General features: G+C 59.2%; 52 protein-coding genes and 9 pseudogenes. 24 read left to right on the forward strand and 37 right to left on the reverse strand.

The features are described from left to right. The first annotated feature begins 1,080 nt into the window (after positions 1-1,080). On the forward strand, positions 1,081-1,944 hold the full coding sequence (locus tag ACPYOI_RS08115; protein ID WP_481419464.1) for a LysR family transcriptional regulator: 864 nt from the start codon (positions 1,081-1,083) through the stop codon (positions 1,942-1,944). 39 nt (positions 1,945-1,983) lie between these two features. Here ACPYOI_RS08115 and ACPYOI_RS08120 read toward each other — a convergent pair whose 3' ends face one another. The 6 genes from ACPYOI_RS08120 to ACPYOI_RS08145 form a co-directional block, all read right to left on the reverse strand. Then, positions 1,984-4,113, reverse strand: coding sequence for a beta-galactosidase trimerization domain-containing protein (locus tag ACPYOI_RS08120; protein WP_481422749.1), 2,130 nt, complete (start codon positions 4,111-4,113; stop codon positions 1,984-1,986). Positions 4,114-4,208: 95 nt separating this feature from the next. Further along, the gene (locus tag ACPYOI_RS08125) at positions 4,209-5,831 is read right to left on the reverse strand and encodes a dipeptide ABC transporter ATP-binding protein (protein ID WP_481422750.1); all 1,623 of its coding nucleotides are present in this window, start codon (positions 5,829-5,831) and stop codon (positions 4,209-4,211) included. Further along, positions 5,828-6,751: an ABC transporter permease gene (locus ACPYOI_RS08130; protein ID WP_481422751.1), complete on the reverse strand. Its 924-nt coding sequence runs from the start codon at positions 6,749-6,751 to the stop codon at positions 5,828-5,830. The genes ACPYOI_RS08125 and ACPYOI_RS08130 overlap by 4 nt, the downstream gene beginning before the upstream one ends. Positions 6,752-6,756: 5 nt before the next feature. After that, entirely contained in the window at positions 6,757-7,674 is a 918-nt protein-coding gene (locus tag ACPYOI_RS08135) for an ABC transporter permease (RefSeq protein ID WP_481422752.1), read from the reverse strand. 88 nt (positions 7,675-7,762) lie between these two features. Further along, positions 7,763-8,848 carry a hypothetical protein gene (locus ACPYOI_RS08140; RefSeq protein WP_481422753.1) on the reverse strand — a complete coding sequence of 362 codons (1,086 nt, stop codon included), beginning with the start codon at positions 8,846-8,848 and terminating at the stop codon, positions 7,763-7,765. A gap of 84 nt (positions 8,849-8,932) precedes the next feature. Beyond that, complete coding sequence (locus tag ACPYOI_RS08145; protein WP_481422754.1) at positions 8,933-10,444, reverse strand: ABC transporter substrate-binding protein; 1,512 nt, start codon at positions 10,442-10,444, stop codon at positions 8,933-8,935. A gap of 161 nt (positions 10,445-10,605) precedes the next feature. On the opposite strand from ACPYOI_RS08145, the gene ACPYOI_RS08150 reads away from it, so the two are divergent. Both ACPYOI_RS08150 and ACPYOI_RS08155 read left to right on the forward strand, forming a co-directional pair. Then, complete coding sequence (locus ACPYOI_RS08150; protein ID WP_481422755.1) at positions 10,606-11,514, forward strand: LysR family transcriptional regulator; 909 nt, start codon at positions 10,606-10,608, stop codon at positions 11,512-11,514. Beyond that, entirely contained in the window at positions 11,511-12,416 is a 906-nt protein-coding gene (locus ACPYOI_RS08155) for a LysR family transcriptional regulator (protein ID WP_481422756.1), read from the forward strand. The genes ACPYOI_RS08150 and ACPYOI_RS08155 overlap by 4 nt, the downstream gene beginning before the upstream one ends. Positions 12,417-12,438: 22 nt before the next feature. Here the strand turns inward: ACPYOI_RS08155 and ACPYOI_RS08160 are convergent, their stop codons facing one another. Then, entirely contained in the window at positions 12,439-13,158 is a 720-nt protein-coding gene (locus ACPYOI_RS08160) for an MBL fold metallo-hydrolase (RefSeq protein WP_481422757.1), read from the reverse strand. A gap of 470 nt (positions 13,159-13,628) precedes the next feature. On the opposite strand from ACPYOI_RS08160, the gene ACPYOI_RS08165 reads away from it, so the two are divergent. Further along, positions 13,629-13,868, forward strand: a complete 240-nt coding sequence (locus ACPYOI_RS08165; RefSeq protein WP_481422758.1) for a hypothetical protein — start codon at positions 13,629-13,631, stop codon at positions 13,866-13,868. 54 nt (positions 13,869-13,922) lie between these two features. On the opposite strand, the gene ACPYOI_RS08170 is transcribed toward ACPYOI_RS08165, so the two are convergent. The 6 genes from ACPYOI_RS08170 to ACPYOI_RS08195 form a co-directional block, all read right to left on the reverse strand. Beyond that, positions 13,923-15,710 carry a gamma-glutamyltransferase family protein gene (locus ACPYOI_RS08170; RefSeq protein ID WP_481422759.1) on the reverse strand — a complete coding sequence of 596 codons (1,788 nt, stop codon included), beginning with the start codon at positions 15,708-15,710 and terminating at the stop codon, positions 13,923-13,925. Between the two features lie 10 nt (positions 15,711-15,720). Next, entirely contained in the window at positions 15,721-16,503 is a 783-nt protein-coding gene (locus tag ACPYOI_RS08175) for an ABC transporter permease (RefSeq protein ID WP_168833223.1), read from the reverse strand. 3 nt (positions 16,504-16,506) lie between these two features. Then, positions 16,507-17,370: an ABC transporter permease gene (locus tag ACPYOI_RS08180; protein ID WP_168833224.1), complete on the reverse strand. Its 864-nt coding sequence runs from the start codon at positions 17,368-17,370 to the stop codon at positions 16,507-16,509. Then, positions 17,367-18,452 (reverse strand): ABC transporter ATP-binding protein, encoded by a 1,086-nt coding sequence (locus tag ACPYOI_RS08185; RefSeq protein WP_481422760.1) that lies wholly within the window; start codon positions 18,450-18,452, stop codon positions 17,367-17,369. Before ACPYOI_RS08185 ends, ACPYOI_RS08180 begins: the two co-directional genes overlap by 4 nt. After that, positions 18,452-19,849: a hypothetical protein gene (locus ACPYOI_RS08190; protein ID WP_481422761.1), complete on the reverse strand. Its 1,398-nt coding sequence runs from the start codon at positions 19,847-19,849 to the stop codon at positions 18,452-18,454. The genes ACPYOI_RS08185 and ACPYOI_RS08190 overlap by 1 nt, the downstream gene beginning before the upstream one ends. Positions 19,850-19,914: 65 nt before the next feature. Further along, positions 19,915-20,838: an ABC transporter substrate-binding protein gene (locus ACPYOI_RS08195; RefSeq protein WP_481422762.1), complete on the reverse strand. Its 924-nt coding sequence runs from the start codon at positions 20,836-20,838 to the stop codon at positions 19,915-19,917. A gap of 369 nt (positions 20,839-21,207) precedes the next feature. Between ACPYOI_RS08195 and ACPYOI_RS08200 the strand changes: the two genes are divergently transcribed. Further along, the gene (locus ACPYOI_RS08200) at positions 21,208-21,897 is read left to right on the forward strand and encodes a FadR/GntR family transcriptional regulator (protein ID WP_481422763.1); all 690 of its coding nucleotides are present in this window, start codon (positions 21,208-21,210) and stop codon (positions 21,895-21,897) included. 429 nt (positions 21,898-22,326) lie between these two features. Here ACPYOI_RS08200 and dhaL (ACPYOI_RS08205) read toward each other — a convergent pair whose 3' ends face one another. From dhaL (ACPYOI_RS08205) to ACPYOI_RS08240, 8 genes are all read right to left on the reverse strand, one after another. Continuing rightward, entirely contained in the window at positions 22,327-22,983 is a 657-nt protein-coding gene (gene dhaL, locus ACPYOI_RS08205; protein WP_168833229.1) for a dihydroxyacetone kinase subunit DhaL, read from the reverse strand. Positions 22,984-23,037: 54 nt separating this feature from the next. Next, a complete protein-coding gene (locus ACPYOI_RS08210) occupies positions 23,038-25,122 on the reverse strand; it encodes a bifunctional sugar-binding transcriptional regulator/dihydroxyacetone kinase subunit DhaK (protein WP_481422764.1) in 2,085 nt (694 codons plus the stop codon). 151 nt (positions 25,123-25,273) lie between these two features. Next, positions 25,274-25,921 carry a dihydroxyacetone kinase subunit DhaL gene (dhaL, locus tag ACPYOI_RS08215; protein ID WP_481415791.1) on the reverse strand — a complete coding sequence of 216 codons (648 nt, stop codon included), beginning with the start codon at positions 25,919-25,921 and terminating at the stop codon, positions 25,274-25,276. A 15-nt stretch (positions 25,922-25,936) separates the two neighbouring features. Next, positions 25,937-26,932, reverse strand: coding sequence for a dihydroxyacetone kinase subunit DhaK (locus ACPYOI_RS08220; protein WP_481422765.1), 996 nt, complete (start codon positions 26,930-26,932; stop codon positions 25,937-25,939). Between the two features lie 22 nt (positions 26,933-26,954). Next, positions 26,955-27,725 (reverse strand): SDR family oxidoreductase, encoded by a 771-nt coding sequence (locus tag ACPYOI_RS08225; RefSeq protein ID WP_168833233.1) that lies wholly within the window; start codon positions 27,723-27,725, stop codon positions 26,955-26,957. A gap of 59 nt (positions 27,726-27,784) precedes the next feature. Continuing rightward, a complete protein-coding gene (locus tag ACPYOI_RS08230; RefSeq protein WP_168833234.1) occupies positions 27,785-28,771 on the reverse strand; it encodes a substrate-binding domain-containing protein in 987 nt (328 codons plus the stop codon). 95 nt (positions 28,772-28,866) lie between these two features. Then, entirely contained in the window at positions 28,867-29,943 is a 1,077-nt protein-coding gene (locus ACPYOI_RS08235; protein WP_481422766.1) for an ABC transporter permease, read from the reverse strand. Further along, entirely contained in the window at positions 29,912-31,390 is a 1,479-nt protein-coding gene (locus tag ACPYOI_RS08240; protein ID WP_481422767.1) for a sugar ABC transporter ATP-binding protein, read from the reverse strand. Before ACPYOI_RS08240 ends, ACPYOI_RS08235 begins: the two co-directional genes overlap by 32 nt. 187 nt (positions 31,391-31,577) lie before the next feature. Here ACPYOI_RS08240 and ACPYOI_RS08245 point away from each other — a divergent pair, with 187 nt between their 5' ends. The 5 genes from ACPYOI_RS08245 to ACPYOI_RS08265 all read left to right on the forward strand — a co-directional run bounded on the left by ACPYOI_RS08245 (position 31,578) and on the right by ACPYOI_RS08265 (position 36,598). Then, complete coding sequence (locus ACPYOI_RS08245) at positions 31,578-32,000, forward strand: RpiB/LacA/LacB family sugar-phosphate isomerase (protein WP_481422768.1); 423 nt, start codon at positions 31,578-31,580, stop codon at positions 31,998-32,000. Beyond that, positions 31,997-32,797 carry a PdxA family dehydrogenase gene (locus ACPYOI_RS08250; protein WP_481422769.1) on the forward strand — a complete coding sequence of 267 codons (801 nt, stop codon included), beginning with the start codon at positions 31,997-31,999 and terminating at the stop codon, positions 32,795-32,797. Before ACPYOI_RS08245 ends, ACPYOI_RS08250 begins: the two co-directional genes overlap by 4 nt. 105 nt (positions 32,798-32,902) lie before the next feature. Next, on the forward strand, positions 32,903-33,976 hold the full coding sequence (locus ACPYOI_RS08255; protein ID WP_481422770.1) for an ABC transporter substrate-binding protein: 1,074 nt from the start codon (positions 32,903-32,905) through the stop codon (positions 33,974-33,976). Positions 33,977-34,127: 151 nt separating this feature from the next. After that, a complete protein-coding gene (locus ACPYOI_RS08260) occupies positions 34,128-35,603 on the forward strand; it encodes a sugar ABC transporter ATP-binding protein (protein ID WP_168833239.1) in 1,476 nt (491 codons plus the stop codon). Positions 35,604-35,614: 11 nt separating this feature from the next. Further along, positions 35,615-36,598 (forward strand): ABC transporter permease, encoded by a 984-nt coding sequence (locus tag ACPYOI_RS08265; protein ID WP_168833240.1) that lies wholly within the window; start codon positions 35,615-35,617, stop codon positions 36,596-36,598. 324 nt (positions 36,599-36,922) lie between these two features. Here the strand turns inward: ACPYOI_RS08265 and ACPYOI_RS08270 are convergent, their stop codons facing one another. After that, complete coding sequence (locus ACPYOI_RS08270) at positions 36,923-37,180, reverse strand: hypothetical protein (protein ID WP_168833241.1); 258 nt, start codon at positions 37,178-37,180, stop codon at positions 36,923-36,925. A gap of 490 nt (positions 37,181-37,670) precedes the next feature. Between ACPYOI_RS08270 and ACPYOI_RS08275 the strand changes: the two genes are divergently transcribed. Then, a complete protein-coding gene (locus tag ACPYOI_RS08275; RefSeq protein WP_481422771.1) occupies positions 37,671-38,828 on the forward strand; it encodes an HlyD family secretion protein in 1,158 nt (385 codons plus the stop codon). 311 nt (positions 38,829-39,139) lie between these two features. On the opposite strand, the pseudogene ACPYOI_RS08280 reads toward ACPYOI_RS08275, so the two are convergent. Continuing rightward, positions 39,140-39,316, reverse strand: a pseudogene (locus ACPYOI_RS08280) (IS5/IS1182 family transposase); the annotation flags it as partial. Between the two features lie 270 nt (positions 39,317-39,586). Here ACPYOI_RS08280 and ACPYOI_RS08285 point away from each other — a divergent pair. The 4 genes and pseudogenes from ACPYOI_RS08285 to ACPYOI_RS08300 form a co-directional block, all read left to right on the forward strand. Then, positions 39,587-39,769 (forward strand): annotated as a pseudogene (locus ACPYOI_RS08285) (DUF1003 domain-containing protein); the annotation flags it as partial. A gap of 138 nt (positions 39,770-39,907) precedes the next feature. Continuing rightward, on the forward strand, positions 39,908-40,429 hold the full coding sequence (locus tag ACPYOI_RS08290) for a hypothetical protein (RefSeq protein ID WP_168833243.1): 522 nt from the start codon (positions 39,908-39,910) through the stop codon (positions 40,427-40,429). 777 nt (positions 40,430-41,206) lie between these two features. Next, a pseudogene (locus ACPYOI_RS08295) lies at positions 41,207-41,583 on the forward strand (thermonuclease family protein). A 1,154-nt stretch (positions 41,584-42,737) separates the two neighbouring features. Then, the gene (locus ACPYOI_RS08300; protein WP_168833245.1) at positions 42,738-42,962 is read left to right on the forward strand and encodes a hypothetical protein; all 225 of its coding nucleotides are present in this window, start codon (positions 42,738-42,740) and stop codon (positions 42,960-42,962) included. A 185-nt stretch (positions 42,963-43,147) separates the two neighbouring features. On the opposite strand, the gene ACPYOI_RS08305 is transcribed toward ACPYOI_RS08300, so the two are convergent. The 7 genes and pseudogenes from ACPYOI_RS08305 to ACPYOI_RS08335 all read right to left on the reverse strand — a co-directional run bounded on the left by ACPYOI_RS08305 (position 43,148) and on the right by ACPYOI_RS08335 (position 47,855). Further along, positions 43,148-43,348 (reverse strand): hypothetical protein, encoded by a 201-nt coding sequence (locus ACPYOI_RS08305; RefSeq protein WP_481422772.1) that lies wholly within the window; start codon positions 43,346-43,348, stop codon positions 43,148-43,150. A gap of 1,115 nt (positions 43,349-44,463) precedes the next feature. Next, a pseudogene (locus ACPYOI_RS08310) lies at positions 44,464-45,380 on the reverse strand (ISL3 family transposase); the annotation flags it as partial. Between the two features lie 109 nt (positions 45,381-45,489). Continuing rightward, a pseudogene (istB, locus tag ACPYOI_RS08315) lies at positions 45,490-46,037 on the reverse strand (IS21-like element helper ATPase IstB); the annotation flags it as partial. Continuing rightward, positions 46,026-46,250, reverse strand: a pseudogene (locus ACPYOI_RS08320) (AI-2E family transporter); the annotation flags it as partial. The pseudogenes istB and ACPYOI_RS08320, both read right to left, overlap by 12 nt. Positions 46,251-46,392: 142 nt before the next feature. Beyond that, positions 46,393-46,515: a hypothetical protein gene (locus ACPYOI_RS08325; protein ID WP_281408131.1), complete on the reverse strand. Its 123-nt coding sequence runs from the start codon at positions 46,513-46,515 to the stop codon at positions 46,393-46,395. A gap of 56 nt (positions 46,516-46,571) precedes the next feature. Next, a pseudogene (locus ACPYOI_RS08330) lies at positions 46,572-46,910 on the reverse strand (hypothetical protein). Between the two features lie 789 nt (positions 46,911-47,699). Next, complete coding sequence (locus ACPYOI_RS08335) at positions 47,700-47,855, reverse strand: Thivi_2564 family membrane protein (protein ID WP_168833197.1); 156 nt, start codon at positions 47,853-47,855, stop codon at positions 47,700-47,702. Positions 47,856-48,201: 346 nt separating this feature from the next. On the opposite strand from ACPYOI_RS08335, the gene ACPYOI_RS08340 reads away from it, so the two are divergent. The 3 genes and pseudogenes from ACPYOI_RS08340 (at position 48,202) to ACPYOI_RS08350 (ending at position 48,928) form a co-directional block, all read left to right on the forward strand. After that, positions 48,202-48,348 carry a hypothetical protein gene (locus ACPYOI_RS08340; RefSeq protein WP_481422773.1) on the forward strand — a complete coding sequence of 49 codons (147 nt, stop codon included), beginning with the start codon at positions 48,202-48,204 and terminating at the stop codon, positions 48,346-48,348. Positions 48,349-48,445: 97 nt separating this feature from the next. Beyond that, positions 48,446-48,693 (forward strand): annotated as a pseudogene (locus ACPYOI_RS08345) (hypothetical protein). Positions 48,694-48,763: 70 nt separating this feature from the next. After that, the gene (locus ACPYOI_RS08350) at positions 48,764-48,928 is read left to right on the forward strand and encodes a DUF1488 family protein (protein ID WP_481422774.1); all 165 of its coding nucleotides are present in this window, start codon (positions 48,764-48,766) and stop codon (positions 48,926-48,928) included. Here ACPYOI_RS08350 and ACPYOI_RS08355 read toward each other — a convergent pair. The 4 genes and pseudogenes from ACPYOI_RS08355 to ACPYOI_RS08370 all read right to left on the reverse strand — a co-directional run. Further along, positions 48,871-49,203, reverse strand: a pseudogene (locus tag ACPYOI_RS08355) (transposase family protein); the annotation flags it as partial. The gene ACPYOI_RS08350 and the pseudogene ACPYOI_RS08355 sit on opposite strands and share 58 nt — an antisense overlap. Continuing rightward, complete coding sequence (locus tag ACPYOI_RS08360) at positions 49,203-49,574, reverse strand: sunset domain-containing protein (RefSeq protein ID WP_168833254.1); 372 nt, start codon at positions 49,572-49,574, stop codon at positions 49,203-49,205. The pseudogene ACPYOI_RS08355 and the gene ACPYOI_RS08360, both read right to left, overlap by 1 nt. A 660-nt stretch (positions 49,575-50,234) precedes the next feature. Beyond that, positions 50,235-50,465: a hypothetical protein gene (locus tag ACPYOI_RS08365; RefSeq protein WP_481422775.1), complete on the reverse strand. Its 231-nt coding sequence runs from the start codon at positions 50,463-50,465 to the stop codon at positions 50,235-50,237. A 205-nt stretch (positions 50,466-50,670) separates the two neighbouring features. Beyond that, complete coding sequence (locus ACPYOI_RS08370) at positions 50,671-50,898, reverse strand: DUF3606 domain-containing protein (RefSeq protein WP_481422776.1); 228 nt, start codon at positions 50,896-50,898, stop codon at positions 50,671-50,673. Positions 50,899-50,999: 101 nt separating this feature from the next. On the opposite strand from ACPYOI_RS08370, the gene ACPYOI_RS08375 reads away from it, so the two are divergent. Next, on the forward strand, positions 51,000-51,386 hold the full coding sequence (locus ACPYOI_RS08375; protein WP_481422777.1) for a hypothetical protein: 387 nt from the start codon (positions 51,000-51,002) through the stop codon (positions 51,384-51,386). A 198-nt stretch (positions 51,387-51,584) separates the two neighbouring features. Here the strand turns inward: ACPYOI_RS08375 and ACPYOI_RS08380 are convergent, their stop codons facing one another. Then, complete coding sequence (locus ACPYOI_RS08380) at positions 51,585-51,728, reverse strand: hypothetical protein (RefSeq protein ID WP_481422778.1); 144 nt, start codon at positions 51,726-51,728, stop codon at positions 51,585-51,587. A gap of 116 nt (positions 51,729-51,844) precedes the next feature. On the opposite strand from ACPYOI_RS08380, the gene gp10 reads away from it, so the two are divergent. The 5 genes from gp10 (at position 51,845) to ACPYOI_RS08405 (ending at position 54,162) form a co-directional block, all read left to right on the forward strand. Next, entirely contained in the window at positions 51,845-52,186 is a 342-nt protein-coding gene (gene gp10, locus ACPYOI_RS08385; protein WP_481422779.1) for a capsid staple protein, read from the forward strand. Between the two features lie 14 nt (positions 52,187-52,200). Further along, positions 52,201-52,374 carry a terminase small subunit gene (locus tag ACPYOI_RS08390; RefSeq protein WP_481422780.1) on the forward strand — a complete coding sequence of 58 codons (174 nt, stop codon included), beginning with the start codon at positions 52,201-52,203 and terminating at the stop codon, positions 52,372-52,374. After that, complete coding sequence (locus ACPYOI_RS08395; protein ID WP_481422781.1) at positions 52,337-53,131, forward strand: glycoside hydrolase family 108 protein; 795 nt, start codon at positions 52,337-52,339, stop codon at positions 53,129-53,131. Before ACPYOI_RS08390 ends, ACPYOI_RS08395 begins: the two co-directional genes overlap by 38 nt. Next, positions 53,112-53,483: a hypothetical protein gene (locus ACPYOI_RS08400; protein WP_481422782.1), complete on the forward strand. Its 372-nt coding sequence runs from the start codon at positions 53,112-53,114 to the stop codon at positions 53,481-53,483. Before ACPYOI_RS08395 ends, ACPYOI_RS08400 begins: the two co-directional genes overlap by 20 nt. A gap of 142 nt (positions 53,484-53,625) precedes the next feature. Further along, entirely contained in the window at positions 53,626-54,162 is a 537-nt protein-coding gene (locus tag ACPYOI_RS08405; protein WP_481422783.1) for a hypothetical protein, read from the forward strand. An 867-nt stretch (positions 54,163-55,029) separates the two neighbouring features. Here ACPYOI_RS08405 and ACPYOI_RS08410 read toward each other — a convergent pair. Next, positions 55,030-55,218: a hypothetical protein gene (locus ACPYOI_RS08410; RefSeq protein ID WP_481422784.1), complete on the reverse strand. Its 189-nt coding sequence runs from the start codon at positions 55,216-55,218 to the stop codon at positions 55,030-55,032. Positions 55,219-55,366: 148 nt separating this feature from the next. Next, on the reverse strand, positions 55,367-55,594 hold the full coding sequence (locus ACPYOI_RS08415) for a hypothetical protein (protein WP_481422785.1): 228 nt from the start codon (positions 55,592-55,594) through the stop codon (positions 55,367-55,369). Positions 55,595-56,106 lie beyond the last annotated feature (512 nt).

A 56,106-nucleotide genomic window follows, 5' to 3' on the forward strand; every position in this document is an offset into this window, starting at 1 on the left:
CATTTACGGGCATCCCAGGTGTAGTTGTTGGACCGACACAGAAGGCGGAAGGTTGTATGTGATGCGCAGTGCACGATAGCATGGTTGCTGCGTCGCTTGATCAATCAGGCGATCGGCGGAACGCGTTGGAAAGGTAATTGTTAAAAATGTCGTGAGCAGCCTGGATGAATAGGGCCATCTCATAGTTGTTATCGCTATACTGGTTGTAAGATATAGATGCAAAGAACCGCCCTTCAACGGTAACTCGATAATTGCAGAAACGCGGGAAGTCATTTCGCAAACATGTATTGTCGTATGTCTTGTACCGAATGCCTTTGAGGGACCTGCTTGCAGGGTCGCTGTCGGTGAAATCATTTCCCAGCGGTGAATCTATCCGCTTTCGCTCCGTTGGGGACCCTAGTGAAGAGATTTTACCGGGCAGCTCGATAACCAGGCGGCCGAACCCAATTGACGAGTTGCGAGCATATGGCGAAAAGGCGCACCAAGACTGCTGCCGTGGAAGGTTCTTACAGTCCTCCCCGATCAGAAACACGATCCATTTTATCTCAGGTTGCTCCGTGTGCTTAGCAATGTAGCTAAATAAGGTCTCGCCATCATCATTCTGGACCGCGGTCCGGAACGACTTGGAAAAATTTCTGGTCGCGCCCCCGTCATCGAGCTGTATGCCAAGACTACCGGTAGCTAGAATAGATACAGAAAGTCCATTTATTGTTGCAACGATGCGCTCTCTCTCGATTTGGCTCGCCTCTTGTGAAAACGCCAATTTTACATTCTCGAGGTTGACACCAAGCGTAAGAAGAAGCGCAGCTAGTAATTTAAACAATATTGATGAGTGACGGCAACCGCAAGCGACAGGAGCATTCATGCGGCAGACCTTTCAGCAGCTGCGATCAAATAGCGAAAGACTCGTCTTCATCTGCTTATCGCCTATCGGACATAAGTGAACACCCACTGAAGATGTGTCCGAAAAAGGTTAACGCGGGGATTTTAATTCGTCCTTTTCTGTGAGCGTTTATCTCGGCCAGTATCAACGTTCGCTACACGAGAGAAAAGTAAGCCAGGCAACCCGGCGCGGTTCAGATGCGCGGCCGCGCGGCAAATCGCCTGGGGCTGACGCAGCCGGCCGTCAGCAACGCGCTCAATAGCCTTCGCTACGTGTTTGACGATCATCTCTTCGTGCGCACCCCCGACGGGGTCAAGCCGACCCAGAAAGCGCTCGACCTCTGGCCGAAGGTTCCTCAGGGCGTGGATATACTGACCGCCACGATGTTCCCGCCCGAGTTCGAGCCGACACTCACGACGGATACGTTTCGGGTTGCGATCACGGACGCGCTCAGGAGCGAGTTGACGGTTTCGCTTGGCGTTGCGTTCTTTCAGGTGGCGCCGAGAGCCCATCTGCAATTTCACCATCATACGAACATGACATCGGGCCTTGCGCTGCAGAATGATGAGATTGATTGCGCCGTCGGCATGTTCCCCAGGCTTCCAAGCGGGTTGAATGTGATGCCGCTGATGACCGACGAATATGTTTGCGTTCTGCGCAAGGATCACCCGCTGGCGGGAGAGGATCTGACGCTTGAGGCTTTCACCGCGTCCAGCCATGTCCTTGCGAAACCGTCCGGTATCGGCTCCGACACGATCGACTATTGGCTGGCCCTGAATAGCCTCAACCGGCATATTTCCCTGGTCGTCGCCTATTTCGCCGACGCCATGCGCATATCAGCTGTCAGCGATCTGCTCAGTTGCGTTCCCGTCCGGCACCTCAACGAGGGCGCAATGACGGAGCTCGGGCTCGTCGCTCGCCCGTTGCCGTTCGAAACAGAGAAGATCCTTTTCAAGCTCGTGTGGCACGAAAGGACCGAACGCTCCGCCAGCCACAGCTGGCTGCGCGATCTCATCGTCGCAAAACTTGCACTCAGCGCGAGCGAGCCGCGGGGCCTTTGAATTTCGCCGTTTTATCGATTGTCCCGGCAGGTATCTGTTTCAGCCGTATAGAAGTTCGACCGTCTCCATGGCTTCGAGCCGTGGGATTATCAGGCGAATGCGATCGTCACCAAGCCGCTCCAATGGGAGCTCGGCTTCACCGAAGACCAGCCGAGCCTTTTCGCCCGTGAAGGACGAAGGGACCTTCACCACGAGTTCGAGGTCATGCAGCGGGATCAGTTCCTCGATAATCCTTCGCTGTCCGGTGTTGAAACTGCCTGGAGCCGAGAAATTCACCAGCGTGATCACCAGCCGATCGCTCTTTTCCATCACCGACACGTCGATGAGGCCCGGTCCCGTCACGATGACGATGTTCTGCCAGCCCTTGGCCTGTTTTATCGCATTGGCCAACAGTCGGAAGAGGTCACGGAAACCGTAACGGAAGCCGATGAGATCGGGTTGCCATGGAAAATGGACGATCCGTCCGTTACCGACCCTCCGGTCGATGACCATCGGATAGTCGGTGATGTGATCGATCGTGTTGAATTCCGGCACTGAAATTCCGCTGCCAACCTCGCCTTCGACAGGAGGCACCAGCGTCAACGGCGTCAGGCCCGAGTGATCTTCGGTCCTGACGAAGGTGACGTCGCCTGCAACCGGCAGGAGATCGGTCCCATCAAAGCCGGCGAGCAGCGGCGAGGACGGGTCGCGGATTGCAGCATAGGCGGCTCGCAGGTTTTTCCAGGTCACGCCCGTCCCCTTGGCGCCGATCAGCCGGCCGAGCAGCGTATTGGCGCGGGGCGCTCCCATCTCGTCGAAATTGCCGCTGAGATAGGTAGAGACGACATGGCCGCCATTATGGACGTAGGTCTCGATCGCCTTGCAGGCGGCGTCCGAAAGGCAAGCGGTATTGGGAAGCACGATTGCCTTGTACTTCGCCAACGTGGCCGCGGTGATCCTGGTACCGCTGACGATGTCGAAGGCAAGGCGCTGGTCCATCATCGCATTATAGGCGCCGCGGAAATGATCGAGATAGCGACCTGTCGGATCCTTGTGCCCGAAATTGTCGAGGCTGTGGCGGGAGTAGACGAGGGCGACTTCGGCAACCGATGTCACCTCCATATAGGTTTGCCGATTGCGATCGAAACGAGCGAAGAGTTCCCGCAAGCCGTCAAGCCCCCGGTGATCGAACTGCTCCTTCTGGTAGCCGGTGACATGGATCCACGGCATGACGCCCTGGGCCATGACCTGGCCGGCCCACATCTGGTTCTCGGCAACCGGCACTCGATAAAAACGCCACCAGGGCAGGAAATAGCTGGTTGTGATGCCGCCGCCTTTTTCCGGCGCGAGAGAACGCATGTAGCGGGCCTCGAGGCCAGGCCAGAACATATTAGCGTAACGACGCTGCGCCTCGAGGACGATGCCGTCCTGGTGTGGCTCGGTGTAATCTAGGTCCCAGCCGCCGACGCGGGAATGATCCCAGGATTCGGCGACCTGGCTGAGCGGCATCCAGGCACAGGATGGACGCACGCGCGTCTTGGCGGCCTGGACCCTTGCATTCCATTCCGCGATGCACTCGTAACGCCATTCGTTATACTGCCGCCACGTTTCGCTTCCCCAGTCCTCGTCCGGGATCGCCTTGCCGGTCTTTGCCCGGAATTTCTGTTGGCAGACCGCACAATGGCACTGCGGCGTGTGCCAGGGGGAAAATTGCGCGGCGTTCGCCCAGAGGCCGTCGAACGGGTAGCGCGTCAGGATTTCCTCGACGACGCTGATCATGAAGTCGTTGTAATAGCCGCCGTTGGGGCAGGTGATGAAATGGCCATGGACTTCCACCGGCTTTCCGCTCTTGTCCTGCACGAACCATTCGGGCCGTTCCGCGTAGAGGGCGCGCGATGCCATGCTCGGGTCGATACGGGCAATAGGCCTGATGTTGCGCTTCGCCAGCGACGCGATCATCTCGGCCGGCAAGTCGCGCTTGCCAAGGGTCGAAGCGCGGGGATGAAGCGGAATGTCGGTCGGATAGAAGGCCGTGATCCCGCCGACCGAAAATCCGAGCGCATCGAGTGAGAAGGACTTGGCGAAGTCGGCCATTTCCTCTGCATTCCAGCTTCCCGCATCGCTCTCGCGAAGCGTCATGATCATGACGAGCGAGGTGCGGAGCCAGCTGTGGTCGGGTTGCTGCGTCATCGGGTGCTCCCATGGAACGGCGCCGCGACGGCGCAAGTTTAAATGGCCGGCGATCTGTGGATGCCGGGTGACGGCCGGTCTTGCGGATAAAAGCCCTAGGCGCTCAATTGGGCGCCTAGGACCGGATCGGATTGCAGGAGTTCCCGTGTGTAGGGGTGCTGCGGATTGGTGAAGAGATCTTCCGTTCTGCCCTGTTCGACGATCTGCCCCTTCCTCATCACCAGCACCCGGTCGGCGAAGCTGCGGACCACCGGCAGATCGTGGGCGATAAAGATGTAGGAGAGGCCGTAGTCGTCCTTGAGGCTCTTTAGCAGGGCGATCACCTGCGCCTGCACGGAGACGTCGAGCGAGGATACCGCCTCGTCACAGATGATGACGTCAGGGCGCAACGCGAGCGATCGGGCGATTGCTATGCGCTGTCGCTGGCCGCCGGAAAACTGATGCGGATAGCGCTGGGCATGGTCCCGCGACAGACCGACCTGTTCGAGAAGATCGCCGACGCGGGCCTTCCAGTCCCTCTTCGGCAGGATCTCCGGGTGGATGGCAAAAGGTTCGCTGATGATATCCGTTACTGTCATGCGCGGGTTGAGCGATGCTGTTGGATCCTGAAAGACCATCTGGATCTGGCGCTGGAGCACCGTCCGGTCCGCCTGCGTCGGGTTCAGCATATCGCAGTGCTTGTAGGACGCCGTCCCGTTCGAGGCCTTTTCCAGCCCGAGCAAGGTGCGGGCAAGGGTCGATTTGCCGGACCCGGATTCGCCGACGACACCAAGCGTCTCCCCGCGCGCCAGCGTGAAGGACACTTTGTCTAGCGCCAGCACCAGTGGATCGCTGGACGAACTCGGATAGCCTTTCGACAATTCATTGACCACGATCAGCGGTTCGCTTTTTCTGCTTGTCGCGCGCGACACTGGAAAGCCCTGTTTGCCCGGAATCGCGCCCAGAAGGTCACGGGTATAGGCATGCTGCGGCGCGCCAAAGACGCGTTGTACCGGCCCGGTTTCGACAATCTCCCCCTTGTTCATGACGGCGACACGATCGGCGAGACCTTCAACAATGCCGAGATCGTGGGTGATCATCAACAGGCCCATGCCGCGCTCCTGCTGCAGGTCCTTGAGGAGGCGCAGGATGCGGGCCTGGACCGACACATCGAGTGCCGTCGTCGGCTCGTCGGCGATCAAAAGGTCCGGATTCAAGGCGATCGCCATGGCAATCATGATGCGCTGCCGCTGGCCGCCGGAGAATTGGTGCGGATAGTCGTTGAATCTCGCTCGTGCATTCGGCAATTCGACCCGTTCCAGGAGGTCGAGAGCCTTTTCACGGGCCTGCCTTCGGTCGATGTCGTGGGCGCGAAAGGTTTCGGCCACCTGCCAGCCCACCGGATAGACCGGATTGAGCGCAGCAAGCGTGTCCTGGAAGATCATGGCGATCTTCGAGCCGTTCAGCTCGCGCTGCCGCTCGTAGGACGCCTTCAGCAGGTCCTCGCCGCGATAAAGCACTTCGCCCGAGGTGATCCGGCCCGGCGGAATATCGATCAGGCCCATCAAGGCCGAGGAGCTGACGCTTTTGCCCGATCCGCTTTCGCCGAGGATCGCAAGCGTCTCGCCCCGGTCGATATGCCAGCTGACATTGCGCACGGCCTGAACCGCACCCTCCTGCGTATGGAATTCGACGGACAGATTGCGGACGTCGACGAGATGCTGGTCCTTTCCGGTCATGAGGATTTCTTTCTGGATTCCAGCCGCCAGCGCTGAACCGGATCGCCGACGATACGCAGCCAGTTGGCGAAGAGATTGAGCGACATCGCCGTCAACGTGATCGCCAAACCCGGCCAGAAGGCGACCCACCAGGCTGTGCTCAGATAGCTCTGGCCCTGCGCCACCATCGCTCCCCAGGTGAAGTCCGGCGGCTGGATGCCGAGGCCGAGAAAGCTGAGGCTCGATTCCGACAGCATCACGAAGGCGAATTCGAGAGTCGCGATCGTAATCAGCGTGGGCGTAACTGTCGGACGGATATGCCGCCAGATGAGGCGGGTTGGCGAGGCGCCCATGAGCCGCGCTGCGGTCACGAATGTCCGTTCACGCACCTCGAGCACCTCGGCGCGGGTGGTGCGAAGGTAGATCGGAATCCGGGTGATGGCGAGCACCAGGATGACATTGCCGATGCCGGGCTTGAGCACATAAAGCACGATCAGAGCAAGCAGCAGCGAGGGGAAACTCATCACCACGTCGGCGAGGCGCATGATCACGGCGCTTATCCAGTCATTCCGGTAACCGGCGATAAAGCCGAGCAGCGAGCCGATGAGCAGGGAGCAGAGCACGGCCGATGCAGCAAGCAGCATGGTATTCTGCGCACCCACCAAGAGTCGCAACAGGATGGAACGCCCGAGCGAATCCGCTCCGAGAATGAAGGTCCAGCCATATTTGAAAGATAGCGGTGGGGCGTTGCGGGCCAGAAGATTGATCTTGTTGGACGAGGCCTCGAAGAGCGCGGGTCCAAAAAGGGCGGCGAAGACGACGAGGAGAAGGAATATGACCGCCGCCGTCGCGAACTTGTCGTGCCACAAAAGCAGCAGATAGCGGTGAAGGGCGGAGCGTTTCGTCGGATTGGCGGAAGAGACGATGGTCGTCATGGTCATCGGCCTCAGCTGTACCGGATGCGGGGATCGAGCAGCACGTAGGACAGGTCGATCACGATGTTGAGCGCGAAAATGGCGACCGCCGTCAGGATGACGCCGCCCTGGATCATGGCAAAATCACGGTACTGGATGGAGTCGATCATCAATTTTCCGATGCCGGGAAGACCGAAGATGACCTCGACCACGACGGCGCCGTTGATCATTCCCGTGGCCTGATCACCGGCGACGGTGATGACAGGAAGCATCGCATTCCGGAGCGCATGAACGAAGACGATGGTCGTGCGGCGCACGCCCTTGGCGCGCGCCGTCTTCACATAGGCTGACGACAAGGCGCTGATCATCGACCCGCGCACCACCTGGGCAATCAGTCCACATGGGCGAATGGAAAGCACCATGACCGGCAGGATCCAGTAAACGAACCCTCCGGTTCCAGAGGTCGGCAGAACCCTCAGCCAGACAGCGAAGACCAGGACGCTGACGATCGCCAACCAGAAATTCGGCAGGCTGGCGCCGGCAAGTGAAATGACGTTGACAAAACGGTCGAGGACGCCATTCGGCCGCTGGGCTGCAAGCGCGCCGGAAATGATCGCAACGATGAGAGCAAACAGCATGGCGAAGAAGGCGAGCAGCAAGGTGGTCGGAAAGGCCGCCAGGATGAGATCCAGAACAGGGCGGTCCTGCCGGAGAGACGTGCCGAAATCGAGATGCAGCAGATCCCGCAGGAAATGCCAGAACTGCACGATCAACGGATCGTTGAAGCCGTGCGCGGCAGAAAATGCGGCTCTCGCCTCGACCGAGGCTTCGACCGGCAGATAGATATCCGCAGGATTGCCTGTGAGCCTCGCTAGAAAGAAGACGAGGACGACAAGTCCCACCATTGAGATGGCGCTATGGGCCATTCTGGTTCCGATATAGCGGTGCAACGCGCACTCCTCCCTTTTTCCTCGATCCGTCCAGATCGGACATGGTGGCCGGCGGTCTCCTTCCGCCAGCCCTCCAGGATTCTAGGGCCTATTTGGTCTCCGCATAGGTGCCGTCCTTCTTGCGGATCGCCGCCCGATCTTCAGGCGTCTCCCATTCCTGGGCATATTCGCTCTTTTCCCAGGCTTCGAGATCCATCAGGCCGATACCCATGCCGAAGCCGGGCTCGCTCGTGTAGGTATTGACCATAAAGGCCAGCCATTTGCCGTCCGGGCTGACATTGGAGTTGCTGGCGCGCCACGGCTGCCTGTCGAAAAAGCGGGTCATGCGCACGCGGCGGCCAGACCCGTCAAGCTTGAGCTTCCAAAGATCGATCGGCGGAAACTGATCGACGAAATCGCAGGAGGATTCCAGGCAGATATGCTCGTGGTCGGGGAAGATGCCTTCGCATTCATTGTGCGTCAGCGGCTCGTCAATATAGGTTCGGACGTCAAGCGTCTTCAGGTCGATGCCGCGCGTCTGGGTCCGCCAGGTGGTACTGCGATCCCGCGGGCCGATATACTCGGCCATGATCACTTCGGTATCGTTATTGCGGAAATCCTGCGGCTCGGGACGGCGCAATCCGCTAGGGCTGCGGTATATCGGACGTGTCGCGCCGATTTCGGCGCCGTTCGGGCCATATTCCAGTTCCGATACGTAGCACTCGAAATCTTCGAACTTGCCCAAGCGCGGATCGTGTTCACCGTGGCGTGAATAGGTGATGCGGTTGGCAATTGCGGAAACGCCGATACCCTCGAAGAACGTCAGGCCCATCGGACGGGGAGGTGTCTTCGCGTCGCGATCCATGAACCAGAGTTCGGTTTCGATGTAACGGCTGGTGTGGTGATCCTTGAACTCCTTGGGGCCGATCAGCAGGTAGTCGCCGTTGGGAAGGAAAAGCACGCGCAGAAAGGAGTGGTGGGTGCCCAGATTGCCGGTGAGATTACGGATCTCACGCGTCTCGACATCAATCTCGTGGACGTCGCCATAGGCTTTGTCGACAAAGGCGATTCGCTTGCCGTCAGGCGACCAGTAGGGGCGTGCACCGTAATCGCAAAGCTTTTCGTGAAACGGCGGCGGGTTGTTCAGGACATGAGGACCTTCGTAAGGCTTGTTGTCCCATTTGTAGATAGGCATGTCGGTACCTTCCGTTTTGAGCGGATCACATCGTTCGGGAACTGGAGAGGCGGCCATGCCGCCTCTTTCGTCTCTTCGGGGGATTTACTTCAGGGTGATTGCCGCGAGTTCAAGCTGGCCGCCGGTGGTGAAGTCCGGCTTGAACCTGACGCGCTGTCCGATCCGCATGTAGCTCACCATGTGAAACAGCATGATATCGGGAACGATGTCCTGCTGGATCGTGCGGTTGGCCTGCTGGAAGAGCTGGCGGCGCTTGTCGCCGGTCGAGATGCTCGCCTCGGTGAGTGTCTCGTCGAGCGTCGGATCGGAAATATTGGAGAGAGCGCCGGCCGACGTGTAATAGACCATCATCGTGAAGAACGCATCGCCTGCGGTATTGTCATGCAGTTCGTGGACCATGGTCGGGCCGCGATCGGTCGGGTAGGGTTTGCGGCGCATGGCGGAATGCTGAATCTTGTCCACCATCCGGATCTGCACGTTGAGCCCGATCTCCTGCCAGCTCTGGACGAGCGTCTGCAGCATCTCGTCGAGATTGGCCTGCATGAAGACGCTGCCATAAAGGTCAATCGGGGTATCGACCGGCACGCCGGCGGCCTTCGCTTCGGCCACCAGGGCCTTTGCCTTTTCCGGATCGTAGGGCCACGGTTTCAGGCTGTCGTCATAGCCATTGACGCTCGGCAGCATGTATTGGCTCGCCGGCTTTGCATCCGCCGCCATGATCGTGCCGAGGAAAGCGCTGCGATCGAAGGCCATATTGAGTGCCTTGCGAATGCGCACGTCGTTGAGCGGCGGCTTGTCCATGAAGATGCGGATGCGGCTCGTATCGGCGTTCAGATAGCCGACATCGAGATTGGGGTCGACATCCTGCGGCGCGATCTGCAGGCCGAGATCGGCCTCGCCGACCTTGACCATGGAGGCACGCAGCGCCGGCTCCTCGCGCCAGACATAGGTCGCCTGGTGGACCTGGGGCTTTTTGCCCCAATAGCCGTCGAAGCGGGTCAGAACCAGCTTGCTTGCCGGATCCCAATTCGAAAAGACGTAAGGACCGGTCCCGACGGGCGATTTCGTCACTTCCGTCGTGCTCGTGCTCGGTGCGGTCATGCCGATCTGGGAGAGTGTCGTCGGCATCAGCGGGACCGGCGTGCTCGCTTTAATCTCGACCGTGTAGGGATCGAGCGCCTTCGTCTGGATCGTCGTCTGGCCGAAGAGGCGGATTGTGTCACGGCATTGAAGCTGGGGGCTGAACTGACGGTTAAGTGCCGCGATCACCGCATCGGCGTTGAAATTCGTGCCGTCCTGGAATTTTACCCCCTGGCGCAGCTTGATCTGCCAGGTCTGCGGATCGGTCTGCTTCCATTCGGTGGCGAGGTTGGGCTTGATCTCGCTGGTCTGCGGGTCCATGCGGGTCAAAGTCTCGACTACATTGCCCTTCAACACCTGGCCGATGTAGCCGGTGGAATTCATATGGCATGGTTCGACGACATCGACGGCCGACGACAGAACGATGGTTATGTCACCGGATTTGTCCTGGGCTTGGGAAGGGCTTGAAAGCGCCGCCACCAGTCCCAGGCCCAAGAATAACCTGTTGATCTTCACGATATTCCTCCCTTGGTGATACGCGCGGGCACCTCCATGCCCTGAGCGTTTCGAATGATGGCCTTGCGACTTCACTCTGAAGGGAATGCTAAATATAAACATTATGATTGATAAGAAGCAAAAAATGCAGTTCATTCTATACAAAAAGTACGGGAATGGGCGTGGACAAGCTTCGTGAGATCGAAACCTTCGTTGCCGTCGTGGAGGCGAAGAGCTTCGCGGCCGCCGCCCGCAATCTTGCACTCACACCGGCGATCATCGGCCGCCGGATCAGCCAGATCGAGGTGCGGCTGGGCGGTCTCTTGCTGTCACGCTCGACCCGAAAGCTCGAATTGACGCCGCAGGGTGAGGACTATCTCAAACACTGCAAGGAGATGCTGAAGAGGCTTGAAACCGCCGAGCGGCTGGTCTCCGACGGGCGCAAATACGCGACCGGCCACCTGATCGTCTCGGCGCCGGCCGCCTTCGGCCGCCGCCATGTGGCGCCGCATCTTCCCGGATTCATGGCGGAAAACCCGGATGTGCGCATTTCGCTCAATCTCAGTGAGCATGTGACAGATCTTGTACGCGACGGATATGAGATCGCCATCCGCCTCGGCCCCGTTATCGACACGAGCCTCGTGCAGCTGCGGCTTGCTACGAGCCGCGCCGTTTTATGCGCCGCGCCAGCCTATCTCAAAGAACATGGCGTCCCGCAGGTTCCGGGAGATCTCGCGCATCATAATTGCCTGGCGTTCAACGAATATGGGGGCCAGCCGCGCGGCTGGTTCTTCCTCGTCGACGGCCGCGTCGTGCCCTTCAAGCCATCGGGACGGATGTCCTGCAATGACGGCGAGGTGCTGACGCAGTGGCTCTGCGATGGCCGGGGCATTGCCTGGCGTTCGCATTGGGAAGTCGCAGACGAGCTATCAACCGGAAGGCTGGTGAGCGTGCTCGATGAGCATATGCCGGCAAGTTACGATGTCACAGCCGTCTATCCCGTCCAGCCGCATCTTCCCGCAAAGGTCGGTCTTTTCATCGATTGGCTGCGAACGACCTATGCGCGGCCCGGCTATTGGGAAGCGCGATGAACCGTTACAAGGAAATGCGAGCCTTCGTTTCCGTCGTCAAGGAAGGGTCTCTGGCCGCTGCCGCCGTCAAGGAGGGGATCACCTCCTCGATGATCGGCCGTTATATCGACAGTCTCGAGCGCCGCCTGGGGATCCGGCTTCTTCACCGGACGACGCGCCACCTTTCATTGACGGAACCCGGACAGCTCTTTCTCAAGCACTGCGAAGTGATCCTCACCAAAATCGAGGTCGGGGAGACGGAGATTTTCCCGGATATTGCCCAGGTCGGCGGTCGGTTCACTGTTCTCGTACCACCGCATTTCGGGCGCTATCACGTGACGCCGCACGCCGGGGCCTTCGTTGAGGCGCATCCGAAGGTGCAGCTTTCCTTCAATCTGTCGAATGACTATGTCGATCCGATCACCGCCGAATACGATCTCTGTATCCGGATCGGCAATGTGATCGATCCGCGCTTCATCACGGCCAAGTTGATGACCAACAAGCGCGTCGTCTGCGCCACACCCGAGTATCTCGCGCGCTTCGGCGTTCCGCGCACGCTTGAAGATCTTGGTCGGCACAATTGCCTTGGGGTCAACCTGAGGGCCGGTACACACCGTGAATGGTTGTTCCAGGAGGGCGGCAAACCGATCTCCGTCACGGTCGAGGGAGCCGTAGATTGCAACGACGCCGACGCGCTGATCCGGTGGGCGCGCCAGGGTCTGGGGCTTGCCTGGCGCTCCACCTGGGAAGTCGGCGCGGAGATTTCTGCTGGCCGGCTGATCACCGTTCTCGACGATTACGCCCTGCCGAGCTTTGATATCACCGCAGTCTACCCGCGCGACCGCCCGGTCAAGGCAGCCCGGCTGTTCATCGATACCCTCAGGCAGGCCTATGCCCGTCCCGATTACTGGACCGCGATATAGTGCCCCCGTCGGCTGGCCGCGCCTAGACCTCCAGCGTGATCCGGCGACCATCGAGCGTCAGAATAACCTCGGCCGCAAGCGGGGATGCCGCAAGCACGCGGCCGTCCTCCATGATCAGGGTGCCGTCGTGACCGGGAATGATGATATCGGCCATGTCGACGATGCGGCGGATGCTTTCGCGCCCCGCTTCCTGGTCGAAGGCGCCGAGCGGAATTCCGGTTTCGATCTCGCCCCGATGCTTGATCGCGTCCTGAGCAAGCACGATGCACTTGTCGTCGACGGTGATGACCAGCGAGACGTGACCGCCGGTATGACCCGGGGTCGAAATCATCCGGATGCCCGGCAGCACGTCGGGTTCACCGGAAACGAGCGTGAGCTGCGGGCTGCGCAGCAGGCCCTCCACCTGGTAGCGGGACAAGGCGGGATCGTCATCCATGTGTTCCCGGACATAGTCGACTTCGCTCTGATGAAGAACGATCTGCGCTTTCGGAAAATACTCAGAGTTGCCGATGTGATCAAAGTGGAGATGCGACAGAATGACGGTGCGGATGTCCTTCGGGTCAATGCCGCGCTCGGTAAGTTTCGCCATCAGCCCCGGCCGGTCGCCACTGCCGCCAGTATCGAAGAGTGCATATCCGCGGCGGGTTTGCAGCAGCACGATCGTGCTCCAGCCGAGGAAGCCGCGGGCGCTACGCGCGGGGAAGCCCGACATCAGGATCTCATGAGATAGGGTCTCTGGCATGGAAGCACTTTCATCTGGTCGGAGACTGAGGATCGACAGGCGAGCAGGGACGCCACGATCCTGGAAGAAACGGGCAAATCCTCGGCATGCTACAGGCATGGCGCGCCGAACGCCATGGACTCGTCCGGCCACCGGATACGATATGTCCCATGACGACGCACGACCGACACGGCGCGCTGTGGAGGGTATCGACCAATTTGACAAGCGATAAGTGCCGGGTCCTGCAACGCCGGCGGCTGGAGCCGACCGCATGCCAGCTGATCGAGGCGCCGTATCTATTCTGAAGGTTCTTTCGACACGTCCCTTTGGAAAGCAGTTGCACAACGGAGGTAATGATCATTTTGCGGACAGGTCACTTGCTCGATCGGCTCGAATGTTCGATTCTCGCCAAGAGCTTAAGATTGCGTGGTCGCACGTCGAATGATTTTCGGTAATGACGCCATCTTCACCGATCGACGGGGAACGGTCGAATGGAAAGCCTGGTGCTTCTTCTTCTGATGCAGATTGATATAGTGAACAATCCGGCCCACCATTTCATCGAGCGGCTGTTCGAATGTCGTCCGGCCACTCGGGAAAGAGTGGGTCATCAATCCGCGCGCTGGAACGGGCTAAAGTCCCAGGAACACGAGGATTTGACCTTTGGTACGGTTGGTTACCAGGAAGGCTATCAGCCGCGTTCTAGCCATGAAATGTTGCACAAAGCTCCATGAACTGCAGATTCCCCACACGAAACTGAGTTACAGCCGCGGCTTCGTTGGCCGGGCCTAGCGCACGATTGCATAGCTCTGCGCGTGGCGAGGCGTCGCCGCCCCGTAAAGCAGGCCGTCCCTTTTTTGCACGGCACAGACGCGGCCCAGGGACCAGCTGTCGAGGACGGAGAGCTTGTGGCCCCGCTCACGCAGCGCGTCGAGAACCGATGCATCGTACCGGTCTTCTATGAGAAGGCGGCCGAGTTCGTATTCGCGGGGATAAAAAGAGCCCGGCCAGTGTTTGCTATGGAACATCGGGGCATCGATCGCGCGCTGCAGCCCGTGCCCGTGCAGGATGTGCCGCAGGAACACCGTCAGCGGCCATTGGTCCTGCTGGTCGCCGCCCGGTGTCCCGATCGCCAGGAAACCTTCGCCGTCCTTCGTCACCAATGTGGGTGTCAGCGTGGTGCGGGGGCGGGTCCCGGGCCGCAGCGTCGAAGGCAGGCCGTCATCCAGCCAGAACATCTGGGCGCGTGTGGAGATCGGAAAGCCAAGCCCCGGCACGACCGGCGAACTCTGCAGCCAGCCGCCGCTCGGCGTTGCCGATACCATATTGCCGAACCGGTCGACGATATCGAGATGCACGGTGTCGCCCTCGACCTCCGGAACGGCCGCGAAAGTGACTTCCCCGCCGCCCGGCCCCTGGGGAACCTCGCTGCCGGCGCGCGCCGCGATGCGCTCCAGCCGTTCGGCGGCGCCCGCCAGATGGCTCGCGACCAGCCGCTGCGACGCTTCCGAGCCGACCAGCCTGGCGCGCTCACGCGCGTAGTCGTCGGAGATCAGTATTTCGATCGGGATGCCGGAACTGTTCGGGTCGCCGTAAAATGCCTCGCGATCGGCAAAGCAGAGTTTGGCGCCTTCGACGACCGTGTGGATGAAGTCGGCGCCGTAGGGGTCGAGACTGCCGATGTCGAGTTGCGACAGCAGGGCAAGCTGCTGCAGGAAGACCGGGCCCTGACCCCATGGTCCGGTCTTGTGGACCGTCAGTCCGCTGAAGTCACGCGAGACGGTCTTTTCTTTGGTCGCCGACCAGTTGGCAAGGTCGTCGCCGCGAAGCAGACCTCCGTTGCGGCGGCCTGTCGTGTCGAACAGTTGCGCGGTCCGATAGAAGCGGTCGATGGCCTCCGCGACGAAGCCGCGATAGAAGGCCGTTCTCGCGGCTTCGATCTGGGCGATCCGGTCGCCTCCGGCCGACTTCGCCTCGTCGAGAATACGCCGGTAGGTCGCGGCGATGCCGGGCGTGCGCATCACGGCGGCGGGTTTCGGCACCCGGTCATGCGGCAGCCAGACCTCGGCCGAGCTCGGCCATTCATTGCGGAACAGATCCTCGACTGGAATGATCGAGGCGACCGCCCGGGGCAGCAGCGGAAAGCCGTTTTCCGCATAGCCGATGGCATAGGAGAGGATGTCTTCGAGCGGCAGGGTTCCGTAATCGCGAAGCAGGAGCATCCAGGCATCGAAGGCGCCGGGAACGACGGCCGGCAGAAGCCCCGTGCCGGGCACCATGGCAAGCTCCAGCGAACGGAAGGCGTCCAGGCTGGCCAGCCCCGGAGACACGCCCTGACCGCATATGACGACTGGCTCGTCCTCGCCGACGCTCTTGAGGATGATCGGTACCTCGCCGCCGGGACCGTTCAGATGCGGTTCGACGATCTGAAGGGTGAAGCCGCAGGCCGCGGCCGCATCGAAGGCATTGCCGCCGCGCTCCAGAACCGACATGCCGACCGATGTGCCGAGCCAATGGGTGGAGCTGACGGCGCCGAATGTGCCGCTGAGTTCGGGGCGCGTGATGAAACTTGGCATGTCCGCCTGCCTATCTCTGAGTGATCCGCTTGGCGCCGACGAGCCGTTCAGCCAGCACCAGGACGAAGAGGATGATAAGAACCTGCAAGGCGGAGGCCGCTGCGACGACGAGCTGGTTGCCCTGGAACTGCAGGTAGCTGAAGATCTCGATCGGCAGCGTCACGACGCCGGGTCCGGTCAGGAACAGCGCGGTATTCAGCTCGCCGAAGGAGACGACGAAGGCAAACAGCCAGCCGGAAAGAACGCCCGGCCAGATGATCGGCAGCGTGATCAGCATGAACGAACGCACCGGCCCGGCGCCAAGGCTCTGGCCGGCCTCTTCCAGCGTGGTGTCGAAGCTTTGGAGAGACGTCAGCACGGCGCGGAAGGCATAGGGAAGGCAGACCACTACATGGGCGATGAAGAGGCCCGGCAGGACGCTCATGTTGACCGTCTTGTAGAGGAGCAGCAAGGCGAGCCCCAGGATGAGCGCCGGAAACACCAGCGGCGCGATGATCAGCATCTGCAGGAAGGCCGAAAAGCCGTTCCGATGGCGAGAGACGTAGATCGCGCCCAGGAGACCCAGCAGGGCGGCCCCGCAGGCCGAGGTCAGCGCCAGAAGGATGCTCAGCATGAAGGCGTTGCGCATCTCGGCAATGCCGAAGAATTCGACGAACCAGCGCAGCGAGAAGCCGGGCGGCGGGAAGACGAGCGCGTCGCCGGAGCTGAACGAGACGATCAGCACGACGAGGATCGGCCCCATGATCAGTGTCAGCGCGATGCCGACGATCAGGCGGAGGATAACGTTTCCCATGGATCAGCCCTTTCCCTGGACGCGATTGGGCCGGATGACAAGCTGGATGATGACGGCGATGATCAGCGCGATGATCAGCAGCGCAAAGGAGAGGGCGGCGGCGCGAGGCCAGCGGAAGGTCGTGACGCTGTCGAACACCAGGCTCACCAGCAGCTTGTAGCGCGGGCCGCCGAGGAGCGCGATGGTGACGTAGGCGCTGAGCGTCAGGAAGGTGACGAGCATCAGGCCCGATGCAATGCCCGGACTGGACAGCGGCAGGGTGACGCGCAGGAAGGCGCGCCACGGGCTGGCGCCCAGGGAATAGGCGGCCTCCGTATAGCGCTTGTCGATGGTGGTCAGCGAATTGGTGAGCGATACGATCATGAAGGGCAGGAGGATCGTCAAAAGCCCGAGGGTGACAGCCTCGAACGTATAGAGATACTGCATCGGCCTTTCGATGATGCCGGTTCCCGTCAGCGCGCTGCTGACCACGCCGCGCCGGCCGAGGATGGCAACCCAGCCATAGGCCCGGACGACGTTGCTGACCATCAGCGGCACCATCATCACCATCAGCATGATCATGCGGCCGCGCGGCGACAGCCGGGCGGCGTAGAAGGCGACGGGATAACCGATCAGCAGGCAGAGGATGAGGACGATCGCCGTCGACAGCAGCGTCCGCTGGATGATCGTCAGGTAGAAGGAGTCGGTGAATATCTCGACATAGTTGATCAATGTCGGCTGAAGGTCGAAGAGCGACGTTCCCGAATTCGTCATGAAGCTGACGAACAGCAGATAGCCGAGCGGCACGACGAAGAAGAGGCCGAGGATGACCAGCGGCGGCAGGGCGACCGCGTAGAATACCGACGGGGCGGGAAAGACCCTGCTCATGCCGGATCCTCCAGCGCCACGGCACTTGCCGTTTCCCAGGAAAGCCCGACGGACGTGCCGGTCTCGACGTCCGCGGGTATCGCGGCGGCATTCTGCAGCACGGCGTTCAGCGCAATCCCGCCCATGTCGAGATAGAGGAAGGTCTGGGCGCCGCGATAGATGACATCCTTCACCACAGCCCGGATGCCGCTCTGCGGATCCAGGACGATCTTTTCCGGCCTGAGCGCAAAGCGCAGCTTGCCCTGGCCGGCAGGCGTTCCCGGAACTTCTATGATATTGCCGGCAAGATCCACCACCGCCCGGTAGCCTTCGCGGCCGCGCACCTGTCCTTCGAGGATGTTGCTTGCGCCGAGGAAGGTCGCGACGAACTCGGTGCGCGGACGGTCGTAGATATCCTTCGGCGCCCCGGCCTGCTGGATCCGGCCGTGGTTCATCACCGCCACCCGGTCCGACATGGTCAGTGCTTCTTCCTGGTCATGGGTGACGAAGACCGTCGTCATGCCGAGGCGGCGCTGTAGCTGGCGGATCTCCACCTGCATCTGCTCGCGGAGCATTTTGTCGAGAGCGCTGAGCGGCTCGTCGAGCAAGAGGACGTCCGGCTCGAACACGACGGCGCGGGCAAGCGCGACGCGCTGCTGCTGGCCGCCGGAAAGCTGGCGCGGATAGCGATCCGCAAACTTTCCGAGCGCCACGAGATCGAGGACGGCGGCGACCTTCTGGCGGATGACGTCCTTCGCGACATGGCGCATCTGCAGGCCGAATGCGACGTTCTCGGCGACGCTCAGGTGCGGGAAGAGCGCGAAATTCTGGAAGACCATGCCGAAGCTGCGCTTGTAGGCCGGGATGCCGGTCACATCCTTGCCGCGGATGAACACATGTCCCCTGGTCGGCTGCTCGAAGCCGGCGACGAGGCGAAGCGTCGTCGTCTTGCCGCAGCCGCTCGGTCCGAGCAGCGCAAACAGCGTTCCCCGCTCGATCTCGAGGTCCAGGGAGTGCAGGGCGGTGGCCGTGTCGAACGACTTCTCGACCGAGACGAAGCGCACGTCAGATGAGCCGGCCGGGGCGGGGTTATCGGTTGTCATTATAATGTCTCCAGAGCGTTGTCGCACCGCATGATACGCAGTCCGGCGGCGCAGAGCCTCACGGGCATTTCGGTCAACACCAGGGTTTCGGTAAGTTTTGAAGAGGCGCCAAGCGAGGATGTGGAGGCCGTAAGCACACCGATCAGCGCGTTGGCGAGCCGGGTATCGACACGGCCCCCCGCACTTTCGGCGCGGATGCCGGCCAGCACGTCCTGCCATTCCTGCCCCAGCCTTGCGAATTCGGCAGCAAGCAGCTGCTGCATGGCCTGGGTTTCCGAGCGGGCCAGGGCGTCCAGCCTGCCGAAGGAGGCGGTCATGGCCGTATCGAGCTCGCCCAGCAAGTCCAGCAATTCATGCGCCGGCGCCTTCTCCATCTTGAGGGCTGTACTGCCGCCGCGCGCTTCGAACAGGCGGAGATAGACGAGCGCGTTGTAGATCAGCCGGAAGCCTGCGCAATCTTCCTTCATGAAGAAACGCAGCGTCTCATCCATGACCTTGAAGCCGCGAATGGGAAGAAAGCGCCGGACGTAGGCTTCAAGCACGATGCCCTTGCGCAGGAACTCGCCCATTTCCGGGTGCGGCGAAAAGACGATCACCTTGCCGCGCCCGAGATCGGCGGAAAGAACGGCGGGCGTGTTCTTCATCTCGCGGTCGAAGAGCGAAGGCGCCAGCGGATTGTCGATGAACAGCCGGCTTTCCGAGATGAAGTTGCGGAATTGGCCGAGCGAGACTGCCGCCCGCGCCGAATTCGAATAGACCGGCCCGTGATAATAGGGCAGTTCGATGGCCTCCGACAGGCCGCGGCCGAGAACCGGATCGCTGATCGATATGCCGAGAACCGCCGCTCCGGTCGACAGATATTCCTGCGTATAGTTGGGCGTCGCGTCGATCGCACCGAGCCAGCCCGGCCGACCGTCCGAGGCGTAGAAGCCGCCGCCGCAAGAGCCCATGAACGCGCCGCCTTCGCAAATGAAGGCATGAATCGCTGCATCGATGCCGGCGAGATTTTCGGCGCGATCGAGGCCCCAGGTGGCGAAGCCGCCCGGCATGATCAGCAGGTCGAATTCCGAAAGTGCGCCGCCGACGATCTCCCGACCGTCGATCGGCGAGAAGGTCAGGCCCAGGCTGAGCAAGGCATGGGCATAATAGGCCCAGTAGGGATAACCGATCGCCTCGCCGGCATAGATTGCGATGCGCGGTGCCGTGCTTGTCGCAGGCAGGGCTTCGACCGCGTCGCCGGTCAGGCCGAGTTTTGCAGCGGCGTCAGCGACGTTGCCGTCGGCGGCAAATCCTTGGGCGTCGTCGGAGGCGGGGATCCGATGTGCACGGCACCGGTTGAGAAACGTCAGCGGAGTGCCGGTGAACGCGCCGCGGTCAGCCAGCTTTAAAATCGTCATGAGATTGGGATTCCTGCCATCGGGTGCGGCGGCCTTGAGAGGCTCGAGGCCGCCGCCATTGTCTATCAGCCGCCCGAAATGACGCGGTTCCAGCGATCGGTCCACTGACCGCGGTTGGCGGACATGAATTCCTGATCGAGATCGACGATTCGCGCAGTTTCTTCCGGCGAGAACTGGACCCGCTGCTGCAGCTCGACCGGCAGCTTGGCGAACGTGTCGGGATGCGTGCCGCCATAGTTGAACACCTGCGCGACCCAGCCCTGCGTCGCCGGATCGATCGTCATGTTGACATATTGCTCGGCGAGCGCCTTGTTCTTGGTGTTCTTTGCAATGCCGGTGCCGGAGAGATAGGAGATCGCGCCTTCCTTCGGGAAGACCCATTCGACCTTGCCGCCCTGCTGCAGCACCGTATAGGTCTGCGACTTGTAGAGGAGGCCGACGGCGGCTTCCTCGTTGACCAGCGCGCTCATGATCGTGTCCGTGTCCTTGGCCCAGATTGGATCGAGAGCGGCCATCTTGGCCAGCATGTCGAAGCCTGCGTCGGCGTCCTTCTGGCCCTTGCCGGCAGCCATCGCCCCGATCGGAATGATGTAGGGGCCGATCGAATGGGTGATCTCGGGCAGGACGATCTGGCCGCGATATTCTTCGTTCCAGAGGTCCGCGAAGCTTGTCGGCGGCTTTTTGACCAGCTTCGGGTTATAGGCGATGCCGAGCGCCGAATAGATCATCGCTACCCAGCCTCTGCGCTTGAAGCGATCAGGTACGGCGGCGAGGAAGGGCAGGTTCGGAGAGTTCGGATCAAGATCTTCCAGAACACCTTGTGCTTCGGCCAGCGGCACGACGCCGTCGTGTACTTGAACAAGATCATAGACCTGGTTGCTGAGGCTGATTTTCAGCTTGGTGATGCGCTCAACCGGGCTCGATCCGCGATCCTGGACGATCTTGACGCCGGTCTTCTCAGCGAACGGCGCATCGACATTCTTCGCCATCCCGTCACCCCAAAGGCCACCCCATGTCATCATGGCAAGTGAGTCAGGTTTCGATTGTGCGAACGCGAACCGCGCTGAGCCCAAAGCCGGTGTTGCGAATGCAGCCGAGGCTGCAAGTTTCATGAAACTACGTCTGTCCATCACGTTCCCCTTTTTGAACCAATTCGAATTGGTTCGATTATTTTATAAAGTGAGGCCTTATTGCTGTTATTTCTTCGGCATCAGCCCGTCGCCGTCAAGCCAATTTATCAAGAAAAATGCCGAATTGTGAATCAGAAACAAACTCTGCTTATTTTATTGGCGCGCTTCATACCTTGATGAATGGTTCGCAATGGTTCATGCTGCGGGTGCGAACCTGAGGGGTGAGACGTGCCGATAGAGGCCAAACATAATGTGCTGGATGCGCTGCGTGAGGCAATCCAGACAACGGATGAGCGTTTCATCATCGATGAGAGGCTCTTGCCCGAGCGGGAACTCAGTGAGCGGCTTGGCGTCGGGCGTCGAGCAGTCCGTCAGGCGTTGAATGAACTAGAGGGCGAGGGGCTGCTATTCAGAAAGCAGGGGCTAGGAACGTTCGTTCGGGAGGTCGGCCCCAAGTCCACCAGCCTCAAATCGTTGACGAACCGGACCAGCCCGAACGACATCATCGAAGTAAGGCTTGAGGTGGAGCCGGTGCTGGCGCGTTTGGCTGCGACCCGGGCGACGCCGAAAGACATCGACCAGATGCGGCTCTTCGTTCGTCGGGCAGCCCAGGCTGCGACGCCGCGGGAATACGAGCAGTGGGACAGTGCTTTTCACACCAAAATCGCCGAAAGCGTGCGCAATACGATGTTCTGGGGGGTATTCCGGCTCATCAATTCGGTGCGCAAGGAGCAGCACTGGGTAAATTCCAGAAGTCGCGTCTTCACGTTTGGCGTCAGTGAGGAAATGGTCAGGCAGCACCACGCGATCGTTGCGGCGATATCAGCCCGCGATCCCGTGGCCGCCGAGGAGGCGATGCGCATCCACATTTCAACCGTCGGCCTGCGGATCAGCCAGTCAATGCCGCATCCGCCATGAGCGTCGTTGCGATTCGGATCGAGGACGATCTTGTGTCCCACCTCGATCATTCTGGCCGGCCGGTATCGTCACCGCTCCGGCGATTCGAAGTACCGCAAGACCCTTAGGCGCAGGAAGACCCAATGCTGCCGTTACACCAACCGTCGTGCGATATATGGCGGGCGGAGCGGCTGACGAGTTCGCGATTATTATCGACGCCGACAACTAATTAGCCGCCGCGCGTGAGGCGATGAGATCGGCCAGCGGTCGATCTTTCTCATTGACAACCGCGCTTCGGCCTTTCCTATCGGGAATGACTGATACCAAGACATCCATGTCAGCGGTGATACGCTCTTCCGTCGAAACTACCTGCATTGTCGAATGCCCAACACTATCATGCTCTTCGGATCGAAGGACCAGATGTGATCTTTCGCGATCAACGCTGAGTGCTCAAATGGTAGGCTCATTTTCCGCGAATGCGTCCCTCATCGCCTTTATGATGACGACGGCCGACGCCGCGCCCGGATCGATATGGCCGAGGGATCGTTCACCGAGACGGGCCGCACGGCCGCGGGTCGCGACCATCGAACGTGTCGAGCGTGCTCCGGCATCAGCGGCATCGACAATCTCGTTCCACATATCCTGAAGGCTGGCCTGCCGCTCACGTGCTGCCGCAGCGGCTTCGGCCGCCGGAATCCATGCATCGAGCATCGTCTTGTCGCCGCGCTGCCCCTTACCACGCTCCCGAATACCCAATGTCATCGCTTCGAGGATGGATGCTTGGCAAGCGACCGACAGCGTCTCGTCCTGCTTCAGTGACAAAGCCGCCTTGCGAAAGGCCGTCGCATAGAGAGGGCCGGTTGAGGCGCCGACGGCATCAAGGAAGGCCGAAGCGGCAGCCGAAAATACCTCGGAGGCCCGCATCTCATCCAAATCGCGCTTGGCCAGTTCGCTGTTCACCGCCTGGAAGCCAAGGGACATGGTGATGCCGTGATCAGCATCCCCGATCGCGCCGTCCAGATCGGAGAGATGATCCTTATCAGCCGAAATCGCGACCGATATCCGATGAAACATCCTGCTCAAGCGGCGGGCCGCGTTTGCCGACATGCGTATCCTCCCAATTCACACAACCCGGTCACCGAGATGTTCTTTGCTTTCAGTTTACAACCTGAGAAACGCCGTATCGCAGGGATGATGAAGCAGATCCGTCAGTTGCTGGTCGAGGTGCAGGATCGATATGGATGCACCGACCATATCGAGCGATGTGCAATAATGCCCCACCCAGTTCGCTTCGATCTTGACACCCTTGGCGCTCAAGCGCTGTTCGACGCGCCGGTAGAGAATATAGAGCTCCATCAATGGTGTGCCGCCGAAAGAATTGACGAGAACAGCGACGCGGTCTCCCGAGATGGGTTTCATCTCCGAGAATATTCGATCCATCACAACGTCGACGATACCATCGGCACTCCTCATCTTTTCCCGCATCACGCCGGGTTCGCCATGAATACCCATGCCGATTTCCATGTCGTCCGGACCTATCTCGAAATTATGCCGTCTGGTTTGCGGCAGCGAACATGGCTCCAGCGCGACCCCCATTGTGAAGGTGCGGGCATTGGCCTTGCGCGTCGCTAGTTCGCAGGCATCGAGTGACAGACCCTGATCGCAGGCCGCACCGGCAATCTTGAAAATGAAAAAATTGCCTGCGACACCGCGGCGCCCGTCCCTGTCTTCCAGCGCGGAAGACGAAATATCGTCGGTCGTCACCACCGTGCGCACCTCGATATTGTCGTCTGCAGCCATTTCGGCTGCCATTTCGAAATTCATGACGTCGCCGGCGTAGTTTCCATAGACGAAGAGCACGCCCTTGCCGCCGGAGGCAGCCTTTGCGCATTGCAGGATTGGTCCCGGAGGCGGCGAGGAAAAGATATTGCCGACAGCAACAGCGTCGGCGAGCCCCTTGCCGACATAACCGAGAAAAGCCGGCTCGTGGCCCGTACCCCCGCCGACGACCAGTCCGACCTTACCCTCGCGCGGGCCGGATCGGGCAACGAGCGCGCGGTTGGAACTGTCGACCGGTCGAAGGTAGCTCGCGTGCGCTTTGACGACACCGTCGAGCATTTCCTCGACGACATCATCGGGGTTGTTGAGGAACTTCTTGATATGGGTCCGGAGGCTGTTGGATTGAGCGGAGCTCTCGCTTTCTACACGTGGGCGCTGGGAGATCTTCTGGTCGACTTCCGTAACGCCATCGGCGTTCAAGATGCCGCGGCCGGTAGCAGCGTCGGTGATGAGGACATTGACATAGCCGCCGCGAAGCGCGGCAAGAATAGCCGGCACTTTGTCAAAGCCGCCTGCAACGGCGATGCGCGTCTTGATCTTCTTCAGCAACTCGAGCGAAATGCCGACCGTGCAGTCGTCCAACGGTCCTGCGACGGAGCGTCCATGGCCGTCGATGAAGCGGCCGGCCACCACACCGGTGGCATCCTTGGCCAGATAGTCCTGCAACGAAACGGAATCGAAAAAGCCGCTTGTGTGGATGGTGGAATTCGGTCGCATGGAGGCGATACCGAAGATCACCTTGTTTGCCTGTGAAAGCGCCTCGAACTGCCGGTCGATCAGCGGCTCCCGCAGGAGTATGTCTCGGACCGCGGGGCTGGAGACGATGGCAGGTGCTGCAATATTGATGAGCTTGGCATCGACTGCATCGGCAAAGGCCGCAGCACAAAGCTCGGGCGTATAAGCAAAAGTCGCGTTCGTTCCGCCGGTTGCCTGCACAACGGTCATGTCCTGCAGCCCCGATATGGAAGCTTGTTCACCGACCGCCAAGATCGTGCGCCCCCAGACGACCGCGAGTGTGTCGCCGGACTTCAGGATCTTCTGTAGGGCCTGGGCGCCAGCAGAGCCCAGCCGTTCGATCAATGGACGGGCACTGTCGTCGCTCGGCACGACCAGACAGTCGTGCAGCCCGAAGTGCCGTTTCAGTTCCTGGGCGATGGTCAGCGAGCTTAGTCGCGCCGGTTCGATGGATATGTTGACGATGCCGCGGGCACGCGCATCGGCGAGGTAGCTGTTCACCGTCGCGCGCGAGATTCCCATCGTTTCGGCAATATCACCCTGGGTCATACCGTCTTCGTAATAAAGCCAGCACGCCCATACGTAGGGGTCGTCGCCGTAACGCAACGGGATAGGTTCGGCCGCGATATCAGCGGTACCATTCTTTCGCGCCGATGATGTCTTAGCGGTCATCCTGCCTGGTTTCCCTCATCCAAATCGACGGCGAAGATGAGCGTAAAAGCCGCAGTTTTCAACGTGCCCTCGCCTGATTGTTCCCGGCCGCCGCAGCGGCCGGGAAGGTGATGCAAGGGAGGATCACGGGCTCTCACCAAAGCCCGACCTGTCAGGCGGGCTGAAGCCTCGTCTCCACGCCATCAGCCAGCGACTTGAGGATCAGTGCACAGGATGTTGCGCCGGCATCGAGCACGCCGAGCGAACGCTCGCCGAGACGGCTTGCCCGGCCGATCTTGGCGACGAGGTCGCGCGTGCTATCCCGTCCGGCTTCGGCGGCCACGATGAGTGCGGTGAGCGCCTCGGCAAAAGACTTGCCGCTGCCGATAGCCGCGTCGAATGCGGTGATTGCAGGCACCAGCGTGTCAATCAGCGTCTTGTCGCCAACCTTGGCAGAGCCTATCGCCTGGATGCCGTCGAGGCCGTTGTGCAGCATGGTGCTGAAGGTCGCAGCATCGATGGCATCGGATTTTTCGATCGTTTCGGCAAACTGCGTGAACATCACGCCATAGAGCGGTCCCATTGAGCCGCCGATCTCCGTCATCAGCACGGTGCCGAGCGTGTCGAGCGCTTCAGCCAGCGACATGTCGGCACCCTTGATGCGTTCGGCCGCCATGCCGAAACCCTTGGCCATGTTGACACCATGATCTCCATCGCCGATCTTGCCGTCGATTTCGCTGAGATAGGCACGATTTTCGATGATCCTGTCGGCCAGTGAGAGAACGATCTCGCCCGATTTCCCATTCTGAAATTTCTGCATTACCTCTGCCTCCCCTTAGAGTATCGCGGGGCACTGAACATCGAGCTCAAGCAGCCGCTTCAGCTCGTCGTCCAGCGCCATCACGGTCAATGTTGCGCCGACCATTTCCAGCGATGTGAAATAATTGCCGACATAGACCTTGTGGATCTTCAACCCGCGTCCGGCAATCTCGGATTCGATCGTGTCGTGGAGAATATAGAGCTCGTTGAGCGGTGTGGCGCCGAGACCGGAGACGAGGACTGCAACCTCGGTTCCGGCAGCAAGCTGATGATCGTCAAGAACGATCTTGGCCATTTCCTCGGCCACTTCCCTGGCTGATTTCAGTGGCTCGACACGCACGCCGGGCTCGCCGTGATGGCCGATGCCGACCTCCATCGTCCCCGGTTCGATGGTAAAGTTCGGATGGCCGACCGATGGAAGCGTGCAGGGGCCAAGGCCAACGCCGATCGAACGGCAATTGTCGATCGCCTTCTGCGCCGTCGCCTGCACCTCTTCGAGGCCGGCGCCTTCTGCAGCCTTTGCTGCTCCGCACTTCCACATGAAGATTTCGCCGGCAACGCCGCGGCGCTTTTCTCGCTCCTCTGGGCTAGCGGAACATACATCATCATTGGCAACGACGGTGGCGATCTCGATGCCTTCCTTCGCCGCCAACTTGATTGCCATCTTCACGTTCATGTTGTCGCCGGCATAGTTGCCATAGAGGCAGACGACACCCTTTCCGCCATTGGCTTCACGCGCAGCATCGAGAAAGCTCTTTGCCGTCGGCGAGGAAAAAAGTTCGCCGACAGCGACGGCATCCAGCATGTTGCGGCCGGTATAGCCGATGAAAGCAGGCTCATGGCCCGAGCCACCGCCGGTAATGACCCCGACCTTGCCGGAGACCGGCGCCTGGCGAGAGGCGATCACTCGGGGATTTTGTGCGGATTGCCTGACGATGTCGGCATGGGCCTTGAGGAAACCCTTCACCGTATCTTCGACGACTTCATCCGGATTGTTGATAAACCGCTGCATTCTAACTCCTATCTACCGCGCGTCAGATAATGGTGTAGCCGCCGTCGACCAGAAGGTCCGCGCCATTGATCATATCGGCGCCGTTGGAAGCCAGGAACACCGCCGCCGCCGCAATCTCTTCGGGGAACGCGAAGCGGCCGGATGGAATGCGCTGTTTCAGCGCTTCACCACGCGGGCCGTCCCATGCCTTCCTGCCGAGATCAGTCAGGACGACGGTCGGAGAGATCGTGTTGACGTTGATGCCGTGTTTGCCCCATTCGGCGGCAAGTGTCTTAGAAAGGCCGATGACGCCGAACTTCGAGGCACAGTAGGCGACATGCTGATCGATGGCGACAGTGCCAGCCTGGGATGCCATGTTGATGATCTTGCCGCCCCTGCCCGCCTTGATCATGGCGCGGCCAGCCGCCTGGGACACCAAAAAAGTGCCCTTGAGATTGATGGCGATGGTCTTGTCCCAGGCATCGAGGCTGAGTTCCTCCGCCGGCGCGAGCATGACGACACCGGCACTGTTGACGGCAATATCGACGCGACCAAACGCGGCCACCACATCGGCGACTACCTTTTCAACGGATTGCGGGTTGGATACGTCGCAGACGAATGATTTCGCGCCGTTGCCGAGTTCGTCGGCCTTGGCCTTGGCAACAGATTCATTGATGTCGACCACGCCAACGATCGCGCCTTTGGCAGCCATGGCAGATGCGATGGCACTGCCGATGCCTGAGGCACCGCCCGTAATCAGAGCGACCTTGCCGCTCAGGGAAAAGTTCAAATCAACCTGTTTGGTATCAGTCATGGCTTTCTTCTCGAACTCTCGGGATGTGGGGCGGGATCTTCATCCCGCCCCAGGGAGGATCACTTGCGGGTGGAAAGCAGTTTATCGACGTTTTCAGCCGTCACCGGGGTCCACGGAACATTATAGGTCTTATCCTTGCCGTCATTCCACGGCATATCCTTATAGGTCGTCCAGATATCGGATTCCGGCTTGTAGTTGCCCTTCTTGGCATTGAAGATCGCAAGATCGAGAGCGCCCTGCGCCTGGGCGCGGGCATCCTGAAGGATCGAGGTCATTTCGCCGGCCTTGGCGGCCCGCAGCGCGTCGGTGACACCGTCGATACCGGCAATGGCGAAGCTCTTGACGTCAAGGCCGGCAGCCTTGATCGCCTCGATCGCGCCGAGCGCCATTTCATCGTTCTGGCCGATAATGCCGTTGATCTGGTTCGGATGCGACGTCAGCCAGTTTTCCATTAGTGTCTGGGCCTCGGCGCGTGACCAGTTCGCGGTCTGGTCTTCAAGGACCTTCACATCCGGGCACTCGGCAAGCGCCTTTTTGTTGCCTTCCAGACGCTGGATCTGGGCAGACTGGCCGACCGGGCCCTCGATGATGACGACATTGCCCTTGCAGCCGATCTTGTCCAGCACGCTCTTGGCTTCGAGATAACCGGAGACCGTGTCGTCGGAACCGACATAGGAGGTCAGCTGGTCGGAATTGACGCGGGTGTTGGAGCCGATGACCGGAATGCCGGCATCGACCGCGGACTGAACGGCAGATGCACCTGCATCGACATCGATCGGCGCAAAGATGATCGCGTTGTACTTCTGCGTGATCATCGTCTTGAACTGGTCCTGCTGGACCAGCGCGTCATAGCGGCCATCGAAAACCGTCAGCTCCACCTCACCGCTCTTGACGGCCGGGTGATCCTGCAGGGCCGCGGTCCAGATCTGCATGAACTCCGCATTCAAGCCGTAGGGTGCTGCGCCAATCTTGATCTTTTCCTGGGCTGCGGCAGACGTCGCCAGCAGCGCTGTTGCCGAAGCAAGCGCAATCAAAAGCTTTTTCACTATCGTTTTCCTCCACTTTGGGTTTAGGCGGCCGGCATGGCTTGCCTGTCTGACGGGGCGGCGAGCTGCCTGCCCCGAATTTCTGTAGATCGAGTTCAAGCTCCGAAATTTCGTTTCTGGTCGAGCATCACGGCGCCGACGATTAGGGCGCCCTTCAGAACCTGCTGGTAGTAGGACTGGATACCCATCAGATCGAGGCCGTTGTTCATGACGCCGATGATGAGGGCGCCGATCAGCGTTCCTGTCACCCGACCGACGCCGCCTGAAAGGCTCGTGCCGCCGATGACGACCGCCGCGATCGCGTCCAGCTCGTAGGCGACGCCGGCCTGCGGCAGGCCCGAACCGGTGCGGGCGCTGAGCAGAATGCCCGCAAGCCCCGCCAGGCCGCCGGAGATGACGTAGACGGTGAAGCGAATACGGTCGGTATTGATGCCCGATGTCTTGGCTGCATGCGGATTGCCGCCAACGGCATAGATGTAGCGACCGAACCGTGTGCGGTTGAGGATCCACCATGAGACCGCAAAAACAACAGCAAGCACGATAACCGGGGCAGGAAGGCCAAACACATCGCCGGTGCCGATCCAGCGGAAGGCGGGCGTAAGGGCCGGAACCGGGCGGCCGCCGCCGTAGATCAACGTCATGCCGCGGGCTGCTGAAAGCATGCCGAGCGTCGCGACGAAGGCAGGCACCGAGAAGCGCGAGACGATCGCACCGGAGATCGAGCCGCAGACGACGCCGACGAGCACGCCGACAAGCAGGCCGATCGCGACCGGATAGGGCGAACCGATAACGCCGGCCGTTTGCGAGGTCGTTGCAAAACTGGCGCTGACGATGCCGGCGAGCGCAACGACCGAGCCGACCGAAAGGTCGATGCCGCGCGTCAGGATCACGAAAGTCATGCCGATCGCCAGCACGCCGTTGATGGACGTCTGCAGCAGCACGTTGGAAATATTGCCACCGGTCAGGAAGAACTCGTTCGAGAACGAGAGAATGACGACCAGCAGCAGGAAGGCGAGGAAAATGCCGTATTCCTGCACGATCAGACGTCGCTGCTCCGTCTTGAACCAACCGCCCGCACTTTTATTGTCACTCACTGAAACTGCTAGCTCCTGTGCTGCCGGACGAACGCTCTGACCCTGATCAGGACGATAAGTGGACGAGTGATTGGGCATTCGTCTCCTCCCGGCTGAATATTCCCGCGCTCCTGCCAGCCCGCATCACCATGATGCGGTCCGACATGCCGAGAACTTCGTCGATTTCCGATGAGATCATCACCACGGTGCCGCCACCTCCGGCGAAGTCGCAGATGATGCGGTAGATTTCACGCTTGGCGCCCACATCGACACCGCGCGTCGGTTCGTCCAGCAGCAGGACCTTGGGATTGCGCAGGAACCACTTGCCGAGAACGACCTTCTGCTGGTTGCCACCGGAAAGACCGGATACCGGCATCGTGTCGCGCGCTGCCTTGATCTGAAATTGCTCGCGCATCCTCCGGCTGGCATCCGCTTCCTTCGCATGATCCATGGAAAAGGCGGGGCTCAGCTCCGGCAGGCTCGCCATGCTGATATTGGCGCGAACGGAATCGGAGAGGTTAAGGCCGGTCTGCTTGCGGTCCTCCGTCACCAATGCCAGGCCATGGGCCATGGCATCCGAAGGCTTTGAAACCGAGATCGGCGCGCCATCCACTGCAACGCGTCCGGTCGATGGCTTGTCGAGGCCGAAGAGGCAATTGAAGATTTCCGTGCGGCCGGAGCCCATAAGGCCGTAAATGCCGAAGATCTCCCCCTTGCGAGCGACAAAGGAAATATCCTCGATTTTGTTCGGGCAGGAGAGCGCACTGACCTCCAGACCGATCTCTGATGTCGGCATATTGGTCTTGACGTATTCTTCTGACAGTTCGCGCCCGACGATCATGCGGATCAGGCTCGGCCGGTCGATCTCCGACAAGGCGCCGGCACCGACAAAGGAGCCGTCGCGGAAGACCGTATAGGAATCGGCGATTTGGAAGATTTCTGAGAGCCGGTGCGAGACGTAGACGATACCGCGACCCTGCGCCTGCAAGCGACGGATCGCCGCGAAGAGTTGCTGAGCTTCGCGCTCGCCGATCGCCGATGTCGGCTCGTCCATGAAGATGACCTCGGCATCGTGGCTGAGCGCCTTGGCGATCTCCACCAGCTGCATCTGCGCGACAGACAGGTTCATCATGTATTGCGTGGCGCGAATATCGAATTCCAGCCCGTCGAGCAGCTTCTGCGCCGCCTTGTTCATGCTGCGGAAGTCGATACCGCCGAAACGGGCGGATGGCTCACGGCCGAGATAGATATTCTCGGCCACTGTCATATGCGGAACCGGGCTCAGCTCCTGCTCGATGATCGCGATGCCTGATGAAAGCGCATCTGCGGGGCTCAAAAATTCGACGTCCCTCCCACGGCGGCGGATCGAGCCGGCGTCGCGCTTGTGAATGCCCATCAGGATTTTCAGGAAGGTCGACTTGCCGGCACCATTGCCGCCACACAGCGCATGAACCGAGCCGGCACGAAGTTGGAAATGACCATCGCGCAAAGCTGCGACACCGCCAAAGGACTTCTTCAGTCCTCCCACTTCGAGCAGAAACTCCACCTTGATATTCCTCCATACAAGCACCTTACGGACCCTCCCGGCGGACGATCGACATTGAAAAATCTCTGCCCGGCGCTTTCATGACAATATTCAATAGACGCTCGACAAATGTCAAGTTATGCGCAATCATATAAAAAGTTAGAAGGCTTTGGTGCGCCGGAATCGAGAAGCCTGAAAGGAAAACCTCATGAAGATCGCAATCGGAGCGGACGGAGCTGGTAAACCTCTGCTAGATGTCACCGCCTCGCACCTGTCTGGTAAACCCGATATGACGGTGGCGGACCTGAGCGAGCCAGGCTTTTATGCCGACGTGTCTCAGAAGGTTCTTGACGGTGAATATGAGCGGGCAGTGCTGTTCTGGGGAACAGGCATCGGCGTATCGATTTCGCGCAACAAGGTTCTGGGAATCCGGGCCGCGTTGACGCATGACACCTATTCGGCAGAGCGCGCGGCAAAGTCGAACAACGCCCAGATCATCGCTATGAGCGCGCGGGTGATCGGCCCGGAGCTTGCCAAGGCGATCGACGCATTCCTTGCCTCCAGCTTCGATCCGGACGGTTCCTCCGCTGAAAACGTCAAGGCAATCGACCGCCTCGATCGGGCCAGATGATGAACGATCGGGAGTCCCGCCACCAATCGGATCACGACACTGCGGCTTATGGACGTGCGTCTGGACTGCCGTTCGTTGACGTTGATCCAGCGCGGGCCGGCGTGCCGGTCACTCAATCCATGGCAGCCGGCGGCAAGATTGCCTTCGATGCGACCGCCTCGATGGTCAAGCTTGCCTTAAGCGGTGTGGCGGACGCCATTTGCGCCTGCCAGTCCAGCAAGGATGCGCTTGATAGTGCGAGGCTACGCGCCTACCGAAACGTGCGAGTGGGCCGCATCACCAGACATATCGCTCAGGAAGATGTTCCAAAACACGTCAAGCCAAAGTTCAGCCGTGTCGTTGCCCTCACCGACGGCGCGTTGCACATCCTTGGGCTGGAACGGCCTACAATCGCCATCGCCGCGCTCAATCCGCATGCAGGGGAGGGTGGCCTCTTCGGCCGGCAGGATATCGATGTGGTCGAGCCCGCCATCAACGCGCTGCGCGAAGACGGTTTTGACGTCGAAGGGCAGGTGGGCGACATGGTGTTCGTGAAGCTGCGCGCACGCCAATTCGATGCTGTCGTCGCAATGCATCACGATCAGGGGCATATCCCCGTGAAATTGCTGGGATCCTCGGTGGATGAGAAGACCGGGCGCATGGAGGCGCTCAGCAGCGTGAATGCCACGCTCGGCCTGCCGATCATCCGGACTTCTGTCGATCACGGCACCGCATTCGACATCGCCGGAAAAGGTATCGCTAGCGAAACCAGCCTGATTGAAGCCATTGAGCTTGCCGTGACCATGTCGCGGGCGTGAGCGGATGACCTTGATGCGGCGGTGACCTGGACCTTGTGCCATTTCCAGTCTGATCGGCTCCGGCCCGGTCAGATCTTGCCAGTCTAGCCGGTTTGGGAGGAAAACATGATCGCTGAACACATCCGCAAGGTAATGGTCTCAGTTGTCGCGCCGTTGCTTTTGAGCGTCACGACCGCCGCTGCCGCCGATTCCGGCAGGCCGACGATCGGCGTGGTCGTGCCGACACTGGCGGCGCAGTTCTGGAACAATTACGTCGACTTCATGAAGAAGGGGGCCGACGAGCTTGGCGTCGATCTTGTTGTCCTCAACGCCGATAACAAGCCGGATCAGATGATCAAGTCGCTGGAGGATCTGGTCGCAAAGCCGGCTGATGGCATCATCTTCACACCCTATTGGGCGACTGCTGCCCGAGGCCTGACCTTCGCCAAGGACGCCAACATTCCTGTCATCCTGACCGACAGCTATCCCGATTTCGATCCGCAGACCTCACGTTTTCCGAATTATCGCGCTTTTGTCGGACCGAGCGACGAGGATGCCGGCCGCCAGATGGCCGAAGCCCTGTTTGCCGCCGTCCAGCCTGACGCCTCCGGCAAGAAAGTCATCGGTGTCGTCAACGGTACCGCAGGCACATCGGTGGCAATCGATCGCCGCAAGGGGCTCGAGGATGCCTTGAAGTCTCATCCTGAAGTCGTGGTCGCAGGTGAAGTCGACGGCAATTTCGTACGCGACACCTCGCAGACCGTGTTTGAATCCCTCTATCAGGGCCACCCCGACATCAAGGGCGTATGGGCTGCCAATGGCGGCACGGCGACCGGCGTCATGACGGCGTTGAAGAACGCCGGCAAGCAGCCGGGCAAGGACATCTTCGTGGTGGCGATGGACCTGAATCCTGAGAATGTCGAAGCCGTCAAATCCGGCGAGCTTCTGTTCGATATCGGCGGCCACTGGCTGCAGGGCGGCTTTGCGCTGACCATGCTCTATGACGAAATAAAGGGTCATGCAGTGCCGAAGGATGCTGACAAAGTCAAGCTGACGCTGTTGCCTTTGACCAAGGACCGTGTCGCGCAGTTCCAAGCCGATTTCCCGGGAGGTGTGCCGCCTTACGATTTCAAGGCGCATTCCAAGACCTACACGCCTAACGCCGCTGCCGCGTCGTTCGAGCTGAAATACTCGAAGTAATCAGGCCTCCGACGCCGGCTGGCATGACCTGGCCGGCGTTATCTCTGATGACCAGCAAGCCTTATCGCAGCCCGCCCGCGCATTCTCGAGAAAACGAGTACGGCCGCGCGCGTCCGCCAGACGTATGTCCCCTCACCAAGGATCGTGTTCCGTGCAGATCGTCGCAGAAGATATCGAACGAAGCTTCGGAAACACCCGGGCATTGTCGGGAGTCTCCCTGACGCTTCGGGCAGGCCGGATTCATGCTTTGGTGGGCGAGAACGGTGCCGGCAAATCGACCCTTATGAAGATCCTTGCCGGAGCCGAGCGTCCTGACGCCGGCAGCATGACCATCGATGGCGATCGCTACGCTCCTCGCAATGCCGCCTGTGCGCGTGAGCGCGGCGTTGGCCTCGTCTTCCAGGAAATGACCATAAATCCGGCCCTGTCGATCGCGGAGAACATTTTCACAGGGCAGTTCGCCCGTTATCGGCGCAACGGCTTCCTGAACTACCAGAAACTGCAGCAAGATGCGCAGGCGCTGCTCGATGGCTTTTCGGCCGAGATATCAGTGCGCCAACCGCTCAATAAACTCGATCTCGGACAGTGGAAATGTATCGAGGTGGCGCGCGCACTTTCGACGTCGCCGCGTGCGGTCCTGTTCGATGAATCCACGGCCTTTCTCAATCACCGCGAGGTCAACCTCGTTCTCGGCGCAATGCGGGCGCTGAAGGCGCAAGGGCTGATCGTCGCCTTCGTCTCGCATCACCTTGCTGAGGTCGAAGAGGTGGCGGATGCCCTGACCATTCTGAAAGATGGACTCAAGGTCGGCGATTTCGCGGCGGGTGACCTCGACCGCGATCAGATCCAGAGCCGCATGGTGGGGCGCGACCTCTCCAAGGGGCTTTATCCGCAACGTGCCATCACGCGGTCGAAGCAGGAAAGGCTGCGTCTCGATAATATCGTGACCGATCGCCATGAGCCTGTCTCACTGTCTGTCATGGAAGGCGAAATCGTCGGCATTGGCGGCTTGAAGGGCGCAGGTGGCGAGCGTCTCCTCGAGGTGGCCGCCGGCGCGGTGAAGCCGGCATCCGGCAAGGTCGTGCTCGAAGGGCAGCAGAAATCCTTTGCCTCGCCGGCCGATGCTTGGCGCTCCGGCATCGCCTACCTGCCGGGCGATCGCACCGCCGAAGGGCTGATTGTCGACGCATCGGTGCTGGACAATCTGGTGATGGCGAAGCCGCCACGCCGCGGACCGCTTTTCGACCGCAAGAAGGCAAATGCGCTCGCCCAGTCGCTGATTGAACGGCTGACGATCAAGACCAGTTCGGCATCTGCCCGCTCAGGCTCGCTCAGTGGCGGCAATCTGCAGAAGGTCGTGCTGGGCAAGTGCCTGGCCATTGTTCCGCGTGTCCTTCTGCTCAACAATCCCACCCGCGGCGTCGATATCGGGGCACGCGTAGAAATCTATCGATCGCTGCGTGAAGCCGCCGCATCCGGCCTCGCCATTCTGGTCGTCAGTGAAGATCTCAACGAACTCATCGGGCTCAGTGATCGCATCGTCGTCATGCGCGGCGGCTGCGTATCGGCCGAGATCGATGATCCGGCCGCCACGACGGAAGACGTCGTGATCCGGTCCATGATTTAAGGAGTGCCTCGATGTCCGACCTGTCTGCCCGGGAGCCCGCATCAGCCAACGGCAAGAGTTGGCTCAATCGCGTGGATATGCGCCGCTTTTTCCCTATTCTGCTGCTGCTCGTTCTTGCGGGTATCTTTACTCTGGCCTCGCCCCGCTTCCTGCAATTCAACAATATGATGATTGTCTCGCAACAGGCGGTCGTTCTGTTGGTGGCCGCGCTCGGCATGACGTTCGTCATCATCGCCGGATCGATCGATCTGTCTGTCGGGGCAATCGTCGCGCTGTCGGCGCTGGTGGCGGCCGTGACATCGTCGACGCTCGGCGTCTTCGCCATCATTCCGGCCTGCGCCGTAGGCGTGCTCTGCGGCACGATCAACGGAACGATCGTGGCCAAGGGCAAGGTGCCGTCCTTCATCGTGACGCTTGGCGCCATGGTGATCTACCGCGGCATCGTGCTGTTTTTTACCCGCGGCGCGCCTGTCTCCATCGAGGACGAGATGTTTCTGGACGTCTATTCCGGGCGTACCGCCGGCATTCCGCATTCCCTGTTGATCGCAATCGTCATGATCGTCGTCGCGGCGGTGATGTTGAACCTCACCGTGTTCGGACGCGAAGTGCGTGCTATCGGCGGGGGCGAGCGTATCGCTCTACTGACCGGCATCCGCGTCGATCGTGTGAAGATCGCGATCTTCGCCCTGCTCGGGTTCCTGTGTGGCGTGGCGGGTCTTCTGCAGAGCGCCCGTGCGATGTCGGCGACCGCCCAGCTTGGCGAGGGACTGGAGCTCGATGCCATTGCCGCAGTTGTGGTTGGCGGCACGCCGCTGACCGGTGGGATCGGCAGCCTCCAGGGAACAATCCTCGGCGCGCTGATCATAACCATCCTGTCCAACGGGATGAACATTGTCGGTGTGGATCCGTATTTCCAGAACCTCGTAAAAGGCTTGGTCCTCGTCCTCTCCGTATTCGTGACGATCGACCGAAAGAAAATAGGCATCATCAAATGAGGAGATCGAATTTCTCACCTCGGTGAAACCGCAGACAAGGCCGAAGTCACCAAAACAGTCCTCGGGCGGCATGAAGAGTGAATAAAGCGTTGTGCTCTGCATCAGGCTGCTTCCGAGCCTGCGATTGGGCTGCCAGGGTTTGCCCGGCCGGAAAGCTCGGTCACCAAGCAGTGAAGGTTGTAGAGCCGAAAGAGCTGTGGAGCGAAGTCACTTTCTTCGGGTGGATTGTTATTCTCATCGGTCTCAGTGTTTCCCCTAATTTCCCCTGGGGCCGGCCCAAGAGTGATGGCATCTTTTCGCCAGCATATGACTGTTGAGTCCCGTTCAGCCAGCTTTTGCAAAAAATAACGCATCTGGCTGGGTGCGAATTCCTTTTACAAAGCTCCGACTGCTCGCCTCACGGCCTTGATCGATCAAGTCGCCTTTTTCGTTGGCGAAGGCGCGTAGCACCGCGAGCGGCTTGTAGACAATTGCAACGGCTTCAGCCGCCGATAGACGCGCCGGCTGATTATCGTCGCGCATCTTTTGTAGATGCCGCTCAAGCTCGTCCAAGACGGCAAGTGCCGCATCCCTGAGATCCATAAATGCAGGGCTTTGGTGCAGGGGTCGGGACTTGAATGGATGCCGGTCTTAGATGGAGCTGTCTACATCACTAATGTGGCCGCAGCGTGGGCTGGGGTGCGGCGGCCGGTCGGTCTGGGGACCCTCAAGCCGCTGTCAGGAAGCCTCTGCTCACACGCAGGGATTAAGCTGCGCACCGCAACCACACGCACAGGGCATGTCGTTGGAACCCAGCGGATGGTGAGCATCCCGAGCTCGAGATGTTCGGTAGTCCTAATCGCATCGCGGATGCAATGCCATCATAAATACCTATGTGCCATGACGATACTGCGTTATGGTAGCGCCCATTCACGTCATTGGGGACCTAATGGGGCAGTTGACAACAGGAGAACGCGCTTTGGGCCTGCGCACTGACTGAAGTTATACGCCGAGGCGCAGGCTAACGCGGAAATCGCCTGCATAGAAGGATCGCAGCACTCGAAGCGCGAACGCTGGAGAAGGAAAACTCCTGATGGACCTGCTCCTCATCCTTACATATGCCGCGATCTGCTACGCGATCTTCAAGATATTCCGGATTCCGGTGAACCAGTGGACGCTTTCCACGGCTGTGCTCGGTGGAATTTTTCTAATCTCCGCCCTGCTCCTGCTGATGAGCTATAATCATCCCTATACGAGCGACGCCCGGATCTACTTTACGTCGGCGCCCATCATTCCCGTTGTTGGTGGTCAGGTCGTGGACGTGCCGGTGACGCCTAATATGCTGCTGAAGAAGGGAGATGTGCTTTTCCGCATCGATCCACGTCCCTACCAATTCGCAGTGGACCAGAAAACGGCCACGCTGGCCGAAGCCAAGCAGACGCTGCTGCAGCTGAAGGCGGCACTCGATGCCGCTACTGCAGCCGTGACCGGTGCCGAAGCTTCAAGAGACAGCTCGTTGCAAGCCTTTCAGAAATTCCAGCAGTCGAACGAAAACTCAAGGTCGAGCGGCAAGGGAGCCGTCTATTCCGAACTCCAAGTCGAGAACCGGCGAGGCATCTACCTGACCTCGGAGGCGGCCGTCGACACGGCGCGCGCTCAGGCCGCACAGGCAAGGCTCGCTTATGAATCCGAAATAAACGGCATGAACCCCACTGTTGCGCGGCTGCAGGCCGAGTTGAGCAATGCCGAATACGACCTCGACCAGACGACGGTCCGCGCGCCGAGCGCCGGCTACGTCACGCAGGTCTTTCTCCGGCCCGGCATGATGGCAAATCCGCTCCCCTTGCGGCCCGTCATGGTATTCATCAATCATGACGATCAGATGCTGGCTGCGGCTTTCATCCAGAATTCGCTCCAGCGCGTTCGGGTTGGCGACGATGCCGAGGTGGCATTCAAAGCAGTCCCCGGTAAGATATTCAAAGCGCGCGTGCAGAGCATCATCGATGTCATGGCCCAGGGCCAATTGCAGCCGACCGGCTCTCTGATCGACCCGCAATCACCTGAACGCATCCCGGCCGGCCAGACGCTGGCACAAATCGAGCTGCTCGAACCTACCGACCAGTATCAATTGCCCGGCGGCGTGGTCGCCGAGGTCGCCGTCTACACTGATCACTGGCACCACGTCGCAATTCTCAGAAAGGTGCTTCTGCGAATGAGCAGCTGGATGAACTACGTGTTTCTCGAACACTGACCTGAACCTTAGGAACTACCAGAAATCCGGATACCCGGCGGCGGGAAGGAACCCCCACGGAAAAGCGATAGGAGCTCGCGTGATAGGCAGTAGTCCGATGTTGCGTGGCCTGGCTGGCTTCGATCGCAATGGGCTCCGTCACGACATTCCAGCGGGGCTTTCAATTGCCGCCGTCGGATTGCCGAGCGCCATCGCCTATTCCAGAAAGCGCCCTCTCGAGATCTACCCCACGAACCACGGCTACATTGCCCTTACAGGGCTTTGGTGCAGGGATCGGGACTTGAATGGATGCCGGTCTTTGATGGAGCTGTCTACGCGGTAGTTGCTTTGCAGCGGACGGATTTCGGGCGTGCGCAGGCGAGCATGCGGTTGAGCACGGCGCAGGCGATGGCAACTTCTGTCTGTTGGGCGTGAAACGAGCGGGCCCGCAGGCGCCGACCGATGATGGCTTTGTACCGTCCGTTTGCGGTCTCGACGAGAGATCGTCTGACGACCTGTTCGCTCTGATAACGGCTCTCGGCTGGGCGGTTGACCAACCCTCATTCGCGCCGCGGGCGGATCATCTCGTTCACCTGATTACGAGCGCCATCCTGACAAATCCGCCTGGCAACGATGTTAAAAAGGGAACGCGTTGAAACAGATCGGTTTCGGATGGCAGCAATGCGCCCTCATCTCGCCCGTTGACTACACGCAGCTCCCCATTTCAAACCTGACTTCCTCCACCAACGCTGGCAATGCGCGGAGATGGGTTTCAGGAATATTCAGTGAAGGACCGAATTGACGCAGCGCATGATTACGAGGTGAACCTGAAAGCTGAAATCGAAATAATGGCGTTGCATGACAAGCTGAATCAGATGCGCTCAACTGAATTGAAAGCGCTTGTAGAAAAGCAGCTGCAGCAAGACCTCCTTGCCAAACTTGTCGTCGGCCGGACTGGCTAAGCATCTTATCTGTGACCGATCAAGTTGCTGATCTGCTTGAATTGGCAGTCGGCTCTTACTATATCTCATACTATGGCGATGCTTTTGTGCAGGGTTTCCAGTCGCTGCCAAGAACGCCCCGACCGAAAGGAGGACGTGATGTCTTCCGCAATTACCACCCAAAATCTGACTGACGACAACATGAACATGCTGCATGGCGTTTTGAGCGATGCCGGCTATACGGACGATATACTTCTTACACAGCCTCAGGGCTTCAACCTCGCAACCAAGCTGATGATCCGCCTCTTTAGAGAGGGAATGACGGCTCCCGCCGACCTTACCATCCAGCTTGATCGACACTTCGGGATACCCGAGGAAGAGGCCGCTGCTTACGCCGGTCCACTTCCTCGCTTTGCAATCCAAGGTCTTCCGGCAGACCTTCGTCGTACGGTATTGCCGGGCAAGGGTATTTCCACAGTGACCGACGAAAGCAAAACAAGCCACTGGCAAGCCAGACATTCGGGTTCGCTGGCGCCCAAGACTGGCAAGTACCTTGGGGACAACCCATACAATCCCAAGAATGATCCTGTGCACTTCACGCTCTGGAGAGAAGCCTACTTCAAGGCACAGAACCAGATCGATCGATTCAAGCAAGAAGACGGTGGATATCGCAGCTTGTAACCACCTGCGCCATCCACAGGGAACCCGACTTATGACAATTCCGCTCCATCACGGAAAGCGCGCGGTCCTCTGGATCAGATTGCCCCGCATCCGCAAGGCTTTTTAGCCTACGGTAGCGGGCTGGAACGCACTGCCCGTTCGCTCGATACTTCGGTGGATTGCGCATATTGCCTCTCCTACCAGCGCATCCCGCCATCGGTTCTGACGACCTGACCCCGCAACCACTCTCCACCGACAGGCGGGGTTCTTTTTCTCCGTACGCTAGCGGACAGGAACACCGACAGACTCACTTCGTTAAAACTGTGGCCGCGCGGCAGTGTTCCAGACCCTCAACTACCAGCGATGATGCGCACCATCCTGGTACCGCGCGGCCACCATATCCCGAAACCTGTTCTGTTCTTGTAGGGCTTTTTTTGGGAGGATCGGGAGCCGACTTGACGAAACCAAAGCCGCCATTGTGGAACGCCTGAGGGCCCTTCGGGCTGCCCCTCAGTACCCGATCGATCTGTACGATATCTGCGTACCGCTTAGGGCCGCTTGGTTCACGCCGGACGAGCTTCACGTCCCCTTGACAAGTCGCGAGCAGGAGGCAGTCATCGAACTGATCAAGGGCAATAGGCTGCTCGTCACGAACCCCTTGGCGTGATCCTATGGACGCACCGGCACGGAATGGGGCTGCTATGGCTTCGAGGAAAGCAGCGCGATTACGCTCTGGTATCGGCTGAAGCATCAGCCGCTGAACTATCGCGGGCTGCCTCCGCATGGCGGGATGGCGCGATGATTGCCGAGCTGATTGTCTGTGCTTCGATGGTCGCCGTCGACGGCGACACGGTGAAGTGCCTGTTGCGCAGTCAGATTATGAGGCTTCTTGGGGAAGGTGTTCCTTTCGTCTCCGGGATAGACACGCCGGAGATCGGATCGCACGCGGAGTGCATCAAGGAACGGAAGCTGGCGTTAATCGCCAAGGGAAGGCTGAAAGAGCTTTTAGCTGAAAAGGGCTTACGGATCGAATGGAGCGTCGCGATCAACAAGACGCCGTCACACCGGCCTCTGGTGAATATCTATCGGGGCAATGATAAATCGGCAAGACGTTGTTCAAGGAAGGCTTCGCTCGAGAGTGGCGGCCGGGGCATAGAAACGACTGGTGCGATTGACTCTAGAAACCTTTGTGGGAGGGTGGGCCGATCGCAATGGTCCGGCGCGGCCCAGCCATGACCCCAGAACGATTTTCAGAATGCCTCCTGCATATCCGATGGACGAGCCGGGTCTAAGCGACACCCCGCCACCCGCAGAGAGATCGTCAGGGCAGGATCGCCCACATAATTGTGCCGAAAATGACTATGAAGCAGATTGGTACGCTAAGGAACCGGAGCATACCGATGTTGGTGTTGAGGCGCCCGACCCAGGCGAACCACCAGCCTGGCCCCTGATTTTCATCCTGCATGAGATCACTCCCATTTCTAGATCTGATCAGGAGACCGAACTCCGTCGGAGAATAACTGTTCCGCCCTTCTCACTGGCAAGGGCGCGGCAACCCCGTCGCCCGTGACGCATGTGACGAGGCCAAGCAATGAGGCTAAACCGGCGGGCTATCTCAATGCCTATCGCAACGGCTGTGTTCGATATCCTAGTGGTCATCCTGTTGCCTTGGTCGATCCTAGGCAAATTGCCCTCGCCACCGCTTCCAAGGTGGTAAAGCCAACCACGGTCGAAGAGTATCGCTTGCATACGTGGACGCATGGAGGCATCTGCGATGATTGCGGATGCACATATTGAGGCCTGTCACGCGTCGATCCATGCCCCGGCACCACTACCCTCCAACCCCCCGGCATGCCCGCCTCGGGCACCTTCAGAATGCCGATAATCTGTTCGTCCGTGAGACGGTTGCGCTTCATTCTCTGGTCCTCTCAATGGGCCAGAGCTTACTTCAAACTGGATTATTTCAACGGGGCAAGGTCACGCGCTACACATAGGAAGGTCCTACCTGCGAAAAGCATCGTGCGGCGACATTTTGCCGATTGTGGAGACAACACCCTGCTCCTGGCATCCGGATAGCTCAATCAGACTACGACGCTGAGTTACAACCAATCGAACTACGCTGTCGCCTTGCGTGCTCGCAACGGCGAAGAATGCGAATGACCAAGCAACCTTGACTGACCGGATTCGATTAGACAACCACTCCCTGGGACGTCATCGCATCGTCGCGCCGCCTAGCCGAAGATCTGAGGGTAGAAGGGGATCTAGGTAAAAGATTTTTCGCAATCCAGGCTGAGCGCCCTATGTTCTGGTCTTGAAGAAGGAGAAGGAGATGGAACATCTGAAGGAGTTTGCATCGAGCACCAATGGTGATCGATGGTTCTTAGGAACGGACGACGTTACTAATAGTGAATTCGTCCTTCACCGTGGTAACCCACCGTCGGGTGGCCATGAAACGACGATGGCTCTCACAGCATTTTTCGATCGGCGGCCATTTGGTCCCGAACGCGATGCGTTGATCATGTTGCTCGCTGACCGTACGGGCAGCCCACGGTGAAAGCGGTCAAACCCCTATCAAGCCGGCCTAATGCGGGTGCTTAGTACTTTGCCGCGGAATAGTAGGGGGAGCGCTGCTCACATTGCGGCGGCTATGAGGGATGACGCCGTACGCACCGTTCTTATCGTGCTCTGCCTCATTGGCATTGCGGCACTGCTTTATGCGTACCGTTAGGAACAGTTTTCTCATTCGACCCAATCGAGGCTTCGGGCACGCCAAACGTCTTTCACTTTGGCCTCGATGTCTTCGATTGAGAGATTATCAAAGTTGGACCAAATGGTCACAGCCATGGCTTTGACGTCTGTCGGTCGACCTCTGTTTTGTTCGGCCCGGTCGGCAAGCGCGTTGATCTCCAGCATAAGCAGTTCATCGTCTTTTTCGCTCATCTGGTCCTCCCAAGGTTAGCCCAAGGCCAGTCCGGGGCATTTCTCTATTCGGGTCGGTTGAATCCGGCTTACGTCGCCGAGGAATATAGTGGACTGTTGCCCCCTGACCGGTCTTCCACCCAATGCCGTGACTTCCTCTGTGAGGATATAGCCGACACTCTGAAGTGTGTTTGGCAAATCGGCCATCGAACGACTGTCTTCGATCGTGAGATGTCCGACCTGTTCAACCGAGTGTCTCAAATAGACGGCGTATCTAGCCATGTGGGTTTCCTTTTCTGGTTGCATCGACAGATAACGATGAACGCCAACGAGGCGCAGTGCAGTTTAACAGCATTGCCAATGCTAGGTTATTCCACGGCATCAGGCTTGTCCCCGGCAACAGGGCAATGGCCACACTCGTGAGGTGGAGAGCCGCGCTGCCGCTCCGGGGTTAGCCACCCTTCATACACGGCGTGAAAGTGGATCAGCCGAGTTTTACCGCTTCGATTTAGAGCGGCGCCGGGAAAAGCTGCAGTTTGGTGACGTAGTCATGTGTTTGAACCGCGGTTCGTCATCAAGGCTGTCGTAGGGCCTGACGTACCGACCGCATTCAGCGCAAGGGTAGACTGAACCACGTCGGTAAAGAGCGTCATTGATGTGACAATCCTCAAGCCGGCCCCTCAGGTTTCGCCGCTTTGCCATGACGATCTTCGCCATCCATCCCTCCATTGGTGACCCATGCCAGTCCTAAAAACGCACTGCATAATCAGTTTGTTCAGGCTGCAGGCCAGAGGCAAGAGGGCGTAGTGCAATGGCCGGAGATCGCCGAGGTCGAGGAAGACTGGAAAATGGATGCTAAGCCAGCAGGCCGATGCTGATGCCAACGCGAAGGCGCTCGATGCCAAGCTCAAGCAGGACGCTTTCGCCCGCGATACGCAGATCAAGGGCCAGCTTGCCGATCATGACGCCGAGATGCGGACGTACGAGGCATCGGAAAAGGTCCGGGCGATCCTGCTGGAAAGCCAACAGCGCGCCAAAACGCGCGCTCGGGAGATGCAACTTCGCGAGCTCGATATCCGCAAGAAGCAGTTGGAAGTCGAGAAGATGGACGGCCAGATCGATGCTCAGGCGCAGAAGCGAACAAGCTTGCGGCTATGGCCAGTTTGCCTCACGATTTGCCTGGTTGAGATCCCCTTTTTCGACAGTTCCAGGATAACCTTATTCGTCTCCTGGCAACGCAGATATCCCTCGTACTGCAGCCTTTCGGCATAGGTCAGAAGCTTGGGATCTACTATATTGCTGCCCACCGTCCGTCTGATCTGGCGCATAGCCTTGCTAACAGCATCGAGAAACGCTCGGCTCGAGTTTTCCATGAGGTGCCAACGGTCTGCAACTTGGTCAGCATGCGGCAAAGCCTTGGCGATCGCCTCGCCATATCCGCCGCCTCGATCGCGAGCGACGATTGATATAGACGGGCGCTCGGCGAGCCAAGCCCGAGAAGTATCCAGCGCGCAATCCGGCAACAGAGTGACGGGTCTGCGGCGCTCCAGGTCGCAAACAATCGTTCCGTAGGTTTGGCCGCGCCGAAAGGCAAAATCATCGATGCCGATGACAGTCAGTTCGTCACTCCGTTGGACGACACGCCGACGAACCACCCGCAACAGCGTATCGTTACTAACCGGCATCATAAGGCGGTTGGCGAAAGCTGCCGCTGGCCTGCCGCCTAGTGCGAGGCCAAGATGATGGATTATCGTCTCGAGTCTCTGCGTGCGCCGGCCGTAACGAGCTAAGACGCCATCATCAAATTGCTCGCAGAAAATGCGTCGCCGCACAGAACACCATCACACCAGAACCGACGCGCGAGGATAGTCAGTTCCACACGCCGACCACCGAGCGGCAGGTCCGCTAGTCGACGCACATATCGGCTTTGAACTCTTCGGCCTTGTCTCCCGCAGTCTGGACAAAGACAAAAAGGCCGACGCGATCGCAACTGGATTTGAACGTTCGCTCCGACAACTTTGACCGCATCTACTGCAAAGCCGTCTGGCGCGAGGTTCGCGTGCTGAAATCAATGGCACCTCCACTGATCCTCCAATGAATCAGCGAAAGCGTCATCTTCAACAGCAGCAAATGTGAGTCAGAGCCGAGAATTGACCCGCCTCTTAGGTATGTTTCGGGTCGGTGGTGGTGGTCAAGTTTTTGCTTTTCTCCTTTGCGGTTTTGGGTTCGTGCGCTGAGCTGTTTTTGAAGCGGAAGCTATCGTTTCCGGTTTCGAGGATGTGTGGCAGTGATGGGTAAGCCGGTCGAGCAAGGCGGTGGTCATCTTGGCGTCGCCGAAGACGCTTGCCCATTCGCTGAAGCTCAAGTTGGTGGTGATGATGACGCCGGTGCGCTCGTAGAGTTTGCTCAGTAGATGGAAGATCAATGCACCGCCTGATGCGCTGAATGGCAGGTATCCGAGTTCGTCGAGGATGACGAGATCGGAGTGGACCAGACGGCTGGCGATCTGGCCGGAGCGACCTTGGGCTTTCTCCTGCTCGAGCGCGTTGACCAGTTCGACGGTCGAGAAGAACCGAACCCGCTTATGGTGATGCTCGATGGCCTGCACGCCGATCGCGGTGGCAACATGCGTCTTGCCCGTTCCAGGGCCGCCGACCAGGACGATATTGTTGGCCTCGTTGAGAAAGTCGCAGCGATGACCCTGCTCTAGCACGCGCGTTATTCCTTCGGCCAGATTCTTCATATCGTCGGCGAGCGCCGTCAGGAGGAAAGCAAACGGTGCGGCCACAACAGAGACCACCAGCACCGTCATAGCTGCGGCGGCAGCCGCCCGGTTGCCTCCGACAGCACGTTCACATCGGCGGTAGATAGGCCAAGTCGAGAAACAAATCACTGCGGCCCACATTATTGCCGACAGGAAGGGTCAAAGGACGAGAGCCAGGGCGATTTTATGCGCCTGAGCTAATGTCGGGATAACTTACCAGCTTTATTCAGCGGCGCGGCACCCCGAACGTCATCCAGCAAGTCTCCAGCTTCATGAAGCGGATGCACGCATGATCAGACAGCTAAAGGATGCTTCCGAACAGGACCGAATAGACAATCACGGCAATCGCCAGCGTGAAGGCAAGCGATACGAACAGGCGCGTGAAATCGTACGTGTAGAAGCGAGCGGGAATGAGGCTTTTCATAGCGACCTCCTAATTCTTCGTTCTGGTTGATCTAACTACGCGGCATCCGCTGCGCTTCAGGATAGTGAGCGACTGCAACTCATGCTGACCTTGCCGAGGACGTCCACTGGAACTTGAATAGCGGCTATAATGCTGCTACCAGTTCGTCACGATTCGCACGGTGGTCGTAGCCTTAAAACTTGCAAGGTCGGCGCTGCTGGAAGTAGCCATTCGCCGGCCGCAGTTCAACAGACGCCCGTACGCGCATCCACTCTGGCCGTCTCTGCGGCCAGAGTGCCGGTAGTGGTGGTGGTAATCCATCCAGCATTGAAACGTATGATCGGTGCGGCGATAAGCCCAACGACTAGGCCAATCGCGTAGGGCTTTGTCCGTTCATGAATTTGATCGAGTGCCATGATTTTATTCCCTCTAATCAGGTTGATTATTGGGATCGTGGCGGGCCCGCGCTCGGACCAGGAAGCCAATGGGAGTCCGGATCTTTATACTGCGCTTTAAAAGACCCGATGTAAACAATCCACATAAACGTTCATTCAAAGAGGTATTCAAGTAATGATCATTGTACTGTTGGACCGAAATTAAACGTTCGATTGTCATCGATGTATATAAATGCCGAATACAAACGGCGAACATGTTTTCTGCAAACAGTTTTTCAACAATAAATCGTAGTAAAAACGGATTACTGATATGCAAAGCTATGATCTTTTTTGAGGCAAGCTTGGTTTTTTGCTTCATCAGAGGCGGTATACCGTCAAACTCACCAGTTTCGATTCCGCATCTCCAAGTGCACGGCCGCGCCGCGCCACGGCGTTCCTGTCCAGTTCTTACGAGGGCGTCAGGGATACAGGCGGAAAGCGCGCGCCCACTGGCCCCTGACATGGCCGCCGTGTCTGGACGTTGTCAACCGCGAAGGCTGGGGCGCGCCCACTGGCGACGCCGTGCCGATCGAGATCCAGAAGGCCCGGCTGAGATCGCTTTGCGTGTTGGAGTGTCCTCCATGAACCAGGACTTCCTCGCCTCCGGTCAGCTGAAGCGCGAGAAGGTCGGGCAGCTGGAGGTGGAATACCTGTACGTCAATACGTCGGCTGAGTCCGGCCGGTCCTCTTGATCGTGCAGGACATCACTGGCCCGCTGTTGCGCGCGCCGGTGCCGAGAATAGCCGGGTGGGGAGCGCATAACGGGTAGGACTAGAAGACTGCTAGGTATCTGAGCAGAAAAACGATGCCGGCGATGATCACGATGGCTTGGACGATCTGCCGGGTGCGGGCGTCGAGCGGAAGACGGTTGATGAGATAAAGAGCCAGCACGATCACGAGGAAGATGATCAGAACAGACAAGCCCACCGGCCCCAAGCTCCTTCGTCATGGCGCATAATCGCACTGGTTTAATTATGGGCATCGGTTGAGAAGGAAAGCGCTACGGCGAAAATTCCCTCTACTCCCGTCTGCAAGGCACGGCGGAACGTCTGACCGCCTGCCGCGGCTCTCCCTGATCTTCCGGCCTCACGCGCTGACTTCCATCTCTTAAGTCATCGCCCTTTTCGCCGCCTCTCCGACAGATGGGGAAACGCAGGGGGCACATTGCAATTGTTCTGTTGGTACACCAGTTGTAAGCTATCGGCAGCTTCTGAAACGGGCGCTGCCGGGTGCGGACGCCGATAGCGTTCCAGCCCCAACAAAGGAGGACGACATGTCTTCCGCCTCCATTATCTACTCCAAGGACAATCTGATGCGAGCCGCTCTTCGGTTTCGCTACATGGACTTTCTCGTCAAATCAACACCAGCACTGAGTCTGGCGTTCATTCTCTATGTCACGCTCAAGGGTGTCTTCTGGTAGCGCAGCCATTTTGGATCTGCCCACGGCAACAGCCTCGGCTGGTGCCGTGGCTGTCGATAGACCCGCAAAATCACCTCACGCTGGAATCACATTCAAGATGGAACGGACCACAGAAACTGAAATAACATTCGCCCGTCCCTTCGCTCTCAGTTCGTTGATGGTTCCCCTTGAAGCGGGGACGTACCGCCTGATTGTTGAGGAGGAAGAGATCGAGGGCCTGTCGTTTTCCGCCTTCCGGAGAACCTTGAGATACCGGCCATTACGACAGGCGTGGGCACCAGGCAGCGCCTGCGAGTTTCTATGCAGGAAATCGAAGCGGCTCTGGCGAAGGATGCCGAGCTCTAATGACCGATCGCTGACCGCTGCGATCTCGTCGGCATCGCGTGTTTACGACAAGAAGATTGAGAGTTCTCTCATGGCAATTGAATTTCACAACGGAGCCAGAAGCTATGACGAGATCTCCAGACGAGTTCGCTTCCTCGGCCATGACGGCATGTTCGAAATTCGCTTCTTCGTGGATATCGAAGTATTGGCTAAAGGACCGGGCGAGACGGCGACCCTCCTTGTCCTGCGGGCGTAGGGCGAGGCTATCGCCGGGACCGGGTCGGTGAATGTTTGCCGTTTGCACTGCCGATACGTGCAACGCCAGCGGCTTAACTGAAGCTTTACCGTCACTTCATTGCCGTGGATCGGCAGGTCCTGGAGACTGCGGTACGACCAGCCGTGCCGACTTCTGCTCTGATGTCGGCAATCTGGGCATATGCCCGAGGATGGTCCGCAAGCAGACACAACACAATCACCATCGTCGGATCGATACGGCGCATTGGCCCGGTCCCGGAGTGGATCGGGCACCATCACAGCCAGCCGCGAGAGATCGGAGGCGGGTTTTCTATCGCGAGGCTTTTTCGCCAACCAGCAGCGCGAGCTTCTGCCTCGGAGCAGAACCAACGCTCGCCGTATTGGGGTGAGATCTTGGTCTCAGCGTAAAACTTCTGGCCGGGAACGTGGTAGATGCGCTCGCCACTGTTGATGCTAACATTGCCCTTGATGTCGCAGGCGCCGCCCAGGTTCATCGTTGGGGCGAGGGAGTTGATCACGTCGACACCGACGTATCCAAGCAAGCCGGCGCCGATGATCGCCAGATAGAACGACTGCATCGTGAAGAGCGGCAATGCCTGCTTCTTCGTCTGGTATCGATGCGGCGGAAATGAACGGTGTGTCGGCATGGGGTGACGATGCTCTTTCGCCTTAAAGATGCAAGGTGAAGTTGAGCTACAGGTAAAGTGCCGGTTGGCGAAATCGCTAAAAGGCAATCAGTTCACGCCGCATAGCAATACGAGGGGAAGCCGACGCGCCCCGCCCATAGAGAACGCTGATGCATGCACCAGCGCCGTCGGCCAGGCCGGGAGGGTAGCCCGGCACCAATTCGAGGCCAACTTTATAGCAAACCGGCCTTTCGCTATAGGGTGGCGCATCAGATTATAGTTTGCAGCCCGTCACCACCCGGTGGCGGGCTTTTCATTTGGAGAGCGACCCGCTTCAGTTTGGAGCTGGTGTAGTTGGTGCGGGGTTAGCCGGCGGTGTGGTCTCAGTAGAAGCGGGGGGCGAGCCCGGAGCTGTTGCGGTCCCACCTGGTCGCTCGCGTCCGAAAAGCACCGCCAAAGCTACTATGATGATGATAACAACGACGATTCCAATGATCATGTTTCGATTCATGACTTGGTCCTCCAAAAGTTACGCGTCCGAGGCCTATTGGACAGGTAGTTGTTAGCATCTGATTGTCCATAGGCGTTCTCGATCCCGTATCTGGGTGAACCAGCCATTTCTGAATGGAGCGGAGACTCCGATTTGTCCGAGGTCAGCTCGGAAGCTGCGAGCTTAATCGCTCAGGTGTGGCGCTTAGGTCTGATCAGCGCCTCCAGATCGCCGCCGCTGACGATAGGTTCCGGCATTTGCCCGGAGTGCACGAAGACCTCGATGGCTTGGAGGTCAGCAATGTTCATCCGGCAATATTCTAAGGCTTTTTCGAAGCAGCCGAATGTCTTGTTCCGTGTCCCTGATGACCAGGAATGCACGGTTGTCGGAATGCCGACATAGTCGGAAGCGCGGTGGGGCATGGTACTTTCCGTATCGTTCTGGTGCGAACGTTACCACATGACAGAAAAATGACGGTGGCTTTGCTCTCATGATGGTTACCGATTCACTGCTGGAATACAGCCAAATAGGGCTGATCACGCGAGGTTTGTCTTCGCGGTATGAACGCAAAAGACTTGCGAAAGTTTAAGTGGGGATGGGTTCGAGGTTCGCTCCCTCTCGTCTCAGCTATGCTTCCGGCCTGGGGGTTGGGGTGACGCCTTCGCGAAGAAGCTGCTTGTATAGTGCTTCAGCCAACTGGTTGGCCTTGGTTCGACTGTTGCCGGCCTTCTTGATGATCTCTTTCGCCTGCTCGGTAGTGAGACGGTGCTTTCGTCTGAAGTATTTGAGCTCGTAAGCTTGCCCGGCGGCTACGCGTTCTCGGTCGCGACCAACGTCCTTCTTATCGTCTGCCATTGCGTCCCCTCCATTGGAGCGGAGGAACGCACGACACGTGGAATTAGTTCAGGCAGGCAAGCCCGCGCCGCCGCTCCGGGGTTAGCCATTCAGGAGAGATCATGGAAAGCATTCTGACGCTGGCGCTGATGCTCCTCGCAGTGCATTGGCTGCTCGACTACCCGCTGCAGGGTGACTTCCTCTCCAAGGCCAAACAATCAGGCCCGCTGCGCGTTTATCACCTGATCGCACATTCCGGTAGGCGCCGGCGTAGGGCTGGTCACCGGCAATGTGTGGATCGGGTTAGCGGAATGGCTGGCTCACACGATCATCGGCGAGGCAAAGGTGCAGGGCAGGACGACGTTCGCCCAGGATCAAGCCTTACACATCGCCAGGAAGGCCGTCTGGCTCGCCTACCTCCTCCTGTCCGCAACGCATGGATCGTCTATCTCGCCTTGGTGGCGTTGATGTTCTTCATGAGCTCGCTGCCTATGTGGTGGCAGCTATGACTCCCCGTGCAGAACGCGCGATCCTCGCGCTTCTCTGTGCTGTTGCTGGCGCCTGTCTCGTCTATGCCGTGTGGTCCATTTGGTAGAAAATTCATATCGCGAAATGCGACGGCCTCACCGGCCAGTAGAAATGATTTTGCTCAGGAGGCCCAGTAGAGTTTGCGTGCTCGCCAAGCGTCTTTCATCTTCTCTAGGATTTCAGCTTCGGTTCGATGCGGAAACTGAGTGTGCAGGGCTGCAGCCATGGCTAAGATAATCGACGTTATTGTTTTTTTCGGCCTTCGCCTTATCGGCAGCGCCATTGATTTGATCCGCCAACAGCGCGTCTTCGTCTTTGCTCATTCCTAAGATCCCCCATGCCAGTCCTGACAAACGCAGGCATGAGGGTTTCGCCCAAACGGTTGCGAAAGGCAAGACGGCAACAAGCAGGCTGGATAACTCCAACAAGGGATAACACCATGGCAACGATGGTCGACCTCGCGCGCACTGCGGCAGAGAAGAAGGAAGAACTCGACCGCTGGGAGAAGGGGCCGACCGAATCCGATCGTCCGGACTATGCCTACGGCCTCACGCTGTTCCTCGATTACACGACCCTCAAGAAGATGAGTCTCACCGATCGCGACTTCGACAGCGGACAGCCGGTCACCATCATGGCCCACGCGATGATCACCGAGGACCGGATCGAAATCGTCAACGGCGAAAAGAGACACTCGATCTCGCTGCAGGTCCAGAAGAGGGCCCTTGAGCAGGAGACGAAGGACGTGACCGATAAGTTCTACGCCGAAAAGGCATCGGCCTGATATCGAGGTCTGGCATGCTCGGTGTAAAGCAGCTTCGTTTTGTCGAAGAGTATCTGATTGATCTCAATGCCACCCAGGCTGCGATCCGCGCCGGGTATAGCCCAAAGACCGCATCCGAACAGGCATCGCGCCTGTTAGCGAATGTCAAGGTTGCAGAGGCCAACTGGCGCATGGACTTCGTCGCGTGACCCCGCAAACGAATTCGCACGCTCTCTCGCCAAGGTGTTTATCATCGAAGGCGGCTATTCCAACAATCCGAAGGATCCAGGCGGCGCAACGATGAAGGGTGTGACGCAGCGTGTCTATGACCAGTATCGCCGCTCGCATGGCCTGCCCCTCATGCCGGTAAGAAATATTAGCACCTCCGAGCTGGAGGCCATCTACCGCAAGAAGTACTGGGACGAGATCAAGGGCGACAAGCTGGCGCCTGGTGTCTCCTATGTCGCCTTCGACGGGTCGGTGCATTCCGGCGTCGCGCAGTCCGTCAAATGGCTGCAGCGCGCGCTTCAGGCGATGGGCCTCTATCAGGGGCTCATCGACGGTATTCTAGGGCAGGGGACGCTCTTGGCGCTCGGCGGCGTCAATGACAAGGACAGCCTGATTGCGCGCATCCTCGACCGCCGTCTGGCCTTCCTCAAGGCGCTGAAGACATGGAAGACGTTCGGCAGGGGCTGGACGGCCCGCGTCAACGGCGTGCGCGCTGTCGGGCAGGCCTGGGCAACCGGCTCCGTTGGCCTTGAGATCGAGCTGCAGCAGGCCCAGGATCAATTGACGCTCAGCACCAGCAGCGAGTTCATCGGCAAGCTTGTCGCGGGGCTCATCATCGCCAGCGCCGTGTTGACGATCGGCGGCCTTGCCTATCGCTGGTATGCGAAGCGCAAGAGGGATGAGCTGCAGGATGCTCTCGATCTGAAGGTGGCGGTCAATGCTCAAGCTGCTGCCTGAATGGCTCAAGATCGGCGCGGGAGCGGCCTTGGGCGCCGCGCTGGTCGTCTATCCCGCAATCCTCATTGGGCGCTCTGAGGGACGCCAGCAAGCCGCAACCGTCGCACTGGAAGCCGCGGTCAAACGCTTTGCCGAAAAAGGAAGATCAATGGTCAAGTCTCTTCTCTTGATGCTGCCGCTCTGTGCAATGATTTCGGGCTGCCAGACAGCGACAAAGCCGACTGCATGCGCCGGGTTCGAGAAGCTTCAGCCAAGCCTTGAGACGTCGGTCCTCATCCTCAAGACGGATCGGCGGTTTGCCAACCAGGTGGCGTCACACAATCGCTTCGGCGCCTCTCACGGCTGCTGGTAGCAAGGGCCCGGCCTCCTCGTCAGGCCGAGCCCTCCTGGTGCCGCCTCAAAGCTTGCTGAGCACGGCGGCGGCGAAATAGTCGATCGGCTTTCGCCGGTCAAGCAGGCATAGAGCATTTTGAAGGGCAGGGGCGGCGGATGACATGAACAACAATGATGCACACCGAGTTTATACGGATGCAGTGACAGCCCAGCTCGACGAGCGGGTGACCGATCTCGGGCGCCGGCAGACCGATCTTGAAGCGGAGATGCGGGCTGGGTTCAAGGGGATCGATGCCGCCGTAACGGCGCTGGCGAACGAGACGAGAGCATCGATCGCAGCTCTGTCGACGAACCTGGCAGAGCGGAACAAGCCGCAATGGCAGGCCCTCGGCGTGGCGCTGACGTTCGCGGCGATGCTCGGCGGCCTTGCTTATCTCCCAATCCGGGAGGCAACCAGCGACCTGAAGCAATCCGTCGGGATCCTCGCAGAGAAGATGGTGACGCAGAGCGAGCTTGAATGGCGCACACAGCGAAGCGCCGAGGATCGCGCCAGGGTGATGCCCAGGTACCGAGGGAAGAGCTCGATCGTGTCTTTGCCAGCTATGACCAGCGGTTCACCGATCAGCAGCGCCAAATCGACGACGTCAAGCAGGCGCAGGGCAATGTCTACGGCGCGAGGGATATCCTGCTCGACCTGAGAGAGCGGATCGACCGTATTGAACGACAGAGGCTCTCTGCGGGGCAGACAGGGCCATCGCAATAATGCGGAGATACGACCAGGGCTCGTCCAAACGTGTCAGAAATGGCGAGCCCTGTCGCAGACCACGGCGCGGACTGGTTGGACCTTATCGCTTTGCCGTGGCAGGGCGCTACGCATCAGCGTCGAGAGTCAGGTAGGCGGAAAAGGCTGCTCGTCAATGATCAACTGGCATTACGCTAACAGCTGTCGGGTGCCGGCGGGTCTGTGGGGCCCAACCATCCGAAGAGCCAAGAAAGCAGAAAAGCCAGGGCGACAGCGAGCGCTATCAAAATCCACACGCCCAAGGTACGCCGTAGAGGTCTGCCGGAATATCGATCAGGATCGCTCATTGATCACTCCCGAAGGTGTTCGGGAAACGGTGACCGCGCGGGCGCCACGACGAAGGGTCATTCATCGCTGGCGGTTAACAGGAAGACGCCGCGCGGCCATGCTGATAACCAGTCAACACCCGCAAACGTTCCAGTCAGCTAGCGTACCGACAAAAAGAGACCCCGCGTGCTTTGAGGGAGTTGCGGGGTCAGGTCGCCAGTGTGGCTGGCCGGATGCGCTTGCAGGGCGGTGCACGTGCGCAATCCACCTAAGTAACGGGCGAACGGATGCTACGTTCCCAGTCTGATAGACTTTTCGGCCAAAGAGAAGCCCCGCCGAAGCGGGGCGAGTTTGGTGTTTGCAATGTGAAATCGCAAGGTCTTCCGTTTGAGAGTGATACGGAAGAAGTCCACGAAGAATTCCCGCGAACCCCACCTTTGTAAAAAGCGAAGCTCCAAAATGTCCGGTGCGGGATCAAGGGTGGCCCGCTGTACATTTATTTGGGCTTTACGGCTTCCTTGAGCTCCTTATGGCTCAAAAGCTTGTCTCCAGGCTTGCCGTTGGGGTGACTGAACTTCATGCCCTCCTCCCTCGGCATTTCCAGCGCCTGCTTCGTATTCATGATGCCCACAGGCACCCGCTTGCCATCAACCGTGACCGTCGCCTCGACTATTTTTCGCTTCATCAGCTGTCCTCCTTAAAACAGGAAACGCCATTTGTCGGGCGCCTGTTCCGCATGGCGAAGACCGCGCGCAATTTTAAAGGAAATTCTATCGCGCAATTTGACCAGCATGCGCCGGCCGGGCGAGCGATCGCCATAGCGGATCCAGTAATCATGTTTCGCGCGGCACGTTACCATTCGCAGCATGACGGACGCGCGGGGCGGCGGCGACATGCATCACATATCGCTCTGCAGCGTCTGCGAGCGCTATCGAGGCCTCGGTTTCGCGCCAGCCTGCTTCCACCGCGCGCAAAAGGATTTCTTTTGTCACTTGATCGAAGATGCGATGGCAGTCTTCGATGCGCTGAACATCGTCCACATCATAGCTTGGCACCTTCATTCTGTTTAGGCCCTTCGGATCTGGAGTCAGTGACCATTACGGAGAGGCTTACTCAGAGGGCGAGGGCCCGCCCTACGGAAAGCGAGCCTGTCGCCCCCTGATGCGCAGGAACAACCCCAAATCCCGCAAACATGATTGGAACAAACGCAGCGCGCCCAACGGGCTGCGCCACTTCGTCCATGGTGCAAAACTATTAGATTCGTTGATGTTCCCGGTCCGGTAGCGTACCGGCTGAGCCTCAGCCGAGAAATCCGAACAGCCTCGCCAAACTGCCGAGGACGCCGGCCAGCGCAAAGAGCGTCGCCAGACCCATCAGCAGCCACATACCCAACCACGGCTCGAGCGCTGGTGTCTCTCCCCGGTTTTCAAGCCCGCCCTACCGGTAGCAAACGCAGGTTGATTTGGTTACCCATCTATCCGCGTTGTAGCTGTAGTACCGCTGCTTCTTTGTGCGGCAGGATGCCTTCCGGGGCCGGTAAAGGCTGCAGAAGGATTTCATCGACAAGAGCACG

This window comes from Rhizobium sp. SVR5-2C (assembly GCF_056755115.1).

Excerpts from the sequence above, each read along its gene's own strand:
- ACPYOI_RS08115 (WP_481419464.1), top strand. The coding sequence starts at position 1,081 with ATGCGCGGCCGCGCGGCAAATCGCCTGGGGCTGACGCAGCCGGCCGTC.
- ACPYOI_RS08120 (WP_481422749.1), bottom strand. The coding sequence starts at position 4,113 with ATGACGCAGCAACCCGACCACAGCTGGCTCCGCACCTCGCTCGTCATG.
- ACPYOI_RS08125 (WP_481422750.1), bottom strand. The coding sequence starts at position 5,831 with ATGACCGGAAAGGACCAGCATCTCGTCGACGTCCGCAATCTGTCCGTC.
- ACPYOI_RS08130 (WP_481422751.1), bottom strand. The coding sequence starts at position 6,751 with ATGACCATGACGACCATCGTCTCTTCCGCCAATCCGACGAAACGCTCC.
- ACPYOI_RS08140 (WP_481422753.1), bottom strand. The coding sequence starts at position 8,848 with ATGCCTATCTACAAATGGGACAACAAGCCTTACGAAGGTCCTCATGTC.
- ACPYOI_RS08155 (WP_481422756.1), top strand. The coding sequence starts at position 11,511 with ATGAACCGTTACAAGGAAATGCGAGCCTTCGTTTCCGTCGTCAAGGAA.
- ACPYOI_RS08160 (WP_481422757.1), bottom strand. The coding sequence starts at position 13,158 with ATGCCAGAGACCCTATCTCATGAGATCCTGATGTCGGGCTTCCCCGCG.
- ACPYOI_RS08165 (WP_481422758.1), top strand. The coding sequence starts at position 13,629 with ATGGAAAGCCTGGTGCTTCTTCTTCTGATGCAGATTGATATAGTGAAC.
- ACPYOI_RS08170 (WP_481422759.1), bottom strand. The coding sequence starts at position 15,710 with ATGCCAAGTTTCATCACGCGCCCCGAACTCAGCGGCACATTCGGCGCC.
- ACPYOI_RS08175 (WP_168833223.1), bottom strand. The coding sequence starts at position 16,503 with ATGGGAAACGTTATCCTCCGCCTGATCGTCGGCATCGCGCTGACACTG.
- ACPYOI_RS08180 (WP_168833224.1), bottom strand. The coding sequence starts at position 17,370 with ATGAGCAGGGTCTTTCCCGCCCCGTCGGTATTCTACGCGGTCGCCCTG.
- ACPYOI_RS08185 (WP_481422760.1), bottom strand. The coding sequence starts at position 18,452 with ATGACAACCGATAACCCCGCCCCGGCCGGCTCATCTGACGTGCGCTTC.
- ACPYOI_RS08190 (WP_481422761.1), bottom strand. The coding sequence starts at position 19,849 with ATGACGATTTTAAAGCTGGCTGACCGCGGCGCGTTCACCGGCACTCCG.
- ACPYOI_RS08195 (WP_481422762.1), bottom strand. The coding sequence starts at position 20,838 with ATGGCGAAGAATGTCGATGCGCCGTTCGCTGAGAAGACCGGCGTCAAG.
- dhaL (WP_168833229.1), bottom strand. The coding sequence starts at position 22,983 with ATGTCGGCAAACGCGGCCCGCCGCTTGAGCAGGATGTTTCATCGGATA.
- ACPYOI_RS08210 (WP_481422764.1), bottom strand. The coding sequence starts at position 25,122 with ATGACCGCTAAGACATCATCGGCGCGAAAGAATGGTACCGCTGATATC.
- dhaL (WP_481415791.1), bottom strand. The coding sequence starts at position 25,921 with ATGCAGAAATTTCAGAATGGGAAATCGGGCGAGATCGTTCTCTCACTG.
- ACPYOI_RS08220 (WP_481422765.1), bottom strand. The coding sequence starts at position 26,932 with ATGCAGCGGTTTATCAACAATCCGGATGAAGTCGTCGAAGATACGGTG.
- ACPYOI_RS08225 (WP_168833233.1), bottom strand. The coding sequence starts at position 27,725 with ATGACTGATACCAAACAGGTTGATTTGAACTTTTCCCTGAGCGGCAAG.
- ACPYOI_RS08235 (WP_481422766.1), bottom strand. The coding sequence starts at position 29,943 with ATGCCCAATCACTCGTCCACTTATCGTCCTGATCAGGGTCAGAGCGTT.
- ACPYOI_RS08245 (WP_481422768.1), top strand. The coding sequence starts at position 31,578 with ATGAAGATCGCAATCGGAGCGGACGGAGCTGGTAAACCTCTGCTAGAT.
- ACPYOI_RS08250 (WP_481422769.1), top strand. The coding sequence starts at position 31,997 with ATGATGAACGATCGGGAGTCCCGCCACCAATCGGATCACGACACTGCG.
- ACPYOI_RS08255 (WP_481422770.1), top strand. The coding sequence starts at position 32,903 with ATGATCGCTGAACACATCCGCAAGGTAATGGTCTCAGTTGTCGCGCCG.
- ACPYOI_RS08265 (WP_168833240.1), top strand. The coding sequence starts at position 35,615 with ATGTCCGACCTGTCTGCCCGGGAGCCCGCATCAGCCAACGGCAAGAGT.
- ACPYOI_RS08270 (WP_168833241.1), bottom strand. The coding sequence starts at position 37,180 with ATGGATCTCAGGGATGCGGCACTTGCCGTCTTGGACGAGCTTGAGCGG.
- ACPYOI_RS08275 (WP_481422771.1), top strand. The coding sequence starts at position 37,671 with ATGGACCTGCTCCTCATCCTTACATATGCCGCGATCTGCTACGCGATC.
- ACPYOI_RS08290 (WP_168833243.1), top strand. The coding sequence starts at position 39,908 with ATGTCTTCCGCAATTACCACCCAAAATCTGACTGACGACAACATGAAC.
- ACPYOI_RS08300 (WP_168833245.1), top strand. The coding sequence starts at position 42,738 with ATGGAACATCTGAAGGAGTTTGCATCGAGCACCAATGGTGATCGATGG.
- ACPYOI_RS08305 (WP_481422772.1), bottom strand. The coding sequence starts at position 43,348 with ATGAGCGAAAAAGACGATGAACTGCTTATGCTGGAGATCAACGCGCTT.
- ACPYOI_RS08325 (WP_281408131.1), bottom strand. The coding sequence starts at position 46,515 with ATGAAAAGCCTCATTCCCGCTCGCTTCTACACGTACGATTTCACGCGC.
- ACPYOI_RS08340 (WP_481422773.1), top strand. The coding sequence starts at position 48,202 with ATGTCTTCCGCCTCCATTATCTACTCCAAGGACAATCTGATGCGAGCC.
- ACPYOI_RS08350 (WP_481422774.1), top strand. The coding sequence starts at position 48,764 with ATGGCAATTGAATTTCACAACGGAGCCAGAAGCTATGACGAGATCTCC.
- ACPYOI_RS08360 (WP_168833254.1), bottom strand. The coding sequence starts at position 49,574 with ATGCCGACACACCGTTCATTTCCGCCGCATCGATACCAGACGAAGAAG.
- ACPYOI_RS08365 (WP_481422775.1), bottom strand. The coding sequence starts at position 50,465 with ATGCCCCACCGCGCTTCCGACTATGTCGGCATTCCGACAACCGTGCAT.
- ACPYOI_RS08370 (WP_481422776.1), bottom strand. The coding sequence starts at position 50,898 with ATGGCAGACGATAAGAAGGACGTTGGTCGCGACCGAGAACGCGTAGCC.
- ACPYOI_RS08375 (WP_481422777.1), top strand. The coding sequence starts at position 51,000 with ATGGAAAGCATTCTGACGCTGGCGCTGATGCTCCTCGCAGTGCATTGG.
- ACPYOI_RS08380 (WP_481422778.1), bottom strand. The coding sequence starts at position 51,728 with ATGAGCAAAGACGAAGACGCGCTGTTGGCGGATCAAATCAATGGCGCT.
- gp10 (WP_481422779.1), top strand. The coding sequence starts at position 51,845 with ATGGCAACGATGGTCGACCTCGCGCGCACTGCGGCAGAGAAGAAGGAA.
- ACPYOI_RS08390 (WP_481422780.1), top strand. The coding sequence starts at position 52,201 with ATGCTCGGTGTAAAGCAGCTTCGTTTTGTCGAAGAGTATCTGATTGAT.
- ACPYOI_RS08400 (WP_481422782.1), top strand. The coding sequence starts at position 53,112 with ATGCTCAAGCTGCTGCCTGAATGGCTCAAGATCGGCGCGGGAGCGGCC.
- ACPYOI_RS08405 (WP_481422783.1), top strand. The coding sequence starts at position 53,626 with ATGAACAACAATGATGCACACCGAGTTTATACGGATGCAGTGACAGCC.
- ACPYOI_RS08410 (WP_481422784.1), bottom strand. The coding sequence starts at position 55,218 with ATGAAGCGAAAAATAGTCGAGGCGACGGTCACGGTTGATGGCAAGCGG.
- ACPYOI_RS08415 (WP_481422785.1), bottom strand. The coding sequence starts at position 55,594 with ATGAAGGTGCCAAGCTATGATGTGGACGATGTTCAGCGCATCGAAGAC.